Below are 57671 nucleotides of genomic sequence, written 5' to 3' on the forward strand. Positions count from 1 at the left end.
GAAATTACAGGAAGTCGTTCAGGAACAACTGGCTCACCGGCAGGCTTTTCGGGTAGGAAAAACGGAAATCGATCTCTATCTGCTGGGTGCCCGTCCGGATGGTACCTGGGCCGGGCTGAAAACCCTGGTTGTCGAAACCTGAAAAGATACCCTTGCCGCATTTCACTCATTTTTCCGATCGAATTCCGTGACTATTCGCCCTGCCGGGAGTTAATAGTCTGAGAAAACGATTCGACGTTATGAAAAATGCAGGACTTTTAGCCTTGATACTGGCAGCCGGTATCTCGCTTGAAACCATGGCGCAAACACCGCCGAAGTATAAATCCGGAGACAAGGGCCACGCCACTTCCGATAAACCAAACGGTGCCTATAACTCGGGTCAGGGCAAAAAGGGCAGCGGAGCCTATAGCCGGAAGATGAAGCACGGCATGAGCCGGTCCGGGAACAGTAACCTCCAGACCGGGACGACCAAGACCGGGCAGGAAGTGAATGACCCGGTAGCGGGCAAGAAGCAGAGCGACCAGTCGACCAATACCGGTAATGTTACCTCGACCACGAATCCGGCCTCCAACGGCCAGGCCGTGCGGAGCAGCCGGAGCGGGACGGGCAATTCCAAAACGCCCGGAGGCACCCGGACCGGAAACGCCAAAGGATCGACGACCGGCCCTTCCGGACCGGGCGGCAGCCGCTTCGACAAGGCCGGAAACAGCAAGAACCCCGAAACCGCCAAGGCCCCGAACGGCAAGCGGTAAACCGAAACCGCCGACCTATAACAAAAAAGCCGACTCCATCGAGTCGGCTTTTTATTTGACCTTTCGGCCGGATTATTTCACTTTTTCAACGACGGCCCGGAATGCTTCGGGGTGGTTCGCAGCCAGATCGGCCAGAACCTTTCTGTTTAACTCGATGCCGGCGGCATGAATCCTCCCCATCAGGGCAGAGTAGGATACGCCGTGCAGGCGCGCTCCGGCATTGATCCGCTGAATCCAGAGGGCGCGGAAATCCCGCTTCTTCTGGCGACGGTCACGGAACGAATAAACAAGTCCTTTCTCGACGGCGTTTTTAGCGACCGTCCAAACGTTTTTACGACGACCAAAGTATCCTTTGGCCAGTTTCAATACTTTTTTGCGACGTGCCCTGGAGGCAACGTGGTTCACTGAACGTGGCATAGTGTTTTACTTTTGTTTTTGACGACAGGCGGCCGGCTGGGAATCCTTTCGGCGCTTGAAGGCCTGTAATCGGGTTGAACATGAAACCGGGCGGAAAACCGCCGAACCTGAACGATCAGGCCAGGTTGAGCATCACCTTGACACGACGCTCATCCCCCGGAGAAACCAGTGCATCGTGAACCAGGTTCCGCTTGCGCTTGGTCGATTTCTTCGTCAGGATGTGGCTGTGGTAGGCGTGCTTCCTTTTGATTTTGCCGGTGCCCGTCAGCTTGAAGCGCTTCTTGGCTCCCGAATTGGTTTTTACTTTCGGCATCGGAGTAAACAGTAATCGTTAAAAAAGTGAATAGGGCGCAAAGGTAGGGAAAAAGGCCCTGAAAACCAAACAGAAATGAAATCCCGGAATAAACCGGGCCGCCTGTCAACGAAAAAACCCGTAGCGCCCTGAGAGCGCTACGGGTTTCCTGAAAAAAGAGACCGGTTATTTTTTGACCTGAACGACTTTGGGCGCCAGGAACATGCTCATCCGCTTGCCTTCCAGTTTGGGTTCGGCCTCGACTTTACCATGTTCCTCCAGCCCTTTGGCAAACCGCTGAAGCAGTTCGACACCGCGTTCCTTGAACACGATGGACCGGCCTACGAACTGAACGTAGGCTTTCACCTTGGCGCCTTCCTTCAGGAAGCTGATGGCATGTTTGAGTTTAAATTCGAAATCGTGGTCGTCGGTGTTCGGACCAAACCGGATTTCCTTGATAACGACCTTCTGAGCCTTCGCTTTGATCTCCTTCTGCTTCTTCTTCTGTTCGTATTTGAACTTCGAGTAATCGACGATGCGGCAGACGGGCGGCACGGCGTTGGGAGAAATTTCGACGAGGTCCAGGGTCTGTGCCTGAGCCATTGCCAGGGCCTGCTGAATGTCGTAAACGCCTTGTTCGACATTTTCTCCAACTAACCGTACCTGACGGGCTTGAATTCGGCCGTTGATCCGATAAGGTTCTTCGACCACACGCGGGGGGCGCATGGGTCTGCGCTGTAATGCCATAGAGTGTGTTTAAAGTAGAAAAATGCTTGAATACGTGCGTATAACGTACCGAGCGTTATAAAGTTTCCGGTAAAGTATAAATTTTGTCCAACGGAAGCAAATGCTTACCAATATTTTAGAGTTGGGGAGTTTAGGAGTCAGGGAGTTGGGGAGTTGGTGACTCCAAACAACCTCTACACCCCTACACCGCCTGCCCGACCTGGCTGACCTCCGCCCGGAACAGTTCGACGAAATCGTCGATGGACATCGATCCCAGGTCGCCTTCCCCTTTCCGCCGGACCGCCACATGCCCTTCGGCCTGTTCCTTTTCGCCGACGATCAGCATGAACGGAACCTTACTGATTTCCGCATCGCGGATTTTCCGCCCGATCTTCTCGTCGCGATGATCGACATATCCCCGGACGTCGCGTTCCTGAAGCGCCAGGAATACGTCGTTAGCATAGGTTTCGTATTTCTCCGAAATCGGCAGCACGGCGATCTGGTCGGGAGAGAGCCAGAGCGGGAAGTTCCCGCCGGTGTTCTCGATCAGAATGGCAATAAACCGCTCCAGGGATCCGAACGGAGCGCGGTGAATCATCACCGGCCGGTATTTCTGGTTGTCGGAACCGGTATACTCCAGCTCGAAACGGTCCGGCAGGTTATAATCGACCTGAATCGTACCCAGCTGCCATTTCCGGCCGAGGGCGTCCCGCACCATAAAGTCGAGTTTGGGGCCGTAGAAGGCGGCTTCGCCCAGTTCGGTCACCGTCCGCAATCCCTTCTCGGCGGCAGCCTCCACGATGGCGTCTTCGGCTTTGGCCCACGCGTCGTCCGAACCGATGTACTTTTCCCGGTTTTCCGGGTCGCGGAGGGAAATCTGGGCGCTGAAATCTTCAAAACCGAGCGATCGGAAGACGTACAGAACCAGGTCGATCACCTTCATGAATTCCTCCTTCACCTGGTCGGGGCGGCAGAAGATGTGGGCATCATCCTGCGTAAACCCGCGCACCCGGGTCAGCCCGTGAAGTTCTCCGCTCTGCTCATACCGATAGACCGTCCCGAACTCGGCCAGCCGGAGGGGCAGATCGCGATACGAGCGCGGTTTTGTCTTGTAAATCTCGCAGTGGTGGGGGCAGTTCATAGGCTTCAGCAGGAACTCCTCTCCTTCTTCGGGCGTCAGAATGGGCTTGAATGAATCTTTCCCGTATTTTTCCCAGTGGCCGGACGTCACATAGAGGGATTTTCCGCCGATGTGGGGAGTCACCACCGGTGAATACCCGGCCCGAACCTGGGCCCGGCGGAGAAAATTCTCCAGCCGTTCCCGGAGCATGGTTCCTTTCGGAAGCCAGAGGGGAAGCCCCTGCCCGACTTTTTCCGAAAAGGCAAACAGTTCCAGTTCGCGGCCGAGTTTCCGGTGGTCGCGCTTTTTGGCTTCTTCCAGCAGGTGGAGGTACTCGTCGAGTTCTTTCTGTTTCGGGAACGTGATGGCGTAGACGCGGGTCAGCATCTTGTTTTTCTCGTCGCCCCGCCAGTAGGCCCCGGCCACGTTCATCACTTTGGCGGCCTTGATGAACCCGGTATTCGGGATATGCGGTCCGCGGCAGAGGTCCGTGAAATTTCCCTGGGTGTAGAAGGTAATGGTTCCGTCGTCCAGCCGTTCGAGCAGATCGAGTTTATAGGGATCTCCTTTCTTCTCAAAATAGTCGACGGCCTCGGCCTTGCTGATGGGCTTCCGGACAAATTCCTGCTTCTTCCGGGCCAGTTCCAGCATTTTGTCCTCCACCTTTTTAAAATCCTCCTGCGAAAAATGGCGGCCGTTCAGGTCGACGTCGTAATAAAAGCCGTTTTCGATCGGTGGACCGATACCGAACTGGATTCCGGGATAAAGCTCTTCGAGAGCCTCTGCCAGCAGGTGGGCGGATGAGTGCCAGAAGGTCGCTTTCCCTTCGGGATCGTTCCAGGTCAGCAGCTTTACCGTAGCATCGGTCGTGATCGGGCGCGTGGCATCCTGTACGGTTCCATTGACACTGGCCGCCAGTACGTTCCGAGCCAGGCCTTCGCTGATGCCTGCGGCAATCTCCAGACCGGTAACACCGCCGGGATACTCTCGAACACTGCCGTCAGGCAGCGTAATGCGAATTTGGTCACTCATTGTATTGATCGTTATTGTTTGAAAACTTCTGTGTGAATGCCGGCTCAACGCCGGGTGGTGTCGGCCCCGAAGCCGGAACGGGGCCGGATGGTCATGACCCGAACCCGTGTCGTATCCAGAACCGTACCGGGCCGTGTCGGAGCGTCCGATTCCGGAGCGTCGAGCAGGCTGTTTCCGTAATAGCCTGCCTGCCGCTTCTGTACTCTCCAGTAGCCGTAATAGGCCTGCTGATAATATGCGGGCTGGGCAGCGGGATTATCCTGCATGGCTAACGAATACATCCGGCCGGCCTGTTCCCACTGCCCGGATTGTTCGTATCCAAGCGCGGTATAATAATGGAGCCGGGGAAAGGCCGGATTTTGGGTCGAAACCTGACCGAAATGGTAGAGCGCCTGCCCGGGATTCCGCCATTTGAGCATCACCAGCCCGGCCTGAAAATGGGCCTCCGTAAATTTCGGGTCCAGTTGAATCGCCCGCTGGTAGAACTGGTAGGCGCTGTCCGACTTTCCGGCCAGTTGGTAGGCCAGGCCTTTGCTGAAGAACAGTCGCGGATGGTTCGGAAAAAATCCGAGGCCCCGCTGGGCATAAGTCATTGCCGAAGGAATATCCCCTTTTATGGAATGAATATCCGCCATCTGCACGTAGGTGGAGAGATTCCGGGGTTTCAGCGTCAGGGATCGCCGGAAATAGGCAATCGCCCGCGCCGTATCCCCCATTTTGGCGGAAACCAGCCCATTGAAATAGAAGGCGTCTCCGTCGAACGGCGACATCTGGAGGGCTTTCACGACATAAAGCCGTGCCCGGTCATACTCCTTTATTTCCTGGTAAAGATCGCCGATGGCCAGATACAGTTCCGGGGTATTGACGCCGAGGCCCTCCGCCCGCAGAGCGCTCTCCAGCGCATCGTTGAACTGATGCCGGGACCGCAGGATCTGCGCCCGGATAAAATGGTACCGGCCTTCGTTATTATCCCGGTCCAGGGCCTGTTCGATATCGCCCAGGGCTTCTTCGGTTCGGTTGCTTTGAAGGTACAGGGCTGCCCGTTTGGCATAGGCCGAAGCCGCTGCATTCTGGTTGATGGCCCGGGTCAGTGCTTCGAGAGCTGCCTGGTTGCGCATCTGGGCCGAATTTTCGGGCAAGGGCGGAATCCGGGCCTGCCGACGGTTGTCATCCGTACAGGCCACCGATATTCCCACCAGAACGAAAATCCATAAACCAGAAAACCTGCGCATACGCTTGCCTGAACCTGACCGCAAATATACGTTTTTAGACCGAAGAAAACCGATAAAAGACGCCCAGCGGCAGCCGTTTGGCGAAGGAATCCTGCAGGTACAGCTCCCCGAATTCAGTATGGGGCCGGTCGCCGAAATGGGACCGCATCAGGTTATCAAGAATCAGGGCCGAGAACCCGAGCGAATACAGGTTGATGATCAGGAAAAAGTGCTGATCGTGGAGCAGTTCGGCGCAGGTCCGCAACAGATCGTTCAGATGCTCTTCCAACAGCCATTTTTCGCCGTCGGGCCCGCGACCGTAGGCCGGTGGGTCGAGGATCAGACCATGATACCGGTTGCCCCGCCGGGCTTCCCGCCGAACGTATTTCATCGCATCCTCCACCACCCAGCGGATGTTATCCAGACCGCTGGCCTCCATGTTCTCTCGCGACCAGCTAATGACCTGCCGGACCGAATCGACGTGGGTGACCTCGGCCCCGGCCTGGCGGGCCGCCAGCGAGGCTGCCCCTGTATAGGCAAACAGGTTCAGTACCTGGGGCTTTTCGATCGGCAATGCTTTTACCTTCGCCTGAATGAACGGCCAGTTGACCGCCTGTTCGGGAAATATTCCGACGTGCTTGAAGGCGGAGAGCGACAGTTTGAAGGTCAGGTCCAGCTCCTGCCGGCGGAAAGGCAGGAACCAGCGCTCGGCCATCCTGGGCCGGAGCAGCCATTCTCCCTTTTCCTGGGAGCCTTTATCCCGTTTGAAAACGGCATCCGATCGACGCTCCCATTCCGGCTCGGGCAGCGATTTGTCCCAGATGGCCTGGGGTTCGGGGCGACGCAGAACGTGAGGACCGAACCGTTCCAGCTTCTCAAAACCGCCGGTATCGATAAGATCGTAGTCCGACCAGGGTTCCGGCGTAAGCAGTTGAATCGTCAATGGTTTATGGGTTGCGAACGCTCCTGACCAAGTGCCAGGATCCATTCAAATTCTTCGGAACCGACCGGCATGACCGAAAGCCGGCTATGGCGGATCAGCAGCAGATTCTGCAGGCGGGAATCGGTTTTCATGCGTTGCAGCGATACCGCCTTTTCCAGCGGCATGAGCGGTTCCAGCTCAACGACCACCCAACGGGGGTCATCCGGGATGGTCGGGTCGGGATAGGCTTCCCGGATCACTCTGGCCAGGCCGACTATCTCTTTACCGGTAACGCTGTGATAAAACAGCACCTGATCGCCCTCCTTCATGGAAGCCAGATTGTTGCGGGCCTGAAAGTTGCGAACCCCGTCCCAGACGGCTTTCCCCTGCCGGACGAAATCATCCCAGGAGTAGGTGTCCGGTTCGGATTTGACGAGCCAGTAGTTCACTTGAAACGGTAGGTCTGTAAGGATTGACTATCAATAATCGTCGAAATCGTCCCCGTATTGCATGCCGAACTCATCCTGGGTGTGCCTTTCGTCCACGCCCTTGAATTTCAGGGCTTTCTTGATCAGAGAGATCTGACCGGCATGGTAGGTATCGTGGTTGATGATTCCGTGGAGCAGGTCATAATACGTATAGTCCCGGCCGGGAACGATGTCCTCCAGAAATTCGTCGTCGTCCCGTTTGTCGAGTTCGTTCACCAGTTCTTCCTGGCTGAGGCTCAACTCCATCTGAAGGGCTTCCCACTCGAAATCGTCGATGACCTGCAGCGAGCCGAAGTTCTTCTCGGGGGTTTTGATGTCGAATTCACCGTCTCCCTGCATTTTTTTAACGCCGAAGATCCGCCAGCTCGTGATATGAAAAACCAGTTCGGCGATGGAATGGGTATTGGGTGTAAGCCGTCGTCCGGCCATTTCGGGCGAGACGCCCCGCAGGACCTCCACCAGGGACGGACCATGCCAGGCTTCTTCCCCTTCGTAGGTGGTATTCAGCAAATCGATGATCCTTATTAATTCGTCGTTCTGTACCATTTCAAAAATTCTGCTTGTTGGTGTAAAGGAAAAATAGTGGTTCTTTCCGTTCCATCGGCAAAGGTAAAAGGATTATCGATCAAACAGAATGTGACCACAGACGGCCTGTTTAGAAAAAATGAATATGAAAAAATAAAGATTCTGAATGCCCCTGTGCCAAACAGAACTTAGATAATAGATGGATTCAATCATTCTAAAGAAGTTACCTCTTGACATTTGTATGCGCAATCAATACTTTTGGTCATTAGTAATTGTTTGCCCACCCAAAGAGTCAGCCTCCTCTTTGTGTTCTGTACTATAGTTATTCAACTTCACTGTAGCTATCGATTATGAACACCTGCCGTCATTCCGACGAGGAGCTGGTACGATATTACCTGGCAACTCAAAATAGTGAATATTTTGGACAGCTTTACAAACGGTATGCCCCGAAAGTTTTCCGCCGGTGCCTGACCATCACCAGAGATCCCATCAACGCCGAAGATTACACCCAGGACATTTTTGTCCGGGTCCTTTCCAGCCTGACTAATTTCCGGGAAAAATCCAGTTTCAGCACCTGGCTGTATACCATTTCCAGCAATTACTGCATGGACCGGATGAAGACCAGTCGCAAACAAACCTGGGTGGAACTGGATCACGAGATTTCGAAAACGCTGGCCGACACCAATGAATCCGACGCGCTTGAGGCCCGTTATCAGGTGGTGGACTACGTGATGGAAAAGATCAGCTCCAGCGAATCCCGGTACCTGCGGATGAAATACGAAGAAAACCTGAACATCCGGGAAATGGCCCGGCTGCTGAAGGTGAAGGACAGCGCCGTTAAAATGCGTCTGAAACGAGTCCGGGATAAAGTGAAGGATATTCTGTACTACCACCAGTTCGACTGACCGGAAATGCGGCCCGATCCGGTCCCGGCACTTATTTCAGGTATTTGTCGTCTCTGATTTTAGCTTTACCTTTACGGAACGGATTTCCGCTTCCTACTGCCGCATCCCGGTTCGGAAGGTCGGATCCCGATCATTCAACAGTCAACTACCCGTTCCGGTACTATTGTTCATGAAGTCTGTTCATATTCGCACGACATCGCTGATTATCATTGTTTTTCTGACGGCCCTCAGCCGGCTTCTGCCTCATCCGTTCAATTTTACGCCCATTGCCGCCATCGCCCTGTTCGGGGCGGCCACTTTCCCCAGGAAATGGCAGGGGCTGGTCGTACCGCTGGCGGCCATGCTGGTCAGTGACCTGCTGCTCGGCTTCCATGGGACGATGGCCGCCGTCTACGGTTCTTTTGTTCTGACCTGGACCCTGGGGGTACTTTTCCTGAAAAAAGTGACCGCCGGTCGGGTGGCCCTGGTTTCCCTGGCCTCTTCCCTTCTGTTTTTCCTGATCACCAACTACGCGGTGTGGGACGGCAGCCGTTTCTACCCCCAGACCTTCGAAGGTCTGATGAGTTGTTATACGGCCGGTCTGGCCTTTTACAACGGGCAGTCCTTTTTCCTGAACGGCGTTCTCGGTGATCTTACCTTCAGCACCCTGCTCTTTGGCGGTTATTACCTGCTTCAGCAGCGGTTTCCGGGTCTTCGGGCAGCCCACTGATTCCCGGGCGGCCCGGTGGAATCTAAAAAAAGACCTGCATGGCCCGAGCGCATGCAGGTCTTTTTTATTCTCCCGTACGTTTTTCATCACCAACCATAACCACACTTTCCATGTTCACTGCCAAACGTGTTCCGCTCCGGATTATCCTCCCTTTCGCCTGGCGCCCGGTTTTGTTTTTCCTGGCGTATTCCACCCTGATTTGTTTGCTGTTCCAGATTGCCGGCTGGCATTCCCTGGCCGTTCCTTTCCTGCCCATCGGTCTGATCGGTACGGCCGTTGCCTTTTACGTCGGTTTCAAGAACAACTCGTCCTACGAACGGCTTTGGGAGGGCCGTCGGATCTGGGGCAGCCTGGTGAACGCCAGCCGGTCCTGGGCCATCATGGTCTGCGACTACATTGTCGACCGCGACGACCCGGGGTCAGTAGCGGAGAAAGAACTCCGCTGCATCCGCGAACGGCTGATCTACCGCAATATCGCCTATCTGAACGCTCTCCGGATTCAGCTTCGCCGTCGGACGGTCTGGCAGGAATGTGTCGGGGCGGAGCATGAAATCATCGAGCATATCGAAGCCTTCCGGCAGAATGACCTGGATAAGGAACTAGGCCAGTTTCTATCCAAAGAAGAGGTAGAGTCGGTCCTCAGGAAACAGAATCCGGCCACGCATCTGATCCGGAACCAGTCGGCCGACCTGAGAGATTTACGGGCCAGGGGGCTCCTCTCCGACTATTACCATGCGGAACTGCAGCGCCTTCTGGTCGAATTTTATAACCAGCAGGGGGCCTGCGAACGGATCAAATCCTTCCCGTTCCCGCGTCAATATGCATTTTTCGGGTTCCTGTTCGTTTGGCTGTTCATCTTTGTCCTGCCCTACGGGCTGCTGGGCGAAATGGCTAAGATGGGCGACTGGTACACCTGGCTGACCATTCCGTTCTATACCGTCATCGCCTGGGTGTTCTATACGATGGAGGTAATCGGCGACACCAGTGAAAACCCGTTTGAGAACAGCATCAACGACGTTCCGCTGTCCGCCATCTGCCGCAATGTCGAGATTGATCTAAAAGAAATGCTCGGCGAAACCGGCGTTCCCGAACGGCTTCAGGCGGTTCAGGATATTCTCATGTAAGCGGTTTTTCAGGCAATCCGGCCGAGTCAACAATAAATCGATCCGCAATACAGTTTTTAGGTCGAAGTGTTGTTCGAATATGTGCCGCCGATTCCTGCCTCTCGTACTTGTACTGACTCTGTTTAGCGGCTTCAAACCCGCCCGAACCTCGTTTCCGGTCGAAAACTATAACCGGATCGACGCGTATGCCCGCAATACTCCGGACCAGTATACCCGAAGTATTGCGGGTTTATCCGATTATCTCACAGGGCCTGCCCGAACCGACATGGACAAGGTTCGGGTGATCTATGCCTGGATGGTATCGCATATCCGGTATGATATGGAGGCCGTCCGCAACCGCAGTTCCCAGCGGTATTACTCCGAACTGGAGTATGCCAATCGGGTCCTCCGCCAGCGAAAGGGACTCTGTACGGGTTATTCGTTGCTCTTCAAATATCTGCTGAAGCGGGCGGGCGTTCAGGCCGTCAGCATTCGTGGGTACGCCCGCACCGAGGACCGGGAAGCGGGCCAGCCGGTAAAGGTGGTCGACCACGAATGGAATGCGGTGAACATCGAAGGGGAATGGTATCTGCTGGACCTGGCCTGGGCAGTCACGACGGCGACTCAGGGAGATACCAGCAACGACTTCTTTTTCCTGACCCCGCCCGAACAGTTTGTCGCCCAACATTTTCCGACCGATCCGCGCTGGCAGCTTCTCGCCCAGCCGGTCAGCAAGACGGAGTTCGACCGGTTTCCGAAACTGTATGATCCTTATTTCCGGCTGGGCTTCGGACCCGACTTCCCTCGCGATGGACAGGTGAAAACCCAGGGGGTTGGAGAGATCACCCTGCAAAACGACCAGTCGGTCGAATACCTCTGTACGGTTAGTCCCTTCGGGCAATCCAAAGGCGTGGAAGTCCCCTTACGGGTGGAGCGGAACGGAAGTCTCCAGCAACTGACCTTCAAGGTTCCGCGCCGGGGCTGGTCTACCTTCCATGTCTATGCCCGACCGCCGGGCCGCGACCGGTATAAGAAGTTCGACTGCATCGCTTCTTTCTCGGTGTATAACGGCTAAACCCGCCGGACGACCCGCTTATCGCAAACTGATCCGAAGGTTTCGGAAGGAATCCATCTGGGCAAAACTCTTTTCCCGGATGACCACCGTCGTTTCGGGTCCTTCGATGATGGCCGGTCCCGAAAGCGAATCATCCGCCCGAATTCCCGCCCGGTCGTAAATCGGGCAGCCGCAGGGAATCAGATCCGTTTCGTAATACACGGAACGATACCCCTTCAGGGCGTGAAAATCTCCCTCCCGGTTTTTGGGATTGTAGTAGCCGGCACGGTAGATGATCGGGGGCGTTTTCCAGTTGGCATCGTCCGGAACGGCGAGCAGGTAACCCAGGGCGGATGCCACTCCAGCCCCGACCGGGACGACAAATTCCTTGATGCCAAGTTCCAGGGAGATATCGCTGGCATGAACCGGCCCGGCCCCCCCGAAAGCCAGCATCGTATACCGCGAAAAATCAACAGGTTGGTTACCAGCCAGTTCCCGCACCACATCCGCGATCTGTTTTTCCATCTGACGGCACACCCGCATGGAGGCCTCCTCCACGGTGAGGGCCAGCGGGCGGGCGATATGTTCGTCAATGGCCCGGCGGGCGGCTTCCATACTGAGCGGAATTGCCCCGTACAGGAAAAAATCCCGGTTGAGGTACCCAAGGATCAGGTCGACGTCGGTCAGCGTCGGACGGGTACCTCCCCGGTTGAAACAGGCCGGACCCGGTCCCGGAGTGGCATGGTCGGTGAGGATGGTAATGGCGCCCTCGGAATCGATCCCGACATAACTGTTGCCTCCGATGGAAAGGCTGCGCCCTGCCTGAACAAGGATTTCAGTGGGAGCTTCATCGGAAACTTCGTCCAGCATGGCAATCAGGGCCGAGGAGCCGCCGATGCGGAGAAGGATCAGGTTTTTTCGCCCGATCTGCCGACCGAAAAACTGGCCGGTAACGACCCCACCGATGCGGGGGTTCATGATCTGTTCAGGATCTGCCGCGGCCTCCTCCACCGACAGCAGGCGGCCGTCCGTCGCTACCAGCCGGATGCCGCAGTTCCATCCCTCCGATCGAAGTTCCTGCTCCAGATGACGAACACAGTCGATGGCACTTTCGGGTGGCATCTGGACACTCATTCCCACCATGTGGGCCTCGACGGCTTCGACCGGGGCCTGATTCTCCACCTTAACGAACTGGTTGACATCGTCAACCAGGCTGCGAATGGAGTCATGAAAGGTGGTCGGAATCTTTTTGATGGAAAGCCTGCCGGCCTCATCGATTAAAACGAAATCGGTAAAGGTTTCCCCCAGGTCAATGCTGAAACGGTATCGGCTCATTGGTAGCCTGTTGAAAGTATGAAATCTGACTACTTACCGGCCGCCACCCGCATCTGGGTAATCCGCCATTGCCCGTCGGCCCCTTTCCGCAGTTCGCTGGTAACGGTGGCCTTCTGGTCGGGCGGGGTGGTCGAACTGCTGCCGGCCGGCGGGGCAAAGTCATATTCTTCCACCGCTTTGGCCGTGCCTTCGTTGATCTCCAGCTTTCTAACCTTGTAATTCCAGAATTTCAGGCCGTCGCGCATGGACTGGTATTCGGCCGGCGATTTGGCGATTCCGTCGGTGTCGGTGATCCTGGCCGTTTCGGTGAAGTAGGAAGCCGGATTTCCCCCACCCCCCCGCTGGTTGAGCAGCGTCATCCGGCGTTGCAGGATGGCAAGAATCGAATCCCGTTCGGGGTAAAGTTTCGTGGTGGTGGTCCGGGTTTCGACCCGGCGAAACCGACGCCGGTTTTCATCCGGGGTGCCGGTGGGCTGTTGGGCCAGGGCCGATTGCAGCAGACCGGTCACCAGACCGAGAGTCAATACATACGTTTTCATCCTATCAGAAATACAGTTTCTCCGCTATCCGGAAGGTATTACAATGCGCTTCGACGATGTCGGCGATCCGGATCGAATACCCTCCCCCCATCGAAACGGCAATGGGTAAACCGGCCCGTAATGCTTCGCCAAAAATATACGCATCGCGCTGACGGCAACCGTCCCGCGAGATTTTCAGTTTGCCGAGCCGGTCGGTTTCCAGAATATCGACGCCGGAAATATAAAACAGAAAATCGGGCTTTTGTTCTTTCAGCAGAAAAGGGATGGTATCGTAAAGCCGGTTTAGGTAGGGATCGTCGGTTGTTCCGGTCGGGATTTCGATGTCGAGGTCCGAGGTTTCCTTGTGCAGCGGATAGTTGTCCCGGCCGTGCATACTGAAGGTAAACACTCGGGGTTCCTGCCTGAAAATCACCGCCGTTCCGTTTCCCTGGTGAACGTCCAGGTCGATGATCAGAATTTTACGGGCCAGCCCGTTTTCCAGGAGGTAAGATGCCGCCACGGCCACATCATTGAGCAGGCAGAAACCCTCCCCCCGGTCGGGAAAGGCATGGTGGGTGCCCCCGGCAACATTGAGCGCCACCCCGTCCCTGCGGGCAATCAGGCTGCAATCAATCGTCCCCTGCGTAATGATCCATTCCCGGCTGATCAGTCCGGCAGACAGCGGAAAACCGATTCGGCGGATCATGGCCGGGGGAACGGTCAGGGTTTTGAGCCGCCGGACGTAATCTTCGGTATGAACGCCAAGTACCCAGCGGTCCTCCACCGGCCGGGGTGAAAAGAAGTTCTCCGGACGCAGCGTGCCTTCATAAAGCAGCTGGTCATGAATCAGTTCATATTTGCTCATCGGAAAGCGGTGGCCCTCCGGCAGCGGGTGTCGGTAGATAGGATTATAGGCAACTTTCAGCATTCGTGGCTAAGTTAGGGGCAAATATCCAAAGAATACATGCAAACTGTCATTGTGACCGGGGGAGCGCAGGGGATCGGACGTGTCACTACACAGTATCTTCTAACACACGGTTACCGCGTCTCTGTTTGGGAAAACGACCCGGAGGCTCTGGAAGAACTGAATGATTCGATAAAGGCCTCCAACTCCAAAGCACTGGTGATCAACTGCGACGTTTCTTCGGAAACGTCCGTAAAAAATGCCGTCCGGCAGACGGCGGACCGGTTTGGACAGATCAACCATTTGATCAACAACGCGGCCGTCAACCTCGTAAAACCTCTCGACCGGTTTACGTTCGAGGACTGGAACAAAGTCATCGGCATCAATCTGACGGGCAGCTTCCTCTGCGCCAAGTATGCGGCTCCCTTTCTGGCCGAACAGCAGGGCAGTATCGTCAACCTGTGTTCGACGCGGGCTTTTCAGTCGGAGCCGGATACGTTTGCCTATTCCGCATCCAAAGGCGGAATTTACGCGCTGACCCATTCCCTGGCCGTCAGCCTCGGCCCGGATGTTCGGGTCAATTCCATCAGTCCGGGCTGGATCGACGTTTCCGCTCTGAGGAAAAGAGCCAAAGCCAAAGCCGACCAGCTGCGCCCGGAAGACCACGGCCAGCATCCGTCCGGCCGCGTCGGGCAGGCCGACGACATCGCCCGGATGATCCTTTTTTTGATCAACGACTCGAACTCGTTTATTACCGGACAGAATTTTATCGTAGATGGGGGAATGACCCGAAAAATGATTTACGTATAGCTTTTCGGGAATACCGCAGGCCGTTCAGAAATAATTTAGAATAAAACTTAACAAATCCCTTTTTCATGTAAAACTACCTATGTATTTTTACACAGTACGCTGTTGTACCAACTATACCATCAAACACGTGCTGGCTCGGGACTTACATAGCGCAGAAGACGATTTGCCTGAGCACGAGGTAATTGAAAAGAACTGGCGTGCCGTGGTCAACGAAATACAGGATCTTTACAATCTGCTGACTGATCTGATTGAAAAACTTGAACAGGGTGACTTGCACCAGCAGCCGCTCATCAGCCAGCTGACCCTTCTCCAGCAGCAATTGCTGAACACCCTGACCAGCCTCCTATCCGAAACCTCCCTGAGTACCGATTCTTCTACCCCCCTTTCGCTGGAGGACCGAACCCGTCGCAAGTTATCCCACACGAATATCCTGCTGCGTCTCAAGCAGCAGGTCGATCTGGAACTTCGGAAAATCGAACCCGACACGATCGAAGAGTAAATTCCGCCATTCTTCCCGGTTTCCCTATTTCATGGAGGTCGACATCAGACCCGGCAGGGTAGCCATGGATTTCGGCAGGTAGGAACTGCTGCTGAGGGAATTCATATAAGACCGGGAAGGCAGTGATCGGGAAGGATCGTAGGGCAGAGAGGAAGGGACCTGATTGGGATACAGGGGTTTCATCCGGCTTCTGGCTGCGGCCGCCGCCGGTGAAATCGACGTCCGGAAAACCGTCCGGCTCAGGACGTTGGCCGAGGTGTTCAGGGAAGACCGGAAGGTGGACCGAATGGCATCTCCGCGAGAGAACGGATCATTGAACGATTGAGCACTGCGGGGCCGGTTAAACGGGTCGGGATGCTGCTGGGCCGGGGCACCGTAGCCGGCCAGAGCCAGGAAACCTACCAAAGCCAAAACTTTTTTCATACCTGCTAAGTCTGCACGTTGAGGGAAACAAGTGGGCCGCACCGCAAATCGTATGCGGTCGGGCCGCTAATTACCGGACAAAAACCATACCTATTCTTCCGGTTTTGACCGGCCGGAAGCTCAAAAAGCAAAAACCCCGACAAAACTGCCGGGGTTTTTGCTTTGAATCAGTAGTCCCTGATAAGGGGGCAGAGTGACCGATACGGGAATCGAACCCGTGTTTCAGCCGTGAAAGGGCCGCGTCCTAACCGCTAGACGAATCGGCCATGTTTAGACTTCCGTCGTCCGTTTTTTCCGCAGGAAATGGGGTTGAAATCGAACGTGGTTTCTATGATGGTAATCGGTACTCTGGTGACCGATACGGGAATCGAACCCGTGTTTCAGCCGTGAAAGGGCCGCGTCCTAACCGCTAGACGAATCGGCCAAGTTCAGTTCCCGGCTTGTGTTTTGCAGAGCTTCGAGCCGGTAGAGAACGGCGGTGCGAAACCCGGGGCGCGAAACCCAAACCCTGTTTCTGAAATTGTGGTGCAAAGGTAGGTTTTTTACTGATTCATGCAAACCTATCTTTAGAAAAAATGAATTTTTAATCGTTTCTATGCGGATTTCCGCTTTCGAAGTATTTTTGAAGAATGACCGTTCATTTTCGCTTCTTTCATTTCATGAATCGCCTTTTTTTGCTCGGCTGGAGTTTTCTCTTCGCTCTGACCTCCCTCGCCCAGACTACCTTACAGCCACCGGACCAATTTCTGGGGTATCCCATCGGCCAGCGGTTCACGCCCCACCACCGGGTTCTGAATTATGCGGAATATGCGGCCCGCCAGTTTCCCGGGAAGGTGAAATTATTGCCCTACGGAACCACCTTCGAAGGCCGCCCGCTGATGGCCGTGGTGGTATCTTCCGAACAGAATCTGGCGCGTCTGGACGAAATCCGAACCAATAACCTGAAGCGGATCGGTCTGATGCCGGGGGCCGACAACCGGCCGACAAACGCACCCCAGCCGCCGATCGCCTGGCTCAGTTATAACGTTCACGGGAATGAGGCCGTCAGTTCGGAAGCCTTCATGCTGGTTCTGGCCGATCTGCTGGATCCGGCTAATCCGGTTTCCCGAAAAATCCTCTCGTCGACGGTGGTCATTCTGGACCCGGGGCTCAACCCCGACGGTCACGACCGCTACGTCAACTGGTACAACCAGATGGTCGGAAGCCGTCCCGACCCCTCCCAACTGGCCCGCGAACACAGTGAACCCTGGCCCGGCGGCCGGTATACCCATTATGTGTTCGACCCCAACCGCGACTGGGCGTGGCAGACGCAGGAGATTACGCAGCAGCGGATGGCCCTGTATCAGCAGTGGATGCCCCACCTGCACGCCGATTTTCACGAAATGGGGCCGGAAAGCCCTTATTACTTCGCCCCTTCGGCCAAACCGTACCACGAGGACATTACCCCCTGGCAGCGGGAGTTCCAGCAGATCATCGGCCAGTATAACACCCGGTATTTCGATAAGAACGGCTGGCTCTATTTCACCCGCGAAAACTTCGACCTGTTTTACCCAAGCTACGGCGATACCTGGCCGACCTATAACGGCGCCATCGGGATGACGTTCGAACAGGGGGGCGGAGGTCGGGCCGGCCTGGCCTACCAGAAAAACGACGGCGACACTCTGACCCTGCGGCAACGCATCGATCATCATGTGTCCGCCAGCTTCGCCACCCTCGAATCCGTCGCCGACCGCCCGGATCTGGTCGTCAAAAACTTCGTCTCCTTCTTCGAAAAAGCCCAGAGCAATCCGGTGGGTGAGTTCCGTAGCTACGTCATCAAAACCGCCGGAGACGAGGGCCGCATCAACGCCCTGCGCCGGCTGCTGGATAACAACCAGATCCGGTACGGAATCGCCGGAAAATCGCAGAAAGTGCAGGGATTCAGTTACCGGTCCCAGAAAAATGAATCGATGACGGTCGACCAGGCGGACCTGGTCATCAGCGCCTTTCAGCCGAAATCCACCCTCCTGAAAATTCTGTTCGAGCCTACTTCGGTGCTGGAAGATTCAGTGACCTATGACATTACTTCCTGGTCGATTCCCTATGCCTACGGCCTGCGGGCTTATGGCCTGAAGGAGCGGCTGAATCCGGCCCCCTACCCGACGGCGGCCACCACCCCGGCTCCTCTGCCCTCCGGCCAGCCCTATGCCTATCTGGTTCGCTGGAATTCGGCGCAGGATGCGCAGTTTCTGGCGGGGCTGCTGAAGAACAAAATTCGCGTCCGCGTTTCCGAAAAATCCTTTAAACAGGACAACCAGCAGTTTGGGCCGGGCACGCTCATCATCACGCGGGCCGGCAATGAACGGTTTGGAGAACGGTTCCACGAGCTGGTCCGGCAGGAAGCCGCCCGCAACGGCATCCGGCTGATTCCGGCCACGACCGGGTTCGTGGCCGAAGGGGCCGATTTCGGTTCAGGAAGCGTCTTTTCCTTGAAAAGCCCGCGGGTGGCGCTTGTTTCCGGGGAAGTAACCTCGCCCACCTCTTTCGGAGAGGTCTGGCATTATTTCGATCAGGAACTGGCCTATCCGCTGACCATCATCGACGGCAACGCATTGCCCACGGCCTCCCTGAGCGGGATCGACGTGCTGATTCTTCCCCAGGGCTATGGATACGGTAAAATTCTGAACGACCGGTCCCTGTCGAAGCTGAGAGACTGGGTCCAGGCCGGCGGAAAACTGATCGCCATGGAACGGTCGACAACCTTCTTCGCCGACAAATCCGAATTCGGCCTGCGGAAGAAAGAGGAGAAGGCGGTAAAAGAAAAGCCGAAACGGGAATCCGACCTCCTGGATTCGCTGAAAATATATGGGGATCGTGAACGGGAAGCCGTTTCCGACGAAACGCCCGGCAGTGTGTACCGCGTCGACCTCGACCCGACCCACCCGCTGGCCTTCGGCTACCCGAACGGGTATTATGCGCTCGTCCAGAACACCTATGACTATGATTTCCTGAAAGAAGGCTGGAACGTCGGTTACCTGACACGGAACAACCATGTGGCCGGTTTTGTCGGCAAAAATGCCAAAGCCCGGCTCAACAATACCCTCCTGTACGGCGTTCAGGAGATCGGCAAGGGGTGCATCGTATACATGATGGACGACCCGCTTTTCCGGGGATTCTGGTACAACGGGAAACTGCTGTTCGGCAACGCGGTATTTATGGTGGGCAACTGAGCCCGGAAAATTGAAAAATAGGATAATTGAAAAACGCTGAACAGTATACTCTACTGATTTAGCGTTTTTCATTTTACATTTGAAACTATTTTAAAATATTTCCTGAACCCGTTCCTGATTAACGCCTTTGTGAAACTTTACCCGTTCCTGATTTTCCTGCTATTCTGCTTTCCGCTCTTTGGTCAAAAGAAAAACGAAGCATACCAATACCATATCCGTTCCGCAGGTTCTCCTCTCAAGATCGACGGGATTGTGGATGAACCCGCCTGGGAGGCCGCGGAAACCGCCGGTGATTTTTACATGGTACTGCCGATGGACACCAGCCAGGCAAGGCTGCGGACGGACGTAAAAATGACCTACGACAGCCAGCATCTGTACATCGTCGCCATCTGCTACCTGGACCCGACGGGGTCCGGCCGGCCAGTGGTGCAGTCGCTGCGCCGGGACTGGGATTTCGGAAAAAACGACAATTTTATCTTTTTCATGGACACCTTCGACGACCAGACCAACGGCTTCACCTTCGGGGCCAATGCCGTCGGAGCCCAATGGGACGGCCTGTTGTATGAGGGTGGAAAAGCCAACCTGAGCTGGGACAACAAATGGATTTCGGCCGTCAAAAATTACGACGACCGGTATGTGTTCGAGGCCGCCATCCCGTTCAAGACCATCCGGTATAAAAAAGGCATTACCCGATGGGGAATCAACTTCAGCCGGCAGGACCTGAAATCGACCGAAAAATCCAGCTGGGCGCCGGTGCCCCGGCAGTTTCCGACAGCTTCCCTGGCCTATACCGGAATTCTGATCTGGGACCAGCCGCCCCCGCAGGTGGGTACGAACGTCTCCATTATTCCGTATGCCCTCGGCGGCCTTTCACGGGATTACCAGCGGGAAGGACAGGGTCCGACCCGCTTCCACGGCGACGTCGGGGTCGATGCTAAAGTGGCCGTAACGTCCTCTCTCAATCTGGACCTGACCGTCAACCCCGATTTTTCGCAGGTGGACGTTGACCAGCAGGTAACGAACCTCGACCGCTTCGAACTGTTTTTTCCGGAACGGCGTCAGTTCTTCCTGGAAAACGGCGACCTTTTTACCAACTTCGGGTACGCCGGCATCCGGCCGTTTTTCTCCCGGCGGATCGGTCTGGGCGTTCCGATCAACTTCGGAGCCCGGCTAAGCGGGAAGCTGAACAAGGACTGGCGAATCGGGGTCATGGATATGCAGACGGGCAAGGTAGGAGAAGTCGGCCTGCCGGCCCAGAATTTTGCGGTCGTTGCCCTTCAGCGGCAGGTGTTTGCCCGGTCTAACATCGGCGCCATTCTGATCAACAAGGAATCTCTCAATTATACCCCGGAAGCCGGCAAACCAGCCTATTCCCAATATAACCGAAACCTCGGCCTGGAATACAACCTGGCTTCTTCGAATAACCAGTGGACGGGTAAGGCGCTGTTTCTGAAGTCGTTCAGTCCCGGGGTCCGCAGCCACGACGCCACCCATGCCGCCAACCTGCTCTATAACACCCGTCGCTGGCTGATCGGGGGCCAGTACGAATATGTCGGCCAGAATTACAACCCGGAAGTAGGTTACGTTCCGCGCCGGGGGTATTTCCGCTGGAACGGCCAGATCGGGTATACGTTTTTCCCGAAAGGAGGCTCCATCCTTTCCCACGGCCCGACACTCCAGTCCACCTATTTTTACGACAAATCGTTCCGGCAGTCGGATAACGAGACCTTTCTTTCCTACCTGATCACCTTCCGGAGCCGGGCTACCCTGAACGGCTGGGTAGCAACGGATTACGTGCGGCTTTTACAGGATTTCGACCCGACCAACCTCGGGTTGGACAAACTCAAAGCCGGGACCCGGCACCACTGGAAAGCTTTCGGAGCGGACCTGATTTCCAAACCGCAGAGCTTATTCACCTATTCGGTCTCTACCCGCTATGGCGGCTATTACGCGGACGGAACCCGGTTGAACGTGACTTCACAGCTTGGGTATCGGTTTCAGCCGTATGCAAGCCTGGCGGTCAGCACCAGCTACAACCGGATCAGCCTGCCCGAGCCATGGGGAAAGGTCAACTTCTGGTTGGTGGGGCCGCGGGTGGATCTGACGATGACCAACACCCTTTTCTTCACGGCCTTTATGCAATACAACGAACAGGCGAAGAATGTGAACCTGAACACCCGCCTTCAGTGGCGGTACCAACCCGCTTCGGACCTGTTCATCGTATATACCGATAATTACCTGCCCGGATCGCTGTCGGTAAAGAACCGGGCGCTGGTCGTGAAACTAACCTACTGGTGGAACGTATAGGCATTTCCGCTTAAACAAACATGGTTTTTAACGGTTTGAGTGAAAACGGGTCAGCGTAAAAACTGCTCCCGATGTTCTCACTGTTATACCAACCATGTTATGAAAAGCATACTGCGAGTAACCTACTCTCTGTGTCTGTTCCTGGTTCTGATGGTCAGCCTGACGAGCTGCGAAGTCATCGGAGATATATTTGAAGCCGGCGCCTGGACGGGCGGCATTCTGGTTGTTGCCCTGATTGCCCTGGTTATCTGGGTGGTTTCGCGGCTCTTCGGCGGTCGTCGCCAATAAAGCCGGATTGACCGGATTGCCGGAAAGTCACGAAATCCGGTCAATCAATTTCGGAAAAAGGTCATGGCAGGCCTTGCCTTTTTCGGGGAAATCCTCCAACTTAGTCCTGTTAATAGATTGGTAACCATTAACTTGCCATTTGCCATGGAGGACTTAAACGACCGGTTAGCCCGTCTCCGGAGAGAGACCAACGCCCAGGGAGTCTTGATCGCCAATCTGAAAAGATCACCGCTCCTTCAGATGCCCGAGGTATCTCCCGAAGTAAAAAAGCAGAAGCTTGATGAAATTGAACGCCAGGAGCAGCTCTATAACCGGAACCTGTTCCTGATTAAAGAACTGGAAAACCAGCTTCAGACCAGTTGAGGGTTTGTTGAACGGTTTTTAAAAGAAAGGGCTAAAAAGGGTTACTATTCCAGAGTAACCCTTTTTAGCCCTTTAGTTATAAAGATGGCTTTACGCCACCAGTTCCACTAACCGGTCCTTCTGAAGGACGGTTTTCATCCGCTCGCCCAGGTCATCGGAGGCCGTATACAGCGGCAGGCGGACGCCTGAACCGGTGATGCCCAGGATTTCCAGGATTTTCTTCACCCCGACGGGGTTGCCCTCTTCATACAGCAGGGGATCGATGCGGAGGAAGTGGCCCAGTTCGCGGGAGGCAAAACCGAAATCCCCCTGAAGGGCCGCGTGAATCATGCCGGAGAACTTCGTCGGAAAGGCATTGGCGATGACCGACATGACCCCGGAGCCCCCGATGCTGATGATGGGTACGGCCTGGACGTCATCGCCGGAAATGAGCAGGAAGTCCTCCGGCTTGTCGCGGACGATCTCCATACACTGCTCGATGATGCAGGAAGCCTCTTTCACCCCGATGATGTTCGGATGCTGGGCCAGCGTACAGATCGTCTCGGCCGACATGTTGATCCCGGTCCGGGGCGGAATGTTATAGAGGATGACCGACACCGGGCTGGCCTCGGCAATCCGCGTAAAATGTTCGATAACTCCCCGTTTTCCCGGCTTATTGTAATAGGGACAGACCGACAGAATGGCGTCGACGCCCTGAAAATCTGTACTCTTTATCGTTTCCACCACTTCGGAGGTGTCGTTCCCGCCCACCCCGTAGACAATCGGAAGCTGCCTTGTGTTATTCTCCTTCAGAAACCGCAAAAGCTCCTTTTTTTCGGATTTGCCCACCGTCGGGGATTCACCGGTGGTACCTTGCAGCACAAAATAATCGACGCCACCGTCGGAAATGTGCTGAATAAGCCGCCCGAATCCAGCATAGTCGATGGAAAGGTCGGCATTGAAGGGGGTAACCATGGCAACCCCAACGCCTTTGAAACGAGAATTCATGTACTTGATCTGGAAAAATAGGGATAAACGAACCGGGATCTCTATACAAAGGTAGGGTTTTTGGCCGTAAAACAGTAGGCTCAAACCGTCAGCATAGCCAGAAACTCGTCCTCCCCGATCATCGGTACCCCCAGATTCTGAGCCTTTTCCACCTTGGAAGGGCCGGCATTTTCGCCCACAATGAGGTAACTGAGTTTTTTGGAAACCCCACTCACCAGCTTTCCGCCGTGGGCATCGATCTCGCGTTCCAGTTCCTCCCGGCTGAAATTCGTGAACGTACCGGTATACAGGAAGGTCTTTCCGGACAGGGTATCTCCCTTCTTTTCAACCACCTTCCGCTCCTGCGACATCTGCAATCCCGCCAGCCGAAGCCGCTCCACATAAACACGGTTTTCCGAATCGGCAAACCAGGCCACCAGACTCCGGGCAATCCGGTCGCCCACTTCCGGAGCGGTGATCAGCGTTTCGTAAGGTGCGGCCATGAGGTCGTCGAGACTACCGAAATAGTCGGCCAGCTTTTCGGCGATCGTATTGCCGACGTACCGGATGCCGAGGGCGAACAGGACGTTCCGGAAAGGCTGGGCTTTGGAGCGTTCGATGGCGTTCAGGATATTGTCGACGGTTTTCTGCTTGAAACTGACTACCCGGGTTTTGCCGGTTTCCTCATCCGTAAATTTCTTTTCCAGCCCGAACAGCTGCCCGAAGGTCAGTTCGTAGAGGTCGGCGGGGCTTTTTACCAGCCCCCGGTCGATGAGCAGTTCGATCTTGCCTTCGCCCAAGCTCTCGATGTTCATGGCCCGGCGCTGGATGAAATGTTCGAATCGGGCCTGGCGCTGGGGAGGGCAGCCTTTCTCGTTCGGACAATAAAAATGGGCCTCTCCCTCCTGCCGGATCAGGGCCGTTCCGCAGGCCGGACACTCGGTCGGATAGACGATCGGGCGGCTGGCATCGGTCCGGTTGCCGAGGTCCACACCGGTAACCTTCGGGATGATTTCCCCGCCCTTCTCAATAAAGACGGTATCGTGCAGCATAACCCCCAGGCGCTGGATCTCATTGGAATTGTGCAGAGAGGCTCGTCTTACCACCGTACCGGCCAGCAGAACCGGTGTCAGATTGGCGACGGGGGTGACGGCCCCCGTCCGACCGACCTGGTAGGAGACGCTGTTGAGCGTGGTGCTGGCCGCGAGGGCCTTGTATTTATAGGCGATGGCCCAGCGCGGACTTTTGGCCGTAAATCCGAGTTGACGCTGCTGGTCGTAGGAGTTGACCTTGATCACAATGCCGTCGGTCGCCAGGGGCAGTTCATACCGGCCGGTTTCCCACTCCCGGATATAATCCATGACTTCCAGAATGGAAGTGCATTTACGCCAGCTTTGAGAAACGTTGAACCCCCAGCGTTTCATGGCCTGCAGGCTTTCCTCGTGGGTTTTGAACACTTCCGGCTCCGAAAGGAACGAATACAGGAAGCAGTCGAGCCTTCTTTTGGCAACCAGGGAGGAGTCCTGAAGTTTGAAGGTTCCGGAAGCTGCATTCCGGGGGTTGGCCAGGAGCGGCTCTCCGATGTCTTCCCGTTCTCGGTTGATGCGTTCGAACTCGGCCGTCGGCAGAAACCCTTCGCCCCGTACTTCGAACAGCGCCGGGACGTGGGGATCGGCCACTTTCAGCGGAATCGTTCGAATGGTCCGGACGTTATGGGTGATGTCGTCTCCCCGGACACCGTCTCCACGCGTGGCCCCCTGCACGAGTACCCCGTTTTCGTAGGTCATACTCAGCGCAACGCCGTCGAATTTCAGTTCGCAGACGTATTCATAATCGGCGCCGTCCAGACCTTTCCGGACCCGGACATCGAATTCGATCAGATCGGTCTCGGAATACGTGTTGCCGAGCGACAGCATCGGAAAGCGGTGGTAAACGGTCGCAAACTCCTTGCTGATGGTACCTCCGACCCGAAGCGTGGGGGAATCCGACCGCCGGAACGATGGGTGATTTTTCTCAAGATCAACGAGTTCCTCCAGGAGTTTATCAAAAGTGTAATCGTCGACTTCGGAAATGCTGTTCTGGTAATATTGATAATTATAATGGTTCAGCCGGTCGGTAAGTTCATTAATGCGATCCTGGGGATTCATACGCTTTTTGTCTTTCCTGCAAGAATAATCAGAGCCGAAGAATAATCACAGTTCCGAACAAAAGAATTAATTTTGGACCTTCCGGGGCTGAAAGGTTCACTGGAATATTATAAACCGGTATATAATTTTACATGAAACACCCATTGATTGCGCCATCCATTCTGGCCGCGGATTTTGCCAACCTGCAGCATGACGTTGAAATGCTGAACCGCAGCGAGGCCGACTGGATCCACGTGGATGTAATGGACGGGGTGTTCGTGCCCAACATTTCTTTTGGTCTGCCGGTATGCGAGGCCGTTCACCGCCACGCAGCCAAGCCGCTCGACGTTCATCTGATGATCGTCCAGCCGGAACGTTATCTGGAAGCCTTCGCCCAGGCCGGAGCGGCTACGCTGACTGTTCACCTCGAAGCCTGCACGCACCTTCACCGTACCCTCGAACTGATCCACCGGCTCGGTTGCCGGGCGGGGGTGGCCCTGAATCCGCATTCCCCGGTTCACCTGCTGGAGGACGTGGCCGCCGACCTCGACCTGGTCCTGATCATGTCTGTCAATCCGGGGTTCGGCGGCCAGTCGTTCATTCCCCGCACCCTGACCAAAATCCGGGCGCTGCGGACCCTTCTCAAACAGGCGGGGAGCCGGGCGCTCATCGAAGTGGACGGCGGGGTCGGACTGGAGAATGCGGGGGAGTTGGTCGGGGCCGGGGCCGAAGTGCTGGTGGCCGGCAGTTCCGTTTTCAAAGCTGCCGACCCGTCGGCCGTGATTCATGCGCTGAAATTCGATCATCAGACCCTGGTAACTTCCGACGCCAAATCCTGAAGAAGACTTTTATCCACCCGAGCTTAACCTTACGGTATGTTGTTAAAGCAAATTTGCGGAGTAATGGCGGGAAGCCTGCTGCTGTTATCCTCCTTTTCCTGCGAACGGACGCCCCGGCAGGGTGCCGATTTACCCGTCTCAACCGATACCTCTTTCCGTCAGAATTACGTTCCTGCTCCCGAGTGGGCTCAAAATGCCAGTATCTACGAGGTCAACGTCCGCCAGTTCTCCAGCGAAGGGACCTTCAAAGCCATTGAAGCGCAGCTGACCCGCCTGCGGGAAATGGGCGTCGACATCCTGTGGCTCATGCCCATTCACCCCATCAGCAACGAGAAAAAACGCGGCACCTACGGCAACCCGTATGCCGTCGCCGACTATAAAGGCATCGATCCGGCATATGGTACCATGGGAGATTTCAAGGCCCTGGTGAAGCAGGCCCACGACCTGGGTATGCACGTCATCATGGACTGGGTTCCGAACCATACCGGTCTGAGCCACCCCTGGGTGAAGGAACATCCGGACTGGTATACGAAAATCAACGGCAAAAAGACGCCCCCCATCAACGAAACCGGCAGCATCACCGAGCGCCCCGACGTGGTTGAGCTGAACTACAAAAACGCCGGCCTCCGCAAAGCCATGATCGATGCGATGGAGTTCTGGGTGCGGGAGTGCGACGTGGACGGATACCGTTGTGAGGTGGCCGGCTATGTGCCGAACGATTTCTGGGGGGAACTCCGGCCGCACCTCGACCGCATCAAACCGGTTTTCATGCTGGCCGAATGGGAAGACGACCCGGAGCATTTCAAAAAATGCTTCAACATGAACTACGGCTTCAGCCTGCACCACCTCATGCAGCAGATTGCCAAAGGCAAAGCGCCGGCGACGGCCATCGACTCGCTGCTGATCCGGAACCACCGGCGGTTTCCGAAGTGGTATTTCCAGATGCATTTCATTCAGAATCACGATCAGAATGCCTGGGTCGGAACCGGAGCCGAACTGTTCGGTAACGGAGTCGACGCCTTTACGGTGCTGGCCTTCACGCTCGACGGGATGCCCCTGGTTTACAACGGAATGGAAGCCAACCTCAGCAAGCGGCTGAAATTTTACGAAAAAGACCCGATCTACTGGGGCAATTACTACAAATCCGATTTTTACAAAACCCTGCTGACCCTCAAACACCGCAACCAGGCCCTCTGGAACGGTCTGGCAGGCGGTACGGCCATCAAAATCCCCACCGAGAAAGACGATAAGGTCTATGCCTTCTTCCGTCAGAAGGAGAACGACCGCGTGATCGTGATCGTCAACCTCAGCCCGACCCCGCAGACCGTCCGGCTCAACGGCGACGGTTACGAGGGCATCTATACGGAGGTGTTCAGCCGCCAGCCGGCCGAACTCCGGAACTCCCTCACCTTTGCGCTGAAACCCTGGGAGTATAAGGTCTATACCAATTAGGCCCCCAAATGGGGTATACCACCTGATACAAACTTTTTTTATATTGTTACCCAAAAAAAACGTTTGTATACCAGAACGTAGCCTAACCTGAAGGATTGCAAAGATGCGGGGTGTATTTCTGTTATTGGGGAGTTTGCTGCTGGCCGTTTCCACGGTAATGGGACAGACCATATACTGGGCCGCTTCGGTGGTCGGTTTTTCGTCCGAGGGGAAGGGGGAACCCTACTCCCAGCAATACCGGGCCAACCAGATTCTGGGAAAACCCAACCGGCTGCCCCAGGTCGGAGATAATCCCTGTGCCTGGTCTCCCCTGTTCCCGGATGGCCTGAACGACGAATGGATCACCGTCCGGTTTGCTCAATCCATTCCGCTCCGGCAGATCGCCGTTTTTCAAAGCGGTCAGCCGGGCGCCATCAGCAATGTGCTGGCAATCGACGGCCGGGGCCGCGAAATTTCGGTGTTCAACCCGGCTGCCGGCGCATCCGAATCCGGAAACCCCTCCCTCCTGCTGATTTTTCCGAAAGATCCTTCGCTGGTTTCGAATACTCTCAAAATCGTAGTTAGCCCCAACCGGGTGAAAGGCCTTAACCTGATCGACGCGGTCGGCATTTCCTCCGATACCCAGCCCATTTCCGTTTCCATCCACGTCTCTAAAGACGCTCCGAAGGAAATCGTGAAGGAAAACATCGGAAAGCAGATCAACACCCGCGGCCAGGAAGTCGCCCCGGTGATTTCTCCGGACGGGAAAACCCTTTACTTTACGCGGGGCCAGCATGAAAAAAATACCGGCGACCCCCGGAGTCAGGACGTCTGGTATTCTACCCTTCAGGGCAACGGAGAATGGGGAGAAGCCGTCAACATGGGCGCCCCGATCAACAATGCCGACGACAACGCCATCAACGGCATGTCGCCCGACGGCCGGACGGCCTACCTCATCAACGTCTACAAACCGGACGGCTCGGTGGCCTTCGGACTCTCCCGGTCCACCCGAACCAAAAAAGGCTGGTCCTTCCCGGTCGAATGCGTCATTAAGGACAATTACAACCTCCACAAAAACAACTATACCGAATATGCCATCGCCCCGGACGGCCGGACGCTGGTTCTTTCGGTCCAGCGAAAGAATTCCCTCGGCAATAAGGACTTATATGTGTCGTTCCGACAGCCGGACCTGTCCTGGAGCGAACCGAAAAGCCTCGGGCCGATACTGAATACCGCCGAATACGAGGGTGCGCCGTTCGTAGCGGCCGACGGACGAACGCTGTATTTCACCTCGGCCGGGCGCCCCGAATACGGGAACGGGGACATCTTCGTCAGCCGTCGACTGGACGACACCTGGACGAACTGGTCGGAGCCGGAGAACCTGGGACCTTCCATTAATACGCCGGAATGGGACGGCTATTTTACGATTCCGGCGACGGGGGATTACGCCTACCTCAGCTCGATTCAGAACTCGGTCGGTGGGGAGGACATTTTCCGCCTGAAGCTATACCCTGCCATCAAACCCGATCCGGTCGTGATCGTGGCCGGCCAGATTCTGGACGCCTTCACCAAAAAGCCGATCCCGGCGGAGCTGATTGCCGTCATCGCCGAAGAAAACAAGGAGTTCAACAAACTGGATTACGACCCGGAATCCGGTGATTATAAGCTCATTCTGCCCGCCCAGAAGTTGTATAACCTGTCGGCCAAACGGGAAGGTTATTTCCCCGTGACGGAGGTGGTCGATCTGGTAAAGGAAAAGCGGTATAAGGAAATCCGGAAAAATATCCTGCTGGTCCCGATCAAATCCGGCCAGAAGGTAACCCTTCATGAAGTTCTGTTCGAACAGAGCAAAGCCGTCCTGATGCCCGGCTCCGATCACGAACTGGACCGCGTCATCGAAATGCTCAACCAGTTTCCGACCATGGAGATCATGGTGGAAGGCCACACCGACAACCAGGGCGAATGGGACAAGAACATGAAGCTGTCGGAAGACCGGGTCCGGATCGTGAAGGAATATTTCGTGGAGAAGGGCATTGCCGGGGCCCGCATCCGGACCAAAGCCTGGGGGCCGAGCAAACCCATCTCCAGCAACGAGACCGAGGAAAAACGGCGGCTGAACCGAAGAGTAGAATTTACGATCCTGAAAATGTAAAGTCACGGAAATCGCCTTATTTTTGCCCGACCTTTGCATTTCCACGATCCATTGATGCCATTTTCGACAAATCCCCGTAGCTATTTCATACTTGCCGGAATTATTCTTCTCGCCTTTTTCCTCCGGGTGTACCGGTCCGGAACCTATTCTATTTTCTTCGACGAAAAATCGACCCTGCTCATCAGCCAGGGGGTGGTGCTGGAGGGAGCCAACCAGCACGACGTTTTCGATAAAAAGGACAGTCCTTATTTTACGCCGAAAGAATTCTGGAAGCAAAAGACGTTCGCCGATTTTATCGAAGCCAACATCCGGGGCGATATCGGCAACAGCCCGGCTTATTACGGCGTCCTCTGGCTCTGGATGGAGGTGTTCGGCCGGAGCGATTTTTCAATGCGGTTCCTTTCGGTCCTGTTCAGTACCCTGACGATCCCGCTGCTTTTCTTCTTCGTCCGCCGGCATTTCCGGTCCGATGGCCTCGCCCTGATCAGTGCCCTGATCGCCACGATCGAACCGTTCTTCATCGCCTATAGTCATCAGGCCCGGAATTATTCGATGACCTTTTTCCTGACGCTGCTGACGACGCACCTCTTCCTGATCATTCTGGAAAAGGAGAATGACCGCAAACCGGCGACCGGCCTCTATGTAGCCTACGCTCTTCTGGTAGCCACGTCCGTGTTGTCCCATTACCTGACGGTGACGGTTTTTCTGGGTCATGCGCTCTATGCCGTACTTTTTCTCCGAAAGCCGCAGGTCTGGGTCCGGCTCGGCCTTGCGGCCATCGCCGGTCTGGCGGTCGTCTCCACCTGGTTCATTTTCGGGGCCGGCAAATACACCTTCAGTACCTTGAACTATCAGGCCAATTTTTACCGGAAGTTTGCGGAGACCAATCCATACAACAACCCCTTCGGCATCATCCTTCCGGCCACGGTGCCGAATGTGTTCTGGCGGTCGCTGCCGGTTTTCAGTGATCTGATCATCTTTACGAACGGCCTTGCCAACGCACTTTCCGGGTTCAAAAACGTGCTTCTGGCGCTGCTGCTCGGCATTCTGGCCACCGGGGTGATCCACTTTTACGGAAACCAGCGTCGGCCGCCGGTCTGGGTCAGGCCGGCGGTGGGGGTAGTGCTGGCGGCCGGGTTGCCGTTTTACACCGTCAGCCCGTGGCAGAACCTCGTCCTGTCCGGTTCCATCCCTCTCTTTTACCTGCTGATCGTCAGCATCTTTGATCAAAAAACGCTTCGGGAACGTCACCTCGTCGTCTTTCTGATGATTTTGTCGCTGCTGCCGACCTTTTTCCTGATCTTCATGGCCTTCCGTTCGGGTCATACCTACGGGATCACCCAGCGGTATTCCGGCTTTTCGTTTCCCTACGTGGTCATTCTGCTGGCGATGATGTTCCGCCGGTTGCCGGGGCTGAAACCCTGGGTCAGCCTGCCGCTGGTGGCCGTATTGGTAATTCAGGGCGTCTTTCTGGTGGGGCTGCTGCAACGGATTTACGGCGATTCGGATCCTAAGTACACTTATTTTGCCCAACCCCGCCTTCCGAATCCCTTCTGGGAGTCGGCCCGGAAAATCCGGGAGCAGTATGCCCCGGGCGATACGGTATTGTATCCTTCCCTGAAACGCCATGAATATACGGAAGTGGACCGTTCGGGCCGGCCGTTTTCAGTCATCGACGCCCAGTTGGTAAACGTATATTTGCCGAAGGATGCGACTTATTATCAGCGCATTGACCAAAACGAGCCGGATAAGATTGTTCTGGTGAAAGGCAAGTCCGGCCGGAAAATCACTATCTTTGACTTTGAAGGAATGAAATATCGGTATTGAAATGATCCTGCCAGCCACATCCATCGACATAAAAACCCTCAGCGGACAACTCCGGCTGAAAGTGCTCGAACTGTATCATATGGCCCACGCGGGTCACATCGGATGCTCCCTGAGCTGCCTCGATCTGATGATTGCCACCCTGGTGCTTCAGAAGCGGGAGGAAGACACCTTCATTCTTTCCAAAGGCCACGCGGCCGCAGCCCTGTACGTCTGCCTGAACCACCTCGGCGAAATCCCGGATGAGCAGCTTCAGACCTTTTATAAAAACGGCACGACCCTTCCGGCCCACCCGGCTCCCAATAAACACCGGGGGATTCCCTTCGCGACGGGTTCCCTGGGCCACGGCCTGCCCATTGCTTCCGGTATTGCCCACGCCAATAAGCTTCAGGGGAACGACCAGGTGGTGTACGTCCTGCTTTCCGACGGAGAAACCAACGAAGGGACGACCTGGGAAGCCGCCCACTACGCCCTGCAGAACGGCCTCGACAACCTGATCATGATGATCGACCGGAACGGCCTACAGGGTTTCGGGAAAACAAAGGATGTGCTGGGCGATACCGCCGAGCCCGAAAAGTGGCGGGCCATCGGCTTCGAGGTGGTCGAAACGGACGGACATGATATCGAAAAGCTTCAGTCCATCGTTGAAAGCCTTCAGCGGCAGGCCAATGGCAAGCCCAAAGTAATCATTGCCCACACCGTGAAAGGAAAAGGCGTTTCCTACATGGAAGACCGGATGGAATGGCACTACCTGCCCATGACCCCGGAACTTTATGAACAGGCCAGAGCCGAGGTTCAGGAGCGGTACCTGTCCGGCCGGTAGAATCTTTTTGAACCCACCAATGTCTGAGCAACTTCTCCCATACCGGGACAAAATTCTTCAACTGAAAGGACCCATTTTCGTATTCGGGGCCAGTGGTTTTATCGGGGCCAACCTGGTCGAGCAGCTTCATCAAATCCGCAGGTCGGCCGGCCACAGCGACGTGTTCGCCCTGACCCATGATGCCACCAGGGCCTGGCGGTTGAAGCTGTTGGACATGCCGGCCGAAAACATCGTCCACTGCGATATTCTTTCCAATAAATCGGTCAGGGAGATTTTCGACCGCCATAAGCCCCGCACCGTCTTCAACCTGGCGGCCTACGGGGCTTACAGCAAACAGAAGAATGTTAACCTGATATACGAAACCAACGTAACCGGAACGGTCAACCTGCTGGAAAACTGCACCCCAGAGACGGTTTATATTCATGCCGGAAGCAGTTCGGAATACGGTTTCAACTGTACCGCCCCGAAGGAAACCGACCGCGTCGAGCCGAATAGCCATTATGCCGTATCGAAAGTTTCGGCGGCCTATATGCTCGAATTTTACGCCCGGGTGCATGGCCTCAACACCCTGAACCTCCGGCTGTATTCCATCTACGGCGGATGGGAAGAACCAGACCGGCTCATTCCCCGGCTGGTCGAGGAGGCTCGCCGAAATGCCCTGCCCCCGCTGGTATCCCCGGATATCAGCCGGGATTTCGTCTACATCGACGACTGCGTGGAAGCCTTCGTCCAGGCGGCTCTGAAGGTGAACAGTTCCATCAGCGGCCGGTCCTACAACATCGCCACGGGTCGGAAAACCACCATGCGCGAGCTGGTCGAAGTGACGCGCCAGACTTTTGGAATTGCCATCGAGCCGGTCTGGGGCAGCATGGGCAACCGGCAATGGGACCTGAGCGACTGGTACGGCGACCCGGAAGCCGCCCGTACCGACCTCGGCTGGCAGGCCCGCACCCCGCTGAACGAAGGCCTGAGGAAAACCGCCGAATGGCAGGCAGGCCACCGGTACGCCGAGCGCATCCTGCCCGCCTTCCAGAACCCGACCCTCAACCCGGTCATCACGGCCATCATCGCCTGTTATAAGGACGCCCAGGCCATTCCGATCATGTACGAGCGGCTGGTGAAAACCTTCAACGAAATGAAGGTCCGGTATGAGATTATTTTCGTCAACGACAACTCGCCCGACAACCAGGAGGAAGTCATCGACGCCATCTGCGCCAAAGATCCGAACGTGATCGGCATCAGTCACTCCCGGAATTTCGGCTCCCAGTCGGCTTTCCTGAGCGGTATGGAGGTTTCTACCGGCGACGCCGTGGTTTTGATGGACGGCGACCTTCAGGACCCGCCCGAAATCATTCCCAGGTTCTATGAAAAATGGCAGCAGGGCTTCGACGTGACGTATGGGGTTCGGGTGCAACGCGAAATGCCTGCTCATGTCCACTTCTTTTATCGGACCTTTTACCGGCTTTTTAAGAAAATGTCGTATATCAACATCCCGGTCGATGCCGGCGACTTTTCGATGATCGACCGGAAGGTGGTGCGGGAACTGGTGTCGCTGCCCGAAACCGAGCAGTTTCTGCGCGGCCTGCGGGCGTGGGTGGGATTCAAACAAACCGGGGTGGATTATGTCCGGCCCGAGCGAATGTTCGGCGTCTCGACCAACAACTGGACGAAAAACATCTGGTGGGCCAAAAAAGCCATTTTTTCCTTCAGTTTTGCTCCCCTGGAGATCATGTCTTACGCCGGGTTCCTGCTGACGGGCCTCTCCATTCTGGGCATTTTCTGGCAGATTCTGGCCAAACTGGTGTTCTTTCCCAACACGCCGGCCGGATTGTCGACCGTGATCGTGCTGGTGATGCTCTTCGGGGGAATCAACCTGCTGGGCATTTCGTTCCTGGGAGAATACATCAGCAAGATTTTCGAGGAAACCAAAAAACGACCTAAATTCATCCGGACCCGGGTTCGCAGGGGTGAACAACTGTATAAAACCGCATCGGAAATCAGGGCGCTGGTCGAGGCCCGCAAAGCGAAATAGACGATTATGCGTAAAGAATTTTCAGCGGCCATCGAGCGCATCGCCACCAGCGACGACCGCATCATCTTCATCACGGGCGACCTGGGTTACAACGCCCTTGAAAATGTGGCCGCAGCCCTCGGCCCCCGCTTCATCAACGCCGGGGTAGCCGAACAGAACATGGTCGGGGTGGCCGCCGGGATGGCTTATAAAGGGTACAAGGTGTTCTGCTACAGCATCGCCCCCTTTGCGGTGTACCGCTGTCTGGAACAGTTTCGCAACGACGTCTGCCTGCATAACCTGCCGGTTTTTCTGGTCGGAAACGGGGGCGGCTACGGGTACGGCATCATGGGTTCGACCCACCACGCCATCGAAGACCTTGCCTGCCTGAGCAGCCTGCAGAACGTCAGGACCTGGATACCGGCTTTTGCCGACGAGATCGACCCCATCGTGGACGCCATCGTGGCGGAAGGCCGGCCTGCGTACCTGCGGCTCGGCGCCGGTCCGAAAACGCCCGAAGGCACTCAGGACGCCGGTTCCTTCCGGAAGATCGTCAGCAGCGAGCGGCCGAAAGGCACCGTGGTGGCGCTGGGCCCCGTGGCGGCCAACGTTCTGAAAGCCTTAGGTACCTCCGATGCGCTCGGCAGCCAGTTCGACGTCTACACGGCGCTGAACCTTCCCCTCGAACTGCCGGCTGAACTGGGGCGGCAATGGGCCGAAACCGGCAATCTGCTGGTCGTGGAGGAACACGTCGGCATCGGCGGGCTGGCGCAGCAGCTTTCCGTGAAATTGCTGGAGAATGGTCTGGCTTTCAATAAGTTCGTCAGCCTTTCCGCGCAGGGCTATCCCGAGGGCCTGTATGGTGACCAGAGTTACCACCAGCGGCAGTCGGGTCTGGATGCCGTTTCCATTCAGGAAAAACTGGAATCCTTTCTATGATCGTCCGGCGGACAGTGAAGGCATCGGACCCGGTTTCCCCACCCCTCCCGAAAGCCGGGCAGTTCGCCCGGATCGGCGCGGTTCTGCCGGTCCTTCCGGTGCTGGTCTTCGCCTGGGTGTTCAGCCGGTATGCCATCAATGTCCCCAAATACGACGATCATGCACTGAAATATTTCCTTCTGTATTTCGAGAAGGCCGATTCCCTTCATGATAAACTGTACGCCCTGTTCCGGCAGCACAACGAGCACCGGATCGTCTATGACCGGGTGGTCACGCTGCTGGATTACTGGCTGACCGGCCGGCTTGATTTCGTTCATCTGATGGTGCTGGGCAACCTGAGCCTGGTAGCCCTGCTGGGGGTCTTCATCCGGGTGCTGAAACGGTCCGCCAGCCCGCTCTGGATGGCCTTACCGGTCTCATTGCTTCTGTTCAATCTTTCGCAGTGGGAGAACATGTTCTGGGGAATGGCCGCCCTCCAGAATTTTACGGTCATTGCCCTCGTGATGGCCGTTTTTTACCGGATCGCCTACCAACGAAAAGCCGACTGGCTGACCCTCGGCCTGGCCGTGGCCGCCACGACCACCTCCGGGAACGGGCTGCTGGTCTGGCCGGTCGGGCTGGTCCTGGTTTTGCTGAACCGGGATTTTACTGGAACAATCCGCTGGCTGGTTGCGCTGGCCGTGACCATCCGGCTTTATTTCTTCGGGTACGAAAAGCCGCCCGGCAATCCGGCTGCCAAAGGGACGATCTCCGACCTGCTGCAGGGCTGGCTGCTGTTCAACGGAGCGGCCGGGGAAGCTTTCCCGATCCGGAATTACTTTCTGGCCTGCCAGGTGGTCGGCCTGCTGGCGGTGGCGGCCTGCCTGTTTATTGGTATCCGGGCGCTCCGGCGCCATTTTGAAGGCCATCGGCTTCCGTCCAATGACATTTTCTTTCTGGGGGGAGCGGCTTTCATGGTCGGTACGGGCCTGATCGTCGCTTTCAACCGGGTTGGCTTCGGCATGGAGATTCTAATCACAAGCCGGTACAAAATTTATTCCCTGACGCTGCTTGGGCTGATTTTCTGTTACGCCATCGCCAACAGCCGGCCGTCCCGCAAAGTCCTGACCGCCGGGCTGGCCGCCGGGTTCAGCTTTCTGCTGGCGCTGTTCTCCTACAGCACCTATCTCGACGAGATCGTGTTTTTACGGAAGTTCATGGCGACGTTTCAGTTCAACTTTACGTATACGACGAACCGTCCCGTTCAGACCATTGATCCCGTCACCCGTCGGATGACCCGGCCGGCCCCGGCCTTTTACGATCCCTACGTAAAGGAGCTTTTCGGGTCGCCGGTCCCGGAAACGACCTTCCCGCTCGACTCGGTTTTCCGGGCCGGGCAGGAGTTTGTCGTCCGGGCGGATTCGTTGCCGGTCCTTGGGTACCGGGATGAGGGAGCGTACCTGCTCGCCCGGTCCGACCGCAGACAGTATCTCTTTCCCGGCCGTCAGTATCAGACCGATAGCCGCCGGGCCTGGGTTCGTCCGGCCCGGAAATTCATCTCCGGTTTTACGGCCAATTTGCCGGAGGTCGATCTGCAACCCGGGTATTATGACCTTTTTGTGGTGACCTACGGACCGCAGGAACAGATCAGGATGTACCGGACCGGCCGCCGGATCTTCACCCGGGGTGCTTCCCTTCCGCCCCTTGAAAAAAACTGGTGATTCCGGGGACCCGGTTTTTCGAAAATGCCGTATCCTGTCGGAAAGGAGTTTTACGCCGTCGCCTTCCCTAAGCGTGAGCCTCCGGCGCCATTTTTTCACAAAAAAACAATAGTTCAGATAAGAAAAAGCGGCAGGAAAGAAGTATATCGAAATAAATTAAGAGTTTGTACGGGGAAATGCGTTTATTAAGTGGCCCAGTTGCGACCTTAAACAGATCAGACTGACCTCCATATGGTGTCAAAGCAGAATCCGCTTCATTTCTTTCCCGTTCTTCTCCCGGTTGGGATCGTTGGTGCCACGGTTCTGAAATTTGCGATTAACCTGCCCTACTGGGATGATTTCATGGTTCATTCCCACCTGATTTCCATGAAATCCGAACCGGGTCTGGTCCAAAAGGTGAGCCGGCTGTTCGACCAGCACTGGGAACACCGGATTCTCTGGACCCGAATTATTTTTTCCCTTTACTACAAACTGACCGGAGAACTCAACTACATCGGCCTGACGCTCATTGGGTTTTCGGGCCTGCTTCTCCTGGGTGGGTTGCTTTACCGGGCCTTCCGGAAAACCGGGTTACCGGTTTATTATTTTTTGCCCGTCACCTTCTGGCTGTTTACCCTCCAGTCCCATGAGAACCTGACCTGGGCGATGGCTTCCATTCAGAACTTTCATGTTCTGGTGTTTATTTTCGGTGCGTACTATCTCCTGGCTCTCAACACCCGACCTGCCTTCTTTGGAGCGTTGATTCCGGCGTCTATGGCTTGTTTTACGAGCGGCAACGGCATTCTCTGCTTTGTGGCCGGAGCGATCGTGCTGGTCCTGCTGGGTCATTATAAACGCAGTATGGTCTGGGCTCTGGCCGGGGTGGTCTGCGCATTTCTCTACTTTTTCGATTACCAGCGGATCAACTTTTTTCCATCGGCTTTCCGGTACGGCCTTTTCACGTGGGTAAAAGCGTTTTTCGTATTTCCGGGCGGTTTCCTCGATACGTACCCTTACACAAGGCCGGTCGCCATCGGTTATAACAGCCCCACCTACCTGACCTTCGCCCTCGGACTGGGTCTATTTGCCTCCCTGCTCATTCTGCTATTTCAGGGCCTGATCAAACCCCGATTTTTCAGCAGGCGGCTTTCAACCTTCCAACCCACTTTCTGGGACATTTTCTTTGGATGTGGAATTCTCTTCCTTCTGGGTACCGATGCCATGCTGGTGTATGCGCGGGTAGGTTTCGGCGGGGCGGAATATATGCTTCAGGGCCGGTATAAAGTCTATTCCCCGCTGTTTCTCAGCCTTTGTTACCTGTATTTTCTCTGGCGTAACCGGGAAGACGTTCGCCTGCCGGCCTACTGGGCCGTGGTCAGCCTGATTACGATTCCGGTCAGTTTATATTCAGATTACCAGTGCCTTGAAAGCCTGGTGAACCAGCAGCGGAAAGCCATTGCGGGCTACCTGACCTGGCGACTGCAAACCCCTATTCAGAATCAGAAAACGTTTGAATCGGTATTTCCCCGGCCCGACCTTCCGCTTGAGATTCCGGCATCAGTCCGGGCCGAGGCCGGTACCGTTCCGAAGGCAAAGGTCGATCAGGTCATGGAAGAACCGTTTTATTACCAGCTCTTCCGGAAAAACTCGGTCAACCCTGACTGGGACCGGCCGGAAGAGGGTTCTTTCATTATCCTGAACGGCCGCGACAGTATCTACGTCTTCCCGGCCCGCCCGCTCCGGCCCTATTCTCTGCCGGACAGCCTGATGGGACGGGTGAAAAAAAATGGTTATTTTACCGATGCCTTTCAGGCCCAGATACCGAAAGAAAGCCTGAAGCCCGGCACCTACCGGATCGGGCTGCTGACCAGCCGAAACCGCTCCATTCGGTACAGCATTACGCCGGTCGTTATTCGTTACACCACACCCGTTTTTCAATGATTACCAGCACGGAATCCGTTAAAAAGGAAAAGAACTATCTCATTCAGCTGGATGGCCTCCGGTTTCTGGCGGTGACGCTGGTGATGGTCGACCACTGGCTGGGCGAGCGCAACGGGCTGCCCCTGGGTTACTTCGGGGTGAACCTGTTCTTTGTCCTGAGCGGTTTTCTGATCACCCGGATTCTCATCACGAGTAAACTGAACGACGAACGGCAGGGGCGCTCGCACGGCCACTCGCTGCGGCAGTTCTACATCCGGCGCAGCCTTCGAATTTTTCCGGTTTATTACCTGACTATTCTGGTGTTGGCTCTGATCGGCTTCCCGGCCGTCCGGGAACACCTCGGCTGGCTGCTGACCTACACCCAGAATCTCTGGATCGCCATTCACCAGACCTGGCTCGGGGCCATCGATCACCTGTGGTCGCTGGCCGTCGAGGAGCAGTACTACATCTTCTTTCCCTTCCTGGTGTTCATGATTCCGACCCGGAATCTGTTCCGGATGCTGGTCTGGCTGATTTCCGTTTCCATCCTGCTCCGGATGTATCTGTTCATGACCGGCGTTCACTGGACGGTCCAGTTCGTGATGATGCCGACCTGTCTGGACGCCTTCGGCATGGGGGGAATCCTGGCTCACCTGCTGGTGTTCCGAAAAGAACAGTTCACCCGCATTGCGAACAGCAACCGGTATCTGCTGATCGGTTTTCTGCTGTACGCCTTCAACCTGTATATGGCCGTGACCGGGGCGCCGGACCGGAGCTTCTTCACCGATGTTTTCGACCGTTTCGTCACTTCCCTGTTCTGCTTTTTCATCATCGGCCGGGGGGTGGTCGGGTATGGAGGACTGATGAAACGCGTGCTGGAAAATCCGCTGAGCAACTATCTGGGCCGGATCAGTTACGGATTGTACCTTTTCCATAACCTGGTTTTCAACGCCTACCACACGCCGTCCGATTTCATAACGGTCCGGGCGCTGAACCGGTTGATGCGCGAGATGCCGTTTCTATCGCATCCGGCCGTGGAACCCGTGGCGATGCTCCTGTTTTTCTACGGTCTGACGGTCCTGCTGGCATCACTCTCCTGGATGGTGATCGAAAACCCCGCCAACCGGCTGAAAGACCGTTTCGCCTACGACCGTTCGTGAAGAAATGGCACCGGATTTTTGGATAATTAACCGAAAGATTACTAAATTTGGTCAGTACCACCCATCGTAGAAGAACCCATTGCCCACTTTCTTTAATACGTCCGGACGCGCTGCATCTCCGAAAACGGGAAAATTTTCCCTTCGGATGTGCCGCGTTTTTATGTTTTATGGCTTTGCCGGCAATGGGTCTGTTTAATCTTCTGTTTGTACGAAACCTCTTTTACCTGTATTCAATCTGCTTAAAACGTGGAGCAAGTTAAAGAATTTGAAGTAGTCCCTTCCGAGTTCGTTTCGCATCCTTCGGTACCGGTCAAGGTCCGGAAACCAAAATTATCCCAGGCCATTTCCTATTTGAAGCAACTGGACGGTCTCCGTTTCATTGCGGTTGCCATGGTATTGGTCGATCACTGGCTGGGGGAAATGAATCGCCTGCCGCTGGGGGCGCTTGGTGTTACCATCTTTTTTGTTCTGAGCGGTTTTCTGATCACCCGCATTCTCCTTTCCAGTAAGGATAAACTGGCCGGTGAAACCAATGGGCTGGGCCGGTATCTGAAGACCTTTTACATTCGCCGGACCCTGCGGATTTTTCCCCTCTACTATTCCTGCCTGCTCATCCTGCTGATTGCCGACGTCCCCCCGGTTCGGGAAACGATCGGCTGGTTTCTGCTGTATGCCAGCAACCTGTATATCGGGCTGAACGCCCACTGGATGGGTGTAGTCGATCATTTATGGTCGCTGGCCGTCGAGGAGCAGGTATACCTGTTTTTCCCGTTCCTGCTGTTTTTCGTACCGAAACGGTACGTGCCGCTGACGATGTGGACCATGATCGCGGGCAGCATCGCCTTTCGGTATATTCTTTTTGTCGGAGGCAGTTCCTGGATCAAATCCTACGTTCTGACCCCTTCCTGTCTGGATTCATTCGGGCTTGGGGCGCTGCTGGCCTACGTCTGGCTGTACCGCCGGACCTGGGTCAATCTGTTATTCTCCCATTCGGCCGGCGTGGTGGTCAGCCTGCTGGCTTATGTTCTGGTCATCGCGGCTTCCAAAGCATTCGAAAATCCGCACAATATCCTGACGGAGGTGTGGGAGCGTCTGGCCGGATCGGTACTCGGTTTCTTCCTGATCGGGCGGGCGGCCTACGGTTTCAAAGGATGGATGAAGGCCCTTCTGGAAAATTCGATCTGCCGGTATCTGGGGCAGATCAGCTACGGAATGTACATTTTTCACAATTTAATCTACAATCCGTACCATACCCCTGCGACCCATCCAACACTGCAAATCTGGAATAAAATGGTCGGCATCGCCCCGGTACTCGATGAATTATTCGTATTAAAATTTTTCTATTTTGCTGCCCTGACCATCCTGGCGGCATCGATCTCCTGGTTCTGCCTCGAAAAGCCGATTAACTCGATGAAAGAGCGATTTTCGTATTAGGAGCAATTTTAAGGGGGCCGGCATCGGCTCCCATTTAATAATAAGTCCTTTTTACAGGCGCAAATAAATAATACTATTTTTCTATATTTGTTGCGTAGGAAATCGTCAAACCGGCAATACGGGCTTCCACACTTGACATAAACGGGTATTGCCATCATTCAACTGCAATTAACTAATGGGTTTACTGCTATCGATTGTCATGCCGGCCTACAATGAGGAAGAGTGTATCGACCTGGTTGTGCATAATTGGATTGACCTCCTGAATCGGCAATTTCCTTCCGACAATACCCGTCTGGTCGTGATCAATGACGGTTCCAAAGACCGGACCGGGGCCATTCTCGACACGCTGAAACCTAAATATCCGGACAAGCTGGTCGTTGTTCACCAGCCGAACGGCGGGCACGGCAATGCGGTCGTGAACGGGTATCGTCATGCCGTCGCCTTAGGGTCGGACTATGTTTTCCAGACCGACAGCGACGATCAGTTCATTACCGACGACTTCTCCAAACTCTGGGAAAAACGGCATCAATCGCACTTTATCCTGGGATACCGCCAGATCCGGTTCGACGCTCCGGCCCGTCTGGTCATCACCCGGATCCTGCGTTTCAGCCTGTTTTTCATCTACGGCACCTACATCCGCGACAGTAACATTCCCTTCCGGCTGATCAACGGCCAATACCTGAAAAAACTGCTCGAACAACTGCCCTCCCCCCCGCCTTTCGCGCCGAATATCTTTCTGGCGGTGATGGCGCGGAAAGCCGGTCAGAAGACGTTCGATATTCCCATCACCCACAAGGAACGCCAGACCGGTACGGTTTCCATCCTGAAGTGGAAACTGATCAAAGTCTGTATGCAAAGCTTCCGGGAACTGGCGGAATTCCGGATGGAGCTGGGTTCGAAGGTGAAGGCCCTCAAAGCCGTAGACGTCAAGCAGCCGGTTGCGGCCAAATAAATTTCGGATAGGAACACGGATCCGGCGGTTTCAACGGTTCGACACGGTGCTTTTTCCGTGAAAACCCGTTCAAGCGGTTTGATCCGTGTTCTTTATTTATATTACCACCATGACTAAAAAACAGCTCTGGTTTGGTGTCGGTGTTCTGGTCCTGATTCTCGGCGGTTACCTGGCTTACCGCTGGTGGAAGGCCCCCACCCGCTCCGCCTGGATGCTGATTCCGTCCGACGCCCTGCTGGTCCTCGAAAGCGGTACCCTTCAGGATACGATTCCCCGGCAGGCCCGGTATTCGGAAATGACTCTCCAGCATACGCCGGTTTTTCAGGAAGCCCTGAAAAGCGTCGAACAGTTCGTCTGGGCTCCGCTCGACACCACCGATGCGCTGAAACTCCTGCACGGCAAGGGCGTCTGGTATTCGCTGCATTCAACCTCGAAAGACCGGCTGGGTTTTATCTTTTACATCCCCATCAAGTCCCTGGAAGACCGCCGTCTGGTCAACCGGATCCGGAATCCCGACGCCGACCGGTTCCGGGTTCTGAGCCATCCTTACGAGGACGAACGCATCCATGAATTGCTGACGGTCCGCAACGAGTCGCTCGGGTCGTTCATCATTCTGGACGATTATCTCGTCGGCAGCCCCTCCACCATCCTGATCGAGAGCGTGGTCCGGCGCATGAAACAGCCGTTCACCGAAACCCCGCTGCAACGCGCCGACATTGCGCTGAACCGCCCGGGAACGATGGCCGGCATGTATGTCCGCAGTTCCGTCCTGTCGGCCATCCTTTCGCCCAAAGGCCAGAACGTCGATGACCAGACCCGGTATGTGAAAGCGTTTCTTCCGACCGAATTGCTGACGAGGTTCCGGCAGTCGGCCTCGCGTTCGCACCTCATCGGCCTTTCCACCGACGATATCGGTTCCAAACGGGATCTGGCCAACCTGTTCGACCGGCAGACGCCCCTGCGCATCAGCTGCGGCCCCCTGATTCCTGAACAGACCGCCACCCTGTTCCACATCAGCCTGAGCGACGGCCCCCGTTTCGGCCGGGCGCTGACCTCCTTCATCAATGCCGAGGACGATGCCGATACCCGCGAAGGCCGCCGGAAACTCCGGCCTTTGCTCCAGAATGAAGAGAACGGCTTTTACCGGTACGTCGGTAACGAAATTGCCCTGGTTCGGCTGGATGCTCCCGGTTCGGACCGCCGGCTGGTGATGATGATCCAGTCGCCCGACCCGGACCGGCTGTTCGACCGTTTCCAGCTGGCGGCTCTTCTGACCTCCGGCGTGGAACGGCTGCCCGGTTCCAAACCGTTTCTGAAATACCGCATTTCCGCCGTCAACGCGCCCAACCTCCCGGCCGACCTGTTCGGAGGCCTGTTCCGGGGATTCGACCAGAGCTGGGTCACTCAGGTCGGGGAGTATCTGGTGATCGGCAATGGCGAGGGTGTTTTACAGGAATTTCTGCAAGCGGTCGAACAGCGGACGGTCTGGTCCGAGTCCTTCCGTCATCGGAACCTTCTCAACCAAACCCTTCGGCCGGCCAATTTCACGGCGTACACCCGCTTCAACCGGGCCGGAGAATCCGTGGCGGCCAACTGGTCGGCGGGATGGCAGCAGTTGCTGAACCACGACGAAACCGCCCTGGACAACGTCGAGGACCTCATCTATCAGAGCAGCTACGGCCGGGAGCGGATCTACTCCACGCTGATCCTGGGTCGCAGCACCCGCCGGGCCACCGAAGCCGTGCTAAACCGGGTGTTCCTCCAGAAAAAAATTGCCCTGAATGCCCCTCTACTCGGGCCGCCGATGGCCGTCGGTGATTTCGTCGGAGGGTCGGGGTCGATCTGGACGGTCGACAATGCCCGCCAGTTTGTTCTGATTACCCCCGAAGGTGAAAAGCACACGTTGGGTACCGTGAACGGCGAAGTGCAGAGCGGCCTGGTTCCGGTCGAGTTTCTGGACAACGGCCGGGTACAATATGCCTTTACCACCCCTACCACCCTGTATATTGCCGATCCGGTAAACGGGCTGGCCAGACTGCGGTCCCTCCCGTTGCCGGACGGTATCGACCCGACCTATCTGGTGGCCCCCCGTCGGGACGAAAACCGGGCGCTGGTGCTTCTCATGCAGCACCGCGACGGCAGTGTATATGCGTTTGACCGGAAACTGGGGCGATTTGTCCGTCAGTTTGCCGTCACCCAGGTTGGGGAAGCCGCAGCGCCTTTCCAGTCCATCGTCCGGAACCGTTCGATGACCGTGGTGGGAACCCAGAAAGAAGGGAAGGTCTATGCCTGGAACGAAAACGGGGGCCGCCTGCCGGGCTTTCCGGTCGATCTGAAAGCGGAGGTGATCGGGCCGGCCTGGCTGGAACCCGGCAACCCGGCCGTCCTGACCATAATGACGAAGGAGGGCGAACTGGTCCGAATGGCGGAAGACGGCCAGATTCAGGAACGGACCCAATTATATCGACCCATCCGGCGCGGGTCCTTCCGATCGCTGCCTGAAGTTAGCCAGAACGGGTTCCTGCTTCTCCGCGTTTCCGACACCGAAGCCGCTTTCCTCGACCGCCAGGGACGCCAGCTGTTCGAGGTTCGGGGATTACGGGCGGGCCAGACCCTCATCCGGTATCACGTTCTGGGGTCCGGCCTGAATCTGGTCAGCATAAAATCCGGTAACTTTACAACGCTTTATCGGCTCAACGGAAGACCCGTCGGTGACCGCCCGATTCCAAGCCAGTATCCGGTCGGGTTACAGTATTCTCCCACCCGGAACAAACTGTTTGTTTACAGTTCGGCCGAAAAAGCCGTTCAGGTCTGGTCCATCAAGGTCCGATAATTACTGAAAATCATTGACCCATGCCCATTCGCATCCTGGTTCGATACGTTGTTTTATTCCTGGCCGGCGTCATTTATATCGGAGGTTGCTCGACGGACGTCATGCAGTCGTTTTACCGGAACAGGCTGATCCCGGATGATTACCGGTTCGGTGATCTTTACCGGCTGGCCAATCTGCCGCAGTTCAAAGCCGAGCAGCATCCCTGCCCGCCGGCCTACCCTGCTGACGGTCCCCGACAACCCATTCACCTGTATCTGATCGGCGACAGCTTTACCGAACCGCAACGCATCAGCCGGCAGGACTTCCCGGTAGAGTCGCTGCACCGGACCAAATGGGATTTTCCGCGGTATGCGCAGCTCGATACTTCCAAAACCAATATTCTGATCATTGAAACCGTCGAGCGGCATTTCCGCGATCACTTTGACCGGTACGTAGGAGATCTGCATATCGTGGAGGATAACAACCGGGTCGAAGTGGCTGCCGAACAGCCGGCGACCTGGAGAAACCGGATGAAGCAACTGGAAGACCAGCTTTCGTCCAAGGCCGTCGAATCCCGGCTGGAAACCATCCTTTTCTTCTCCGACTGGTCGCTTTGGTTCAAGGAGCTGAAGGCCCGGCTGACGCAGAACTGGTTCGGGCGGGTGGACCCGAAAACGTCGGTAACGCCCGACGGCCGGCACCTGCTTTATTATCTCGATACGGATACGACCGGAAAGAACTCTTCCTTCAAACCCCTGCCGGACACCCTGCTGAACCGCTACGTCGACAGCCTGAACCGGATTGCGGACCGGTATCGGGGCCTGGGTTTCGATCAGGTCTATCTTTCGATCATTCCGAACAAAACGAGCATCGTGGCGCCGGATATGGGCCCCCTCCCCTACAATCGCCTGATTGAGCGGATACAGCAGAGCCCCCGGCTGACCGTCCCGACCATCGATATTTTTTCCGACTACAAAGCCAGCCGGATTCCGCTGTATGAGGTCAGTGACGCCCACTGGAACTGCAACGGCCGGGCCATCTGGATTCGGCGGGTTACCGAAGTGCTGAACCGGAAAGGCCGGAAAGAAGAAAGGCTTACCACCTCCCGGTGATAAGCCTTTTTTGTAGGATGTAGCGGGCTCGAACCGCTGACCTCCGCCCTGTCAAGACGGCGCTCTGAACCAACTGAGCTAACATCCTGTCGTGGATTGGGACTGCAAAACTAAGAAATTTCTTCAGCTTCCAAACGGACGCGATAAACTTTTTGCGAAGGAATTCGCCACAAAAGCAGCAGCCCGATCGCAAAAACGACCAGCAGCGCCAGCACGCTGTTGCGCATACTGCCTGTAACCTGCTCGATCAGACCGTACATTGCCGTTCCGATCACGATGGAAAGCTTTTCGGTTACGTCGTAGAAACTGAAATAGGAAGCGGTGTCGTGGGTGCCCTCCGGAATAAATTTCGAGTAAGTAGCCCGCGAAAGTGCCTGCACCCCGCCCATCACCAGGCCGACGAGGACGGCCAACCCGTAAAACTGATACTCGGTGGTCACGAAATAGGCACCGATGCAGATACCGACCCAGATGGTGACGGCCACCATCAGGGCGTAGATGTTACCGAACCGCCCCGACAGGCGCGCAAACAGGGTTGCTCCGGCAATACCGACCAGTTGGATCAGCAGAATGGTAATGATCAGACTCTGGCCGGGTAGTTTCAGTTCGTCGCTGCCGAAAATGGTGGCGATATACATGACGGTTTGCACACCCATGTTATAAACGAAAAAGGCCAGCAGGAACCGCTTCAGAAGCCCCTGCTGCCGCACCTGTCCGAACACTTTTTTTAGCTCCCGAAACCCGTTGAAGATCCAGCCCGACGAGTTTTCCTCCCGTTCTACCCTGACCGGATCGGTCAGGCGACGGAAGGGAATCTGGGCAAACCCGATCCACCAGACGCCAACGGTAAGAAAGGAAATCCGGGAGGCCATGCCGCCGGAAATGCCGCCGTACCACTGGGGAAAAAGGATCATGGACAGGTTGAACACCATCAGGATCACGCTGCCTACGTACCCCATCGAAAAGCCGCGGGCGCTGACCCGGTCGAACTGGTCTTCCGAAGCGATTTCGGGCAGGTAGGAATTATAGAAGACGATGCTCCCGCTCCAGCCGATCAAACTGAGAATGAAGCAGATGACGGCGAACGTAGTCGTTTCCCGGGTAAAAAAATACAACAGGGAGCAGTTGATGGCGCCGAGGTAGCAGAAGAACTTCATGAACGATTTCTTCAAACCGCTATAGTCGGCGATGGCCGTACAGAACGGGCTCAGGAGCGCAATCAGCAGGAACGAAGCCGAAACCGAATACGAAAAAAGGACCGAATTCTTCACCGAAACCCCCAGAAACTCGATCACCGGTCCCCCTGACTCGTTCACGGCCGTCGCACTGAAATAGACCGGAAAAATGCTGGAAACGATCACCAGCGAATGCACCGAATTGGCCCAGTCATACAGACACCAGGCGTTGATGATACGGGGGGAGTTTTTCATGAAAATTGTTGAATTGTTGAATTGTTGAATGATTGAATGTGCTCCGCAGTGCAGGAAAAGGCAACGCACCATTCAATCATTCATCAATTCAACAACTCTATCATTTTTTCAAAGTACGGGTTCGAATTCCAGGTTGGCATCGGTTTCGGTGCCGGAGACGGGGATTTTGTTGCGCAGAACCATTTTGCTGCGGGAGATTTCGACCAGGCCGAACCGGGCCTTGAGACCCGGAATGTCGACGTCGATGGCCGTTTCGTTATCCACCAGTTCCCAGGTGCCGCCGTTTTTGACCTGCTTTGTAATCCGGTCGGATGCGACAACCTGTTTATTGGCTTTGAAATCAAAAATCAGCTCATACAGGACAAGGGTCTGGATGCCCATTTTTTCCTTGGCGATCAACCTGCCCTGGGTATCGGTGATCTGACGGACGGACCATTTGTTGGCCACTAGCAGGTCGGATCTTTTGATGGAGTCCTCGTCTTTTTTACAGCCCGTTAAACAAATGAAAAGAAAGAGTGTGGCAATCGCGCTGAAACGCTTCATAATCGGTGGTAAGATTGTATGTTTGATGCAATTTAGTATTTTTGAATAAATCCCTCTTGATGTTTTCAGGACGTTTTTCTGGGTTGCGGGTATTCGGGCATCTTTCGGCAATTATTCTCCCCCTACTGATTTCCAATGCCGTCCGGGCACAGGTGCAATGTGCCGAACGGATTCCCTTTAACCCGGTTTCAAGGCCCAACACCATCGAATGGTCCAAGTTTCCGGAATTCAAACTTCCCTTTACGATCATCTTCGGAGGACCGCGCGTCGATACGCTGGGGCAGCCGCTGAAACGCGGTTTTACCGCTTTCAGCAGTTTTAAACCGACGGAGGCACTCTCGGAAGAACAGCGGGCCATCGAATGGCACGGCATCGCCTACGGCCTGAAACAGCCCTGGGAAACCCTTGAAAGCCCCTGGGGAAACGATACGGCCGCCTACCACCGGGAATGGGATAAATACCTGAATACGCTGGCCAACGGTCGGAAGAATCCCAAGGGGCTTTGGCTGGTTCCGGGCCGGCTTCTGATGGTCGACATCGAACGCGTTCATGAGACCGACGACCGCATTCTTCAGCTGAAATCAAATACCCTGACGCCCGAAATCTACCGACGGCTGGCGGATGCCGAATTTATCGCCCAGTATAAAAAGGACATGGTGACGCTGTATGCCGAGACGATCCGGTATATCCGCCGGAAAGCCGACCTGACCAACGTTAAAGTCAGTACTTATAGCGACGTACCGATCCGGAATACGTGGTTCAACATCATCGGGAATACCTGGCAGGACTGGACCACCAACGCAGGTCGTGTCAGCTTCCTCGTCAAGGACCCCGTCACGAACAAGGTCGGGGGCGCTTTTTATCAACAACTTGATTTCCTGAGCCCTTCGGCTTATTATTATTACGATTATCCGAGTCCGCTCGCCGGGGATTATCTGGCCTATATGCTCTTTCAGATCGAAGCTAACCGGGCCTGGAGCGACAAACCGGTCATCCCGTTCGTCTGGATGCGTTACCATGAATGTTGCGGTTCGGGGGGCAAATACATCCAGCCCCATATGGCCGAAGCCACCGCGGTATTCCCGTTTTTCGCCGGAGCGAAAGGGTTGTGGCTCTGGGATGGCGTCGCCGGCCCGCAGGACGCTCCCTACGGCATTTACGAGCATTTCATTCATGGCCTGTACCGCCTGTCCCGGTTTGCCGATATGTTCGAGGGCACGTACGAGCTGATCAGCGACAAACCCGCCCGCGACCATATGGAACAGCAGACTCCCATCTGGCGGGGTGTTCTGAAAAACAACCAGCTGCTCGTGGCCGCGCAAAACCCGTATGCAGGTGAAAACCAGAAAACGGAAGTAACCGTCGCCTACAAAAACCAGAAATTCATTCTATCGCTGACGGGCCGGGAGGTCTATCTCTGCAAGTTCGACCTTTCGGTGCTGGGGGTCGAAAACCCCGCTCCTTTCACCGATCTGCGTGTCTATCCCAACCCCGCTCACACCTCCGCTACCCTGGAGTTTACCACCCCGACCGGTCGCCGGGCGGACCTTCAGCTCATCAATCTGAACGGACAGACGGTAAAAAGCCTCCCGATTCAAACTTCCGCCGGTCTGAACCGGTTTACCCTTCAGCTGCACGAATTGCCCAAAGGGGTTTACCTGATCCGCATCTCGGACGGCAACGTGGAGGCTCAGAAAAAACTGCTTAAAAATTAATTCCGGATCGTTCCATCTCATGAATCGACTCGCGAAGGAAACCAGCCCTTACCTGCTTCAGCATGCCCATAACCCGGTCGACTGGTACGCCTGGGGCCCGGATGCGCTGCAAAAAGCCGCCGATGAAAACAAACCCATTCTGGTGAGCATCGGCTATTCCGCCTGCCACTGGTGCCATGTCATGGAGCGGGAGTCCTTTGAAAATGAGCACGTTGCAACGGTGATGAATCAGAATTTCGTGTGTATCAAAGTAGACCGGGAAGAACGGCCGGACGTCGATGCCATTTATATGGACGCGGTGCAGGCGATGGGAGTTCAGGGGGGATGGCCGCTGAACGTTTTTCTGATGCCCGATGCTCGCCCCTTCTACGGTCTTACCTATCTTCCCCCCAAACAGTGGGTCAACCTCCTGAACAGCGTCCGGAACGCCTTCGACGAAAATTACGACCAACTGGCCGATTCGGCCGAAGGCTTTGCCCGGCATCTCGGAATGAGCGTGGCCGAACAGTATTATCTGACCGATAACCGGCCGGTTTACACGAAGGAAGCCCTCGAAACCATGTACGGGAAACTGGCCCGTTCGTTCGATTCGGAAAAGGGCGGTCCGCGCCGGGCTCCCAAATTCCCGATGCCGGCCAATTACGGTTTCCTGCTCCGGTATTATCAGGTGACCAAAAATCAGGAAGCTCTGAACCATATCCGGCTGACGCTCGACCGAATCGCCCTGGGCGGGATTTACGATCAGGCCGGCGGAGGATTTGCCCGGTATTCGGTAGACGACCAGTGGTTTGCGCCCCATTTCGAGAAGATGCTTTACGACAACGGGCAGCTTCTGACGCTTTACTCCGAAGCCTACAGCCTGATCAGAAATGAGCTATACCGGAAAACCGTCTTTCAGACCGTTGATTTCCTCCAGCGGGAACTGACCAGTCCGGAAGGAGGCTTCTATTCGGCCCTGGATGCCGACAGCGAAGGGGAAGAAGGCAAGTTTTACACCTGGACGACGCCGGAGTTACAATCTGTTCTGGGAGACGATTTTACCTGGTTCGCGGAATTATACCACATTAACCCGAACGGAAACTGGGAACACGGCCGCAACATCCTGCACCGCACCCTTTCCGACGAAGAGTTTGCCCGGATGCAGGAATGGAACCCGGATCAATTGACACGCAACCTGGCCACGGTGCATCGAAAATTGATGGACATCCGGGCGGATCGCATCCGCCCGGGTCTGGACGACAAAATCCTGTGTTCCTGGAACGGCCTGATGCTGAAAGGCCTCGTAACGGCCTATCGGGTGTTCGGAGAGACCCGGTTTCTTGAAATGGCCGAAAATAACGCCCGGTTTATTCGAAACAGACTGACGCAACCGGGTACCGGCCGGTTGTTTCACAGCTACAAAACCGGTCCGGATGGCGCAGGAAAAGCCACCATAACCGGGTACCTGGAAGATTATGCGGCCGTGATCGACGGCTATCTGGCTCTCTATCAAGCCACTTTTCAGGAATCTTACGTAGAGGAAGCCGACCGCCTGACCCGGTACGCCATCGAGGGCTTCTGGGATGAGGAAGACCGGTTATTTTATTTTACCGACGCTTCCGGCGAAAAACTGATTGCCCGCAAAAAGGAGGTATTCGACAACGTCATCCCGGCGTCCAACTCCATGATGGCTCACAACCTGCACACTCTAAGCCTGCTTCTCGACCGCCCCGACTATGCCGAACGGCTGGAGGCCATGATGGGCCGGGTTCAGAAACTGCTGGAACAAAACGCCGATTACCTGACAAACTGGGCTTCGCTGTATGCCCTCCACGTAACACCGACGGCTGAAATTGCCATCATCGGCCCGGAAGCCCTCCTGTTTAGAGAGGAGTTCGACCGCCGGTTCTACCCCAATAAAGTGCTGGCCGGAACGGTGACCGAAAGCCACCTTCCCCTGCTCGAAAACCGCACCCCTCTCCACGGACAAACCGCCATTTATGTCTGCTACAACCGGGCCTGTCAGTTGCCGGTCCTGAGCGTGGAGGAAGCGTTGGGGAGTTTGGGAGTGTAGGAATGGTGAGGGCTTGTTGTCATCCCTCCTTCGTCGGGATGACAATTCCTGTTGAAACCCAACTCCCTTACCCTTAAACTCCCAAACCCCTCAACTCCACCAACTCCCCAACTCTTTCACTCTCCCCATCCCGTCAGCACCAGGCTTCGGCTGCCGCCGTGGTTGCGGTGTTCGCAAAGGTAGATGCCCTGCCAGATGCCGAGGTTCAGGCGACCATTAGTGATGGGTATCAGGACGGAATTGCCGAGCAGGGAGGCTTTCAGGTGGGCCGGCATATCGTCCGGGCCTTCGTCATTGTGGCGGAAATAAGGGGCATTTTCCGGCACCATGCGGTTGAAGTGGCTTTCAAAGTCCTGGCGGACGGTCGGGTCGGCGTTTTCGTTGATGGTAAGAGCGGCCGAGGTGTGCTGAATGAACACCTGAAGCAGCCCGGCCCGGAGCTGCCGGATCTCCGGAAATTGCCGGACGATGTGGTCGGTGATCAGGTGGAAGCCCCGCGGAAACGCCGGAAGCCGGATTTCCTTCTGGAAGAGCTGCATTTTATTTGAGCCGGTTTGGGTTTTCGTTCACAAAAGCCGACCAGGCACCCTTTTTGGTCTTCTTGCCGCTGGAACGTGCTCCCGGGATGGCATTTTCGTGAAAATGATGGCACACCGCAATGGCGAGCGCATCGGTGGCATCGAAAAATTCGGGGTCGAGGTCGGCCTGGAGTAGATGTCCGACCATGTGGGCTACCTGTTCCTTGGCGGCATTCCCGTTCCCGGTGACCGATTGTTTGACCCTCCGGGGTGAATATTCGACGATCGGAATCCCCCTGGAAAGCGCGGCCGCCATCACAACCCCCTGCGCCCGGCCGAGTTTCAGCATGGCCTGAACGTTTTTTCCGAAGAAGGGGTCTTCGATAGCCATTTCGTCCGGGGTGTGCTCATCGATCAGCTGGATGGCCCGGTCGAAGAGTTTCTTTAGTTTCAGTTCGTGGGTACTATATTTGCTCAGGTGAATCACACCGTATTGCAAAAGACTCATCTGCCCGTTCTGCACCCGGATCACCCCGTACCCGGCGATCTGGGTGCCGGGATCGACGCCCAGAATAATTTTTTCGGATACGATACGTTCCACAGGTGCGGCAGGAAGGGTCATGAGTCTGGTGTCCGGTGTTTCAGATGAGCGGTTATGCAAAGTAACGGGATCGTCCCCCAAAGAACGTATACTCACACCAAAAAAATCGTCATTTTGGTGAAGATCGCCATTTTGGGGATAATTGCCTATTACATCTACCTGAGTCTCTCCCGCCAGCGGCAGGATTTCCTTTCGGTCTGGCAATACTGGCAGAAGGCCGACTGGCTGAGCCTGCCGGCGGTTTTGCTTTTGGGGCTGACTCCGGTGAACTGGCTGCTGGAAGCCCGCAAGTGGCAGATCCTGGTCCGCCGGATCGAGCCGCTCTCGCTCGGTGAAGCCCTGCGGGGTGTTTTATCCGGCTTATCCATGGGCTTCGCGCTGCCCGCCCAGCTGGGTGACACGGCAGGCCGCCTGCTTTCCCTGCGTTCCGACCAGCGGTTTCAGGGCATAGGCGCTTCTTTGGTTTCGGGCGGGATGCAGTTCTACGCGGCCCTTCTGTTCGGCACCGTTGCCCTGATTTCCAAACCAGACATTTTTCAGGAAAATTTTCAGGTCACCTACCGGGCCTTGCTGGCTTCCCTGCTGGTCTGCCTCTTTCTGGGAGGTATAACGGCCATGAACCGGCACCGTCTGGCTCAGTCCGGGATTTCCTGGCTGAAACGCTGGGAAAAATACTGGTCGGTTGCGGCTTATTACTCCTCAAAAGAACTCTGGCAGGCACTGGGAACAGCTATGCTTCGTTACCTGACCTTTTCCCTTCAATTTTACCTGTCCCTCCGGCTTTTTGAAGTCATCCTCCCGGCGTTGGATATGGCCGCCGGGATCGGTCTGGTATATCTCGGAAAAACCATCATTCCGGCCTTCAATCTGCTCAGCGACCTCGGCATCCGGGAAGCTACCTCACTGTGGGTGTTCGGTCAATGGGACGTTCGGGCGTCGCAGGTACTTTCCGCCACGCTGACCCTCTGGCTAGTGAACATTCTGACTCCAGTCCTGGCCGGCTTCTTTCTTATCTGGAAAATTAAAATTGGCCAACGGCGTGATCCATAATGTTTTATATACTCCTAGCTATAGTTACAATTTATTCAGTTTTTACCCTCGTGCTGACCGCAGCCTGGTGGAAAAATCCATCCCTTCCGACGTTGGAAACGAATGGTTCAGGGCCTCCGGCGGTGCGGATCAGTGTTATCATCCCGGTTCGGAACGAGGAACAAACCCTGCCGATACTGTTGAAGGATCTCTGCGCACAAACCTTTCCTTCCGAAAGTTTTGAGGTCATTGTCGCCGACGACGGTTCGACGGACAATACTCCAAACATTCTGGCAGCTTTCGTCAGTCAGGTTCCCTTCCGCCTGCGCCCACTGACCCTGACCGAGGGGCCGACGACCTCGCCCAAGAAAAGGGCCATCCGCCAAAGCATCGCCCTTGCCACCGGAGACCTGATCGTGACCACGGACGGCGATTGCCGGGTAGGTCCCCGCTGGCTGGAGATCATTGCCCTTCATTACCGGCAAACCGGCGCCCGAATGATCACGGGTCCGATCACCTTTCTTCCGGAGCATACGGCCTTCGATTATCTTCAGACAGTGGAGAGCAGCAGCCTGATCGGTTCCGGGGCGGCCACGCTGGCGTTGGGTCTGCCCACCATGTGCAACGGAGCCAACCTGATCTACGAAAAACGGGCTTTTGAGGAAGTGGGAGGATTTGACGGTACCGAACACATTGCCTCAGGCGACGACGAATTTCTGATGCACAAAATCGCCAAACGCTTTCCTAACGGTGTTAGATTCCTGAAAAACCCCGATGCCGTCGTCCGGACTACCCCCCAGCCGACGCTAAAGGCGTTCTACCACCAGCGGAAGCGGTGGGCCAGCAAATGGAAAGCCTACGAAAGTTATCTCCCGTCCCTCCTGGCCTTTTTTGTGTTCACCAGCAATCTGTCCGTCCTGATCACACTGGCCGGATGGGCAGCCGCTGCGCTTAGTTCCAGCCAACTAATCTGGCTGATCGGCTTGAAAGCTGTTCCGGAGTGGTTATTTTTGGGGTCGGTCCTCGTATTTCTGGGAAAGAGGAAAACCCTGCCTTGGATACCGGTTACCCAATTGGTTTACCCGTTCTATGTGGTCTTTTTCGGGCTGGTGGCCCAGCGAAAAGGGTTCAGGTGGAAGGGCCGGGATTTACGCTGAAGACCGAGCCTGATCGCGATGTTCTTATTCAAAACCAATTTCATTCTCCGAAGCCTCTATCCCCGTTTCCGGTGGCGGGTCCGCACCCGGGAGAAAGTGATCTACCTGACGTTCGATGACGGGCCGATCCCGGAGGTGACCGAGTTTGTCCTGGCTACCCTGAAGGAGTTCGGTGCCAGGGCTACCTTTTTCTGCATCGGAGACAACGTCCGGAAGCATCCCGAGATTTACGAAATGGTCTGCCGGAGCGGGAATTCCATCGGTAATCATACGTTTAACCACCTGAACGGCTGGAAAACGGAGGACGGGCCCTATCTCGAAAACTTCCGGCAATGTCAGACGCAGCTCGGCCTGCCGACCCGGCTGTTTCGTCCCCCCTACGGCCGGATCAAACGAAGCCAGGCCCGGGAGGTTCTCCAAACCCACGAGGTCGTGATGTGGGATGTCCTGACCGGCGATTTTTCGCCGAACCTTCAGCCGGAAATGATCCTTCGGAAAACCATCCACTATTCGGAACCCGGCTCCATCCTCCTTTTTCATGACAGCCTCAAGGCCTGGCCCCGCATGAGCTTTGCCCTTCCCCGGGTGCTTTCCCACTTTTCTGAACGGGGCTACCGGTTCGAGGGGTTGTAATCGAACGTTTTTATACTGGTTTTTCTTAACTGACAGAAATCCTGTACCGGTGGCCGGTACAGGCAGGTAAATAGAATGCAGCCGACCGTCAGCATATTGATTGCCGCCCGTAACGAGGAAGCCAACATTCTCCGGTGCCTGCAGGCGCTGGAGCGGCTGGCGTTTCCGGCAGAAGACCTGGAAGTCCTGATCGGAAACGACCGGTCGGAGGACAATACGGGTCCCCTCGTGGCGGCTTTCATCGCCGAAAAATCCAACTTCCGGCTGTTAGACATAAACAGCCGGATCGGCAATCAGGCGGGCAAGGCCAACGTTCTGGCCCAGCTGGCCCGGGAAGCCCGGGGCCGTTTTTTTCTGATCACCGATGCGGATTGCGAGGTCTCGGCCGGCTGGATTTCCGGTATGATCCGGCCTTTTTCGAACGAAGGCGTCGGCGTCGTGACCGGATGTACCCGGATGGTCGCCCATACCGCGTTTCAGAAACTCCAGGCCATCGACTGGCTGGCGGGCCAGCATGTGATCGATCAGCTGGCCCGTTTCGGGATTCCGCTGACCACCATGGGCAACAACATGGCCGTCCGCCGGCAGGCCTATGAGGCAACGGGCGGATATGAACATCTGCCGTTCTCCATCGTCGAGGATTTCCAGTTGTTTCGCGAAATCCTGAAACACCGGTATAATTTCGCCCACCTGTTTCGGCCGGAGGTGCTGGCCATGACCCAGCCGCTCCCCGGATTCCGGGCGTGGCTTCATCAGCGCAAACGCTGGATGATCGGTGCGATGGAACTCCCGTGGTATTTTCTCGCTTTTCTCCTTTTACAGACCCTGTTTTATCCGCTGCTGATTGGCCTGAGCTTCTGGTTTCCGGTCCTGGCGGTGAGTATCTGGGGCCTGAAATTCGGACTCCAGTCGTTCCAGCTGGCGGTGATCCTGAAGCGGTTCCATTGTCGGGACCTCTTGCCCTTTATCCCGCTGTATGATCCGTATGTCCATATCGGGTACCTGATGACCCTGATTTTTTATCTGTTACCAACCAAAGTAATCTGGAAGGGTCGTACGTATCCGTAAACCATTTTTTGAAATACCGCCCATGTTGATCGATACCCACGCACACATTTACGATCCCCAGTTTGAAGACCGGGAGACCATGCTTCGTCAGGCGGCTGGAGAGGGAATCGGCCAGATCTGGATGCCCAACTGCGCCCGTGAGACTGTGGAGGGTATGATGGAACTGGCAAGTGCCTATCCGGATCGGTGCCTGCCGATGATGGGTCTGCATCCCTGCTATGTGAGCGAATCCGTGGAAGCGGAGCTGGCCGAAGTGGAAAACCGGCTTCATCGCAGCCGGTTTATTGCCGTAGGCGAAATCGGGCTGGATTTTTATTGGGATATGACCTTCGTGCCGCAGCAGTTCGAAGCCTTTCGTGTTCAGCTTCAATGGGCGTCGTCCCTGAACCTGCCGGTGTCCATTCACAGCCGGTCCGGACACGACCGCAATGCCTTTGCGGAGGCCGCCGACCTGATCGAACAACTGGCCCTCCCGAACCTGAACGGCATTTTTCACTGCTTCGTGGGAACGGCCGACGAGGCCCGGCGGGCCATCGACCTCGGCTTTAAGCTGGGCATCGGGGGTGTCTCGACTTTCAAAAACGGCGGTTTGGACAAGGTGATCCCAGAAATTGGGCTGGAACACCTCGTGCTGGAAACCGATTCGCCCTACCTGGCCCCGGTTCCCTACCGGGGTAAACGGAACGAACCGGCCTACCTCCGGCTGATCGCCCGGCGGGTCGCCGATCTGAAACAGGTTTCTATGGAACTGGTGGAAAGCCAGACCACCACCAACGCCCTAACTCTCCTGAAAGGGATTCCCACCCTGTAAGTACCTAACCGATGTACCAAA

The 57671-nt window shown here is 55.7% G+C and carries 51 protein-coding genes, 3 tRNA genes and 1 pseudogene (2 of these 55 only partly in view); 34 read left to right on the top strand and 21 right to left on the bottom strand.

What is annotated here, in order from left to right; all coding sequences use genetic code 11:
• On the top strand, positions 1-142 hold the 3' end of the coding sequence (locus tag DX909_RS03070) for a nuclease A inhibitor family protein (protein ID WP_128543581.1). The gene continues 266 nt to the left of window position 1, outside the view; 142 of the gene's 408 nt are visible here — the last part of the coding sequence; its start codon lies off the left edge, out of view; it ends in the stop codon at positions 140-142.
• 154 nt (positions 143-296) lie between these two features.
• Positions 297-752 carry a hypothetical protein gene (locus DX909_RS03075; RefSeq protein ID WP_128543582.1) on the top strand — a complete coding sequence of 152 codons (456 nt, stop codon included), beginning with the start codon at positions 297-299 and terminating at the stop codon, positions 750-752.
• A 72-nt stretch (positions 753-824) separates the two neighbouring features.
• Here DX909_RS03075 and rplT read toward each other — a convergent pair whose 3' ends face one another.
• The 8 genes from rplT to DX909_RS03115 form a co-directional block, all read right to left on the bottom strand.
• Positions 825-1169 carry a 50S ribosomal protein L20 gene (rplT, locus tag DX909_RS03080; RefSeq protein WP_128543583.1) on the bottom strand — a complete coding sequence of 115 codons (345 nt, stop codon included), beginning with the start codon at positions 1167-1169 and terminating at the stop codon, positions 825-827.
• 115 nt (positions 1170-1284) lie between these two features.
• Positions 1285-1482, bottom strand: coding sequence for a 50S ribosomal protein L35 (gene rpmI / locus DX909_RS03085; protein WP_128543584.1), 198 nt, complete (start codon positions 1480-1482; stop codon positions 1285-1287).
• A gap of 165 nt (positions 1483-1647) precedes the next feature.
• The gene (gene infC / locus DX909_RS03090) at positions 1648-2208 is read right to left on the bottom strand and encodes a translation initiation factor IF-3 (protein WP_128543585.1); all 561 of its coding nucleotides are present in this window, start codon (positions 2206-2208) and stop codon (positions 1648-1650) included.
• Positions 2209-2389: 181 nt separating this feature from the next.
• Positions 2390-4339: a threonine--tRNA ligase gene (thrS, locus tag DX909_RS03095; RefSeq protein WP_128543586.1), complete on the bottom strand. Its 1950-nt coding sequence runs from the start codon at positions 4337-4339 to the stop codon at positions 2390-2392.
• Positions 4340-4383: 44 nt separating this feature from the next.
• Positions 4384-5571, bottom strand: a complete 1188-nt coding sequence (locus DX909_RS03100; protein WP_128543587.1) for a tetratricopeptide repeat protein — start codon at positions 5569-5571, stop codon at positions 4384-4386.
• 34 nt (positions 5572-5605) lie between these two features.
• On the bottom strand, positions 5606-6487 hold the full coding sequence (locus DX909_RS03105) for a class I SAM-dependent methyltransferase (protein ID WP_128544259.1): 882 nt from the start codon (positions 6485-6487) through the stop codon (positions 5606-5608).
• Between the two features lie 2 nt (positions 6488-6489).
• Positions 6490-6921: an EVE domain-containing protein gene (locus tag DX909_RS03110; RefSeq protein ID WP_128543588.1), complete on the bottom strand. Its 432-nt coding sequence runs from the start codon at positions 6919-6921 to the stop codon at positions 6490-6492.
• A 30-nt stretch (positions 6922-6951) separates the two neighbouring features.
• Positions 6952-7506 (bottom strand): DinB family protein, encoded by a 555-nt coding sequence (locus DX909_RS03115; RefSeq protein ID WP_128543589.1) that lies wholly within the window; start codon positions 7504-7506, stop codon positions 6952-6954.
• A 329-nt stretch (positions 7507-7835) separates the two neighbouring features.
• Between DX909_RS03115 and DX909_RS03120 the strand changes: the two genes are divergently transcribed.
• From DX909_RS03120 to DX909_RS03135, 4 genes are all read left to right on the top strand, one after another.
• Entirely contained in the window at positions 7836-8390 is a 555-nt protein-coding gene (locus DX909_RS03120) for an RNA polymerase sigma factor (protein ID WP_128543590.1), read from the top strand.
• A 169-nt stretch (positions 8391-8559) separates the two neighbouring features.
• A complete protein-coding gene (locus tag DX909_RS03125) occupies positions 8560-9099 on the top strand; it encodes a DUF6580 family putative transport protein (RefSeq protein ID WP_128543591.1) in 540 nt (179 codons plus the stop codon).
• 110 nt (positions 9100-9209) lie between these two features.
• Complete coding sequence (locus DX909_RS03130; protein WP_128543592.1) at positions 9210-10223, top strand: bestrophin family protein; 1014 nt, start codon at positions 9210-9212, stop codon at positions 10221-10223.
• A 79-nt stretch (positions 10224-10302) separates the two neighbouring features.
• Complete coding sequence (locus tag DX909_RS03135) at positions 10303-11277, top strand: transglutaminase domain-containing protein (protein ID WP_128543593.1); 975 nt, start codon at positions 10303-10305, stop codon at positions 11275-11277.
• 18 nt (positions 11278-11295) lie between these two features.
• Here the strand turns inward: DX909_RS03135 and DX909_RS03140 are convergent, their stop codons facing one another.
• Genes DX909_RS03140 through DX909_RS03150 form a run of 3 tightly spaced genes read right to left on the bottom strand, consistent with a single transcriptional unit; the run spans position 11296 to position 14037 of the window.
• Entirely contained in the window at positions 11296-12591 is a 1296-nt protein-coding gene (locus DX909_RS03140; protein ID WP_128543594.1) for a hydantoinase/oxoprolinase family protein, read from the bottom strand.
• A gap of 29 nt (positions 12592-12620) precedes the next feature.
• Entirely contained in the window at positions 12621-13130 is a 510-nt protein-coding gene (locus tag DX909_RS03145) for a Cif family virulence factor (protein ID WP_128543595.1), read from the bottom strand.
• A 4-nt stretch (positions 13131-13134) separates the two neighbouring features.
• On the bottom strand, positions 13135-14037 hold the full coding sequence (locus DX909_RS03150; RefSeq protein WP_128543596.1) for a histone deacetylase family protein: 903 nt from the start codon (positions 14035-14037) through the stop codon (positions 13135-13137).
• 36 nt (positions 14038-14073) lie between these two features.
• Between DX909_RS03150 and DX909_RS03155 the strand changes: the two genes are divergently transcribed.
• Positions 14074-14823 carry an SDR family oxidoreductase gene (locus tag DX909_RS03155; protein ID WP_128543597.1) on the top strand — a complete coding sequence of 250 codons (750 nt, stop codon included), beginning with the start codon at positions 14074-14076 and terminating at the stop codon, positions 14821-14823.
• Between the two features lie 163 nt (positions 14824-14986).
• A complete protein-coding gene (locus DX909_RS03160) occupies positions 14987-15322 on the top strand; it encodes a hypothetical protein (RefSeq protein ID WP_128543598.1) in 336 nt (111 codons plus the stop codon).
• Between the two features lie 24 nt (positions 15323-15346).
• Here the strand turns inward: DX909_RS03160 and DX909_RS03165 are convergent, their stop codons facing one another.
• The 3 genes from DX909_RS03165 to DX909_RS03175 form a co-directional block, all read right to left on the bottom strand.
• Positions 15347-15745 (bottom strand): hypothetical protein, encoded by a 399-nt coding sequence (locus DX909_RS03165; protein WP_128543599.1) that lies wholly within the window; start codon positions 15743-15745, stop codon positions 15347-15349.
• Between the two features lie 194 nt (positions 15746-15939).
• Positions 15940-16011, bottom strand: a tRNA-Glu gene (locus DX909_RS03170).
• Between the two features lie 83 nt (positions 16012-16094).
• A tRNA-Glu gene (locus tag DX909_RS03175) sits at positions 16095-16169 on the bottom strand.
• A gap of 235 nt (positions 16170-16404) precedes the next feature.
• Here DX909_RS03175 and DX909_RS03180 point away from each other — a divergent pair.
• The 4 genes from DX909_RS03180 to DX909_RS03195 all read left to right on the top strand — a co-directional run bounded on the left by DX909_RS03180 (position 16405) and on the right by DX909_RS03195 (position 21912).
• Complete coding sequence (locus DX909_RS03180; protein WP_128543600.1) at positions 16405-18954, top strand: M14 family metallopeptidase; 2550 nt, start codon at positions 16405-16407, stop codon at positions 18952-18954.
• 129 nt (positions 18955-19083) lie between these two features.
• Entirely contained in the window at positions 19084-21261 is a 2178-nt protein-coding gene (locus DX909_RS03185; protein WP_128543601.1) for a carbohydrate binding family 9 domain-containing protein, read from the top strand.
• 99 nt (positions 21262-21360) lie between these two features.
• Positions 21361-21549 carry a hypothetical protein gene (locus DX909_RS03190; protein WP_128543602.1) on the top strand — a complete coding sequence of 63 codons (189 nt, stop codon included), beginning with the start codon at positions 21361-21363 and terminating at the stop codon, positions 21547-21549.
• A gap of 144 nt (positions 21550-21693) precedes the next feature.
• Positions 21694-21912, top strand: a complete 219-nt coding sequence (locus tag DX909_RS03195; protein WP_128543603.1) for a hypothetical protein — start codon at positions 21694-21696, stop codon at positions 21910-21912.
• A 90-nt stretch (positions 21913-22002) separates the two neighbouring features.
• Here the strand turns inward: DX909_RS03195 and dapA are convergent, their stop codons facing one another.
• Together dapA and ligA are read right to left on the bottom strand one after the other, a co-directional pair.
• On the bottom strand, positions 22003-22899 hold the full coding sequence (dapA, locus tag DX909_RS03200; protein WP_128543604.1) for a 4-hydroxy-tetrahydrodipicolinate synthase: 897 nt from the start codon (positions 22897-22899) through the stop codon (positions 22003-22005).
• An 80-nt stretch (positions 22900-22979) separates the two neighbouring features.
• Positions 22980-25025 (bottom strand): NAD-dependent DNA ligase LigA, encoded by a 2046-nt coding sequence (gene ligA, locus DX909_RS03205; protein ID WP_128543605.1) that lies wholly within the window; start codon positions 25023-25025, stop codon positions 22980-22982.
• A gap of 131 nt (positions 25026-25156) precedes the next feature.
• Between ligA and rpe the strand changes: the two genes are divergently transcribed.
• The 14 genes from rpe (at position 25157) to DX909_RS03275 (ending at position 46092) form a co-directional block, all read left to right on the top strand.
• Positions 25157-25843, top strand: a complete 687-nt coding sequence (gene rpe, locus DX909_RS03210; RefSeq protein ID WP_128543606.1) for a ribulose-phosphate 3-epimerase — start codon at positions 25157-25159, stop codon at positions 25841-25843.
• A 36-nt stretch (positions 25844-25879) separates the two neighbouring features.
• Positions 25880-27295, top strand: coding sequence for an alpha-amylase family glycosyl hydrolase (locus tag DX909_RS03215; protein ID WP_128543607.1), 1416 nt, complete (start codon positions 25880-25882; stop codon positions 27293-27295).
• Between the two features lie 103 nt (positions 27296-27398).
• Entirely contained in the window at positions 27399-29426 is a 2028-nt protein-coding gene (locus DX909_RS03220; protein ID WP_128543608.1) for an OmpA family protein, read from the top strand.
• Between the two features lie 54 nt (positions 29427-29480).
• Positions 29481-31253 carry a glycosyltransferase family 39 protein gene (locus DX909_RS03225; RefSeq protein ID WP_128543609.1) on the top strand — a complete coding sequence of 591 codons (1773 nt, stop codon included), beginning with the start codon at positions 29481-29483 and terminating at the stop codon, positions 31251-31253.
• Position 31254: 1 nt separating this feature from the next.
• Positions 31255-32073, top strand: a complete 819-nt coding sequence (locus DX909_RS03230; protein ID WP_128543610.1) for a transketolase — start codon at positions 31255-31257, stop codon at positions 32071-32073.
• 19 nt (positions 32074-32092) lie between these two features.
• On the top strand, positions 32093-34105 hold the full coding sequence (locus DX909_RS03235; RefSeq protein WP_128543611.1) for an NAD-dependent epimerase/dehydratase family protein: 2013 nt from the start codon (positions 32093-32095) through the stop codon (positions 34103-34105).
• A gap of 6 nt (positions 34106-34111) precedes the next feature.
• Positions 34112-35023 (top strand): transketolase family protein, encoded by a 912-nt coding sequence (locus tag DX909_RS03240; RefSeq protein ID WP_128543612.1) that lies wholly within the window; start codon positions 34112-34114, stop codon positions 35021-35023.
• Entirely contained in the window at positions 35020-36723 is a 1704-nt protein-coding gene (locus DX909_RS03245; protein ID WP_128543613.1) for a hypothetical protein, read from the top strand. Before DX909_RS03240 ends, DX909_RS03245 begins: the two co-directional genes overlap by 4 nt.
• A 366-nt stretch (positions 36724-37089) precedes the next feature.
• Positions 37090-38643, top strand: coding sequence for a hypothetical protein (locus tag DX909_RS03250; protein ID WP_128543614.1), 1554 nt, complete (start codon positions 37090-37092; stop codon positions 38641-38643).
• Positions 38640-39782, top strand: coding sequence for an acyltransferase family protein (locus DX909_RS03255; protein WP_128543615.1), 1143 nt, complete (start codon positions 38640-38642; stop codon positions 39780-39782). The genes DX909_RS03250 and DX909_RS03255 overlap by 4 nt, the downstream gene beginning before the upstream one ends.
• A gap of 351 nt (positions 39783-40133) precedes the next feature.
• Positions 40134-41216 (top strand): acyltransferase family protein, encoded by a 1083-nt coding sequence (locus DX909_RS03260; protein WP_229310926.1) that lies wholly within the window; start codon positions 40134-40136, stop codon positions 41214-41216.
• A 175-nt stretch (positions 41217-41391) separates the two neighbouring features.
• The gene (locus tag DX909_RS03265; RefSeq protein WP_128543616.1) at positions 41392-42168 is read left to right on the top strand and encodes a glycosyltransferase family 2 protein; all 777 of its coding nucleotides are present in this window, start codon (positions 41392-41394) and stop codon (positions 42166-42168) included.
• A gap of 109 nt (positions 42169-42277) precedes the next feature.
• Positions 42278-45001 (top strand): hypothetical protein, encoded by a 2724-nt coding sequence (locus DX909_RS03270; protein WP_128543617.1) that lies wholly within the window; start codon positions 42278-42280, stop codon positions 44999-45001.
• Positions 45002-45021: 20 nt separating this feature from the next.
• On the top strand, positions 45022-46092 hold the full coding sequence (locus DX909_RS03275; protein WP_229310927.1) for an alginate O-acetyltransferase AlgX-related protein: 1071 nt from the start codon (positions 45022-45024) through the stop codon (positions 46090-46092).
• A 13-nt stretch (positions 46093-46105) separates the two neighbouring features.
• Here the strand turns inward: DX909_RS03275 and DX909_RS03280 are convergent.
• The 3 genes from DX909_RS03280 to DX909_RS03290 form a co-directional block, all read right to left on the bottom strand.
• Positions 46106-46180 (bottom strand) — tRNA-Val (locus tag DX909_RS03280).
• A gap of 22 nt (positions 46181-46202) precedes the next feature.
• Positions 46203-47522: an MFS transporter gene (locus DX909_RS03285; RefSeq protein ID WP_128543618.1), complete on the bottom strand. Its 1320-nt coding sequence runs from the start codon at positions 47520-47522 to the stop codon at positions 46203-46205.
• 108 nt (positions 47523-47630) lie between these two features.
• Complete coding sequence (locus DX909_RS03290) at positions 47631-48065, bottom strand: hypothetical protein (RefSeq protein ID WP_128543619.1); 435 nt, start codon at positions 48063-48065, stop codon at positions 47631-47633.
• A gap of 152 nt (positions 48066-48217) precedes the next feature.
• On the opposite strand from DX909_RS03290, the gene DX909_RS03295 reads away from it, so the two are divergent.
• Positions 48218-49780, top strand: a complete 1563-nt coding sequence (locus DX909_RS03295; RefSeq protein ID WP_229310928.1) for a T9SS type A sorting domain-containing protein — start codon at positions 48218-48220, stop codon at positions 49778-49780.
• A 19-nt stretch (positions 49781-49799) separates the two neighbouring features.
• Complete coding sequence (locus DX909_RS03300; RefSeq protein WP_128543621.1) at positions 49800-51833, top strand: thioredoxin domain-containing protein; 2034 nt, start codon at positions 49800-49802, stop codon at positions 51831-51833.
• Positions 51834-51949: 116 nt separating this feature from the next.
• On the opposite strand, the gene DX909_RS03305 is transcribed toward DX909_RS03300, so the two are convergent.
• Complete coding sequence (locus DX909_RS03305; RefSeq protein WP_128543622.1) at positions 51950-52372, bottom strand: secondary thiamine-phosphate synthase enzyme YjbQ; 423 nt, start codon at positions 52370-52372, stop codon at positions 51950-51952.
• 1 nt (position 52373) lies between these two features.
• Positions 52374-52973, bottom strand: coding sequence for a crossover junction endodeoxyribonuclease RuvC (gene ruvC / locus DX909_RS03310; protein WP_128543623.1), 600 nt, complete (start codon positions 52971-52973; stop codon positions 52374-52376).
• Between the two features lie 96 nt (positions 52974-53069).
• Here ruvC and DX909_RS03315 point away from each other — a divergent pair, with 96 nt between their 5' ends.
• The 6 genes and pseudogenes from DX909_RS03315 to DX909_RS03340 form a co-directional block, all read left to right on the top strand.
• Positions 53070-54002, top strand: a complete 933-nt coding sequence (locus tag DX909_RS03315) for a lysylphosphatidylglycerol synthase transmembrane domain-containing protein (RefSeq protein WP_229310929.1) — start codon at positions 53070-53072, stop codon at positions 54000-54002.
• Positions 54002-55138, top strand: coding sequence for a glycosyltransferase family 2 protein (locus tag DX909_RS03320; protein WP_128543625.1), 1137 nt, complete (start codon positions 54002-54004; stop codon positions 55136-55138). Before DX909_RS03315 ends, DX909_RS03320 begins: the two co-directional genes overlap by 1 nt.
• A gap of 18 nt (positions 55139-55156) precedes the next feature.
• Entirely contained in the window at positions 55157-55771 is a 615-nt protein-coding gene (locus DX909_RS03325; protein WP_128543626.1) for a polysaccharide deacetylase family protein, read from the top strand.
• A 72-nt stretch (positions 55772-55843) separates the two neighbouring features.
• A pseudogene (locus DX909_RS03330) lies at positions 55844-56839 on the top strand (glycosyltransferase); the annotation flags it as partial.
• 22 nt (positions 56840-56861) lie between these two features.
• Positions 56862-57650: a TatD family hydrolase gene (locus tag DX909_RS03335; protein WP_128543628.1), complete on the top strand. Its 789-nt coding sequence runs from the start codon at positions 56862-56864 to the stop codon at positions 57648-57650.
• 11 nt (positions 57651-57661) lie between these two features.
• Positions 57662-57671: the 5' portion of an asparaginase gene (locus DX909_RS03340; protein WP_128543629.1), read on the top strand. It continues 1058 nt past the right edge of the window; only the first 10 of its 1068 coding nucleotides appear in the window; the start codon lies at positions 57662-57664; its stop codon lies beyond the right edge, outside the window.

The organism is Larkinella soli, from assembly GCF_003703975.1.
Taxonomy (GTDB): domain Bacteria; phylum Bacteroidota; class Bacteroidia; order Cytophagales; family Spirosomataceae; genus Larkinella; species Larkinella soli.

Excerpts from the sequence above, each read along its gene's own strand:
- DX909_RS03075 (WP_128543582.1), top strand. The coding sequence starts at position 297 with ATGGCGCAAACACCGCCGAAGTATAAATCCGGAGACAAGGGCCACGCC.
- rplT (WP_128543583.1), bottom strand. The coding sequence starts at position 1,169 with ATGCCACGTTCAGTGAACCACGTTGCCTCCAGGGCACGTCGCAAAAAA.
- rpmI (WP_128543584.1), bottom strand. The coding sequence starts at position 1,482 with ATGCCGAAAGTAAAAACCAATTCGGGAGCCAAGAAGCGCTTCAAGCTG.
- infC (WP_128543585.1), bottom strand. The coding sequence starts at position 2,208 with ATGGCATTACAGCGCAGACCCATGCGCCCCCCGCGTGTGGTCGAAGAA.
- thrS (WP_128543586.1), bottom strand. The coding sequence starts at position 4,339 with ATGAGTGACCAAATTCGCATTACGCTGCCTGACGGCAGTGTTCGAGAG.
- DX909_RS03100 (WP_128543587.1), bottom strand. The coding sequence starts at position 5,571 with ATGCGCAGGTTTTCTGGTTTATGGATTTTCGTTCTGGTGGGAATATCG.
- DX909_RS03115 (WP_128543589.1), bottom strand. The coding sequence starts at position 7,506 with ATGGTACAGAACGACGAATTAATAAGGATCATCGATTTGCTGAATACC.
- DX909_RS03120 (WP_128543590.1), top strand. The coding sequence starts at position 7,836 with ATGAACACCTGCCGTCATTCCGACGAGGAGCTGGTACGATATTACCTG.
- DX909_RS03125 (WP_128543591.1), top strand. The coding sequence starts at position 8,560 with ATGAAGTCTGTTCATATTCGCACGACATCGCTGATTATCATTGTTTTT.
- DX909_RS03130 (WP_128543592.1), top strand. The coding sequence starts at position 9,210 with ATGTTCACTGCCAAACGTGTTCCGCTCCGGATTATCCTCCCTTTCGCC.
- DX909_RS03135 (WP_128543593.1), top strand. The coding sequence starts at position 10,303 with ATGTGCCGCCGATTCCTGCCTCTCGTACTTGTACTGACTCTGTTTAGC.
- DX909_RS03140 (WP_128543594.1), bottom strand. The coding sequence starts at position 12,591 with ATGAGCCGATACCGTTTCAGCATTGACCTGGGGGAAACCTTTACCGAT.
- DX909_RS03145 (WP_128543595.1), bottom strand. The coding sequence starts at position 13,130 with ATGAAAACGTATGTATTGACTCTCGGTCTGGTGACCGGTCTGCTGCAA.
- DX909_RS03150 (WP_128543596.1), bottom strand. The coding sequence starts at position 14,037 with ATGCTGAAAGTTGCCTATAATCCTATCTACCGACACCCGCTGCCGGAG.
- DX909_RS03155 (WP_128543597.1), top strand. The coding sequence starts at position 14,074 with ATGCAAACTGTCATTGTGACCGGGGGAGCGCAGGGGATCGGACGTGTC.
- DX909_RS03165 (WP_128543599.1), bottom strand. The coding sequence starts at position 15,745 with ATGAAAAAAGTTTTGGCTTTGGTAGGTTTCCTGGCTCTGGCCGGCTAC.
- DX909_RS03180 (WP_128543600.1), top strand. The coding sequence starts at position 16,405 with ATGAATCGCCTTTTTTTGCTCGGCTGGAGTTTTCTCTTCGCTCTGACC.
- DX909_RS03190 (WP_128543602.1), top strand. The coding sequence starts at position 21,361 with ATGAAAAGCATACTGCGAGTAACCTACTCTCTGTGTCTGTTCCTGGTT.
- DX909_RS03195 (WP_128543603.1), top strand. The coding sequence starts at position 21,694 with ATGGAGGACTTAAACGACCGGTTAGCCCGTCTCCGGAGAGAGACCAAC.
- dapA (WP_128543604.1), bottom strand. The coding sequence starts at position 22,899 with ATGAATTCTCGTTTCAAAGGCGTTGGGGTTGCCATGGTTACCCCCTTC.
- ligA (WP_128543605.1), bottom strand. The coding sequence starts at position 25,025 with ATGAATCCCCAGGATCGCATTAATGAACTTACCGACCGGCTGAACCAT.
- rpe (WP_128543606.1), top strand. The coding sequence starts at position 25,157 with ATGAAACACCCATTGATTGCGCCATCCATTCTGGCCGCGGATTTTGCC.
- DX909_RS03215 (WP_128543607.1), top strand. The coding sequence starts at position 25,880 with ATGTTGTTAAAGCAAATTTGCGGAGTAATGGCGGGAAGCCTGCTGCTG.
- DX909_RS03220 (WP_128543608.1), top strand. The coding sequence starts at position 27,399 with ATGCGGGGTGTATTTCTGTTATTGGGGAGTTTGCTGCTGGCCGTTTCC.
- DX909_RS03225 (WP_128543609.1), top strand. The coding sequence starts at position 29,481 with ATGCCATTTTCGACAAATCCCCGTAGCTATTTCATACTTGCCGGAATT.
- DX909_RS03230 (WP_128543610.1), top strand. The coding sequence starts at position 31,255 with ATGATCCTGCCAGCCACATCCATCGACATAAAAACCCTCAGCGGACAA.
- DX909_RS03235 (WP_128543611.1), top strand. The coding sequence starts at position 32,093 with ATGTCTGAGCAACTTCTCCCATACCGGGACAAAATTCTTCAACTGAAA.
- DX909_RS03240 (WP_128543612.1), top strand. The coding sequence starts at position 34,112 with ATGCGTAAAGAATTTTCAGCGGCCATCGAGCGCATCGCCACCAGCGAC.
- DX909_RS03245 (WP_128543613.1), top strand. The coding sequence starts at position 35,020 with ATGATCGTCCGGCGGACAGTGAAGGCATCGGACCCGGTTTCCCCACCC.
- DX909_RS03250 (WP_128543614.1), top strand. The coding sequence starts at position 37,090 with ATGAAATCCGAACCGGGTCTGGTCCAAAAGGTGAGCCGGCTGTTCGAC.
- DX909_RS03255 (WP_128543615.1), top strand. The coding sequence starts at position 38,640 with ATGATTACCAGCACGGAATCCGTTAAAAAGGAAAAGAACTATCTCATT.
- DX909_RS03265 (WP_128543616.1), top strand. The coding sequence starts at position 41,392 with ATGGGTTTACTGCTATCGATTGTCATGCCGGCCTACAATGAGGAAGAG.
- DX909_RS03270 (WP_128543617.1), top strand. The coding sequence starts at position 42,278 with ATGACTAAAAAACAGCTCTGGTTTGGTGTCGGTGTTCTGGTCCTGATT.
- DX909_RS03275 (WP_229310927.1), top strand. The coding sequence starts at position 45,022 with ATGCCCATTCGCATCCTGGTTCGATACGTTGTTTTATTCCTGGCCGGC.
- DX909_RS03285 (WP_128543618.1), bottom strand. The coding sequence starts at position 47,522 with ATGAAAAACTCCCCCCGTATCATCAACGCCTGGTGTCTGTATGACTGG.
- DX909_RS03290 (WP_128543619.1), bottom strand. The coding sequence starts at position 48,065 with ATGAAGCGTTTCAGCGCGATTGCCACACTCTTTCTTTTCATTTGTTTA.
- DX909_RS03300 (WP_128543621.1), top strand. The coding sequence starts at position 49,800 with ATGAATCGACTCGCGAAGGAAACCAGCCCTTACCTGCTTCAGCATGCC.
- DX909_RS03305 (WP_128543622.1), bottom strand. The coding sequence starts at position 52,372 with ATGCAGCTCTTCCAGAAGGAAATCCGGCTTCCGGCGTTTCCGCGGGGC.
- ruvC (WP_128543623.1), bottom strand. The coding sequence starts at position 52,973 with ATGACCCTTCCTGCCGCACCTGTGGAACGTATCGTATCCGAAAAAATT.
- DX909_RS03320 (WP_128543625.1), top strand. The coding sequence starts at position 54,002 with ATGTTTTATATACTCCTAGCTATAGTTACAATTTATTCAGTTTTTACC.
- DX909_RS03325 (WP_128543626.1), top strand. The coding sequence starts at position 55,157 with ATGTTCTTATTCAAAACCAATTTCATTCTCCGAAGCCTCTATCCCCGT.
- DX909_RS03335 (WP_128543628.1), top strand. The coding sequence starts at position 56,862 with ATGTTGATCGATACCCACGCACACATTTACGATCCCCAGTTTGAAGAC.